The 54,516-nt window shown below is 70.9% G+C and carries 57 protein-coding genes and 1 pseudogene (1 of these 58 only partly in view); 21 read left to right on the top strand and 37 right to left on the bottom strand.

Annotation, left to right across the window (positions count from 1 at the left end; translation table 11 throughout):
• The 3 genes from ACWD01_RS25705 to ACWD01_RS25695 all read right to left on the bottom strand — a co-directional run.
• Positions 1–808: the beginning of a zinc ribbon domain-containing protein gene (locus ACWD01_RS25705; RefSeq protein ID WP_451165154.1), read on the bottom strand. It extends 1,631 nt beyond the left edge of the window; only the first 808 of its 2,439 coding nucleotides appear in the window; its start codon is at positions 806–808; the stop codon falls past the left edge of the window.
• 184 nt (positions 809–992) lie between these two features.
• Positions 993–1,925: a glutaminase gene (locus tag ACWD01_RS25700; protein ID WP_451165153.1), complete on the bottom strand. Its 933-nt coding sequence runs from the start codon at positions 1,923–1,925 to the stop codon at positions 993–995.
• A 9-nt stretch (positions 1,926–1,934) separates the two neighbouring features.
• Complete coding sequence (locus ACWD01_RS25695) at positions 1,935–2,630, bottom strand: demethylmenaquinone methyltransferase (RefSeq protein ID WP_451165152.1); 696 nt, start codon at positions 2,628–2,630, stop codon at positions 1,935–1,937.
• A 181-nt stretch (positions 2,631–2,811) separates the two neighbouring features.
• Here ACWD01_RS25695 and ACWD01_RS25690 point away from each other — a divergent pair, with 181 nt between their 5' ends.
• The gene (locus ACWD01_RS25690) at positions 2,812–3,312 is read left to right on the top strand and encodes a SigE family RNA polymerase sigma factor (RefSeq protein WP_451165151.1); all 501 of its coding nucleotides are present in this window, start codon (positions 2,812–2,814) and stop codon (positions 3,310–3,312) included.
• Between the two features lie 8 nt (positions 3,313–3,320).
• Positions 3,321–4,172 carry a hypothetical protein gene (locus tag ACWD01_RS25685; RefSeq protein WP_451165150.1) on the top strand — a complete coding sequence of 284 codons (852 nt, stop codon included), beginning with the start codon at positions 3,321–3,323 and terminating at the stop codon, positions 4,170–4,172.
• Between the two features lie 27 nt (positions 4,173–4,199).
• On the opposite strand, the gene ACWD01_RS25680 is transcribed toward ACWD01_RS25685, so the two are convergent.
• From ACWD01_RS25680 to ACWD01_RS25665, 4 genes are all read right to left on the bottom strand, one after another.
• Entirely contained in the window at positions 4,200–4,799 is a 600-nt protein-coding gene (locus ACWD01_RS25680) for an imidazolonepropionase-like domain-containing protein (protein ID WP_451165149.1), read from the bottom strand.
• A 7-nt stretch (positions 4,800–4,806) separates the two neighbouring features.
• Positions 4,807–6,006 (bottom strand): cyclic dehypoxanthinyl futalosine synthase, encoded by a 1,200-nt coding sequence (gene mqnC, locus ACWD01_RS25675; RefSeq protein WP_451165148.1) that lies wholly within the window; start codon positions 6,004–6,006, stop codon positions 4,807–4,809.
• Positions 6,007–6,081: 75 nt separating this feature from the next.
• On the bottom strand, positions 6,082–7,842 hold the full coding sequence (locus ACWD01_RS25670) for a serine/threonine-protein kinase (RefSeq protein ID WP_451165147.1): 1,761 nt from the start codon (positions 7,840–7,842) through the stop codon (positions 6,082–6,084).
• A 53-nt stretch (positions 7,843–7,895) separates the two neighbouring features.
• Positions 7,896–8,771 (bottom strand): menaquinone biosynthetic enzyme MqnA/MqnD family protein, encoded by an 876-nt coding sequence (locus ACWD01_RS25665; protein ID WP_451165146.1) that lies wholly within the window; start codon positions 8,769–8,771, stop codon positions 7,896–7,898.
• A 294-nt stretch (positions 8,772–9,065) separates the two neighbouring features.
• Here ACWD01_RS25665 and ACWD01_RS25660 point away from each other — a divergent pair, with 294 nt between their 5' ends.
• Complete coding sequence (locus ACWD01_RS25660; RefSeq protein ID WP_003967102.1) at positions 9,066–9,269, top strand: cold-shock protein; 204 nt, start codon at positions 9,066–9,068, stop codon at positions 9,267–9,269.
• A 121-nt stretch (positions 9,270–9,390) separates the two neighbouring features.
• Here ACWD01_RS25660 and ACWD01_RS25655 read toward each other — a convergent pair whose 3' ends face one another.
• Positions 9,391–11,313 (bottom strand): AMP-dependent synthetase/ligase, encoded by a 1,923-nt coding sequence (locus tag ACWD01_RS25655; protein ID WP_451165145.1) that lies wholly within the window; start codon positions 11,311–11,313, stop codon positions 9,391–9,393.
• Positions 11,314–11,484: 171 nt separating this feature from the next.
• Between ACWD01_RS25655 and ACWD01_RS25650 the strand changes: the two genes are divergently transcribed.
• Positions 11,485–12,795 carry a 3-oxoacyl-ACP reductase gene (locus ACWD01_RS25650; RefSeq protein ID WP_451165144.1) on the top strand — a complete coding sequence of 437 codons (1,311 nt, stop codon included), beginning with the start codon at positions 11,485–11,487 and terminating at the stop codon, positions 12,793–12,795.
• Between the two features lie 2 nt (positions 12,796–12,797).
• Positions 12,798–13,679, top strand: a complete 882-nt coding sequence (locus tag ACWD01_RS25645; protein WP_451165199.1) for a MaoC family dehydratase — start codon at positions 12,798–12,800, stop codon at positions 13,677–13,679.
• Here ACWD01_RS25645 and ACWD01_RS25640 read toward each other — a convergent pair.
• Positions 13,648–14,325, bottom strand: coding sequence for a TetR/AcrR family transcriptional regulator (locus tag ACWD01_RS25640; RefSeq protein ID WP_451165143.1), 678 nt, complete (start codon positions 14,323–14,325; stop codon positions 13,648–13,650). The two genes, ACWD01_RS25645 and ACWD01_RS25640, sit on opposite strands and share 32 nt — an antisense overlap.
• 489 nt (positions 14,326–14,814) lie before the next feature.
• Between ACWD01_RS25640 and ACWD01_RS25635 the strand changes: the two genes are divergently transcribed.
• Positions 14,815–15,885, top strand: coding sequence for a glycosyltransferase (locus ACWD01_RS25635; RefSeq protein ID WP_451165142.1), 1,071 nt, complete (start codon positions 14,815–14,817; stop codon positions 15,883–15,885).
• A gap of 44 nt (positions 15,886–15,929) precedes the next feature.
• On the opposite strand, the gene ACWD01_RS25630 is transcribed toward ACWD01_RS25635, so the two are convergent.
• From ACWD01_RS25630 to ACWD01_RS25610, 5 genes are all read right to left on the bottom strand, one after another.
• Complete coding sequence (locus ACWD01_RS25630) at positions 15,930–17,309, bottom strand: dicarboxylate/amino acid:cation symporter (protein ID WP_451165141.1); 1,380 nt, start codon at positions 17,307–17,309, stop codon at positions 15,930–15,932.
• Positions 17,310–17,604: 295 nt separating this feature from the next.
• A complete protein-coding gene (locus ACWD01_RS25625; protein ID WP_451165140.1) occupies positions 17,605–17,901 on the bottom strand; it encodes a DUF4229 domain-containing protein in 297 nt (98 codons plus the stop codon).
• A gap of 275 nt (positions 17,902–18,176) precedes the next feature.
• Positions 18,177–18,701, bottom strand: coding sequence for an N-acetyltransferase family protein (locus tag ACWD01_RS25620; RefSeq protein ID WP_451165139.1), 525 nt, complete (start codon positions 18,699–18,701; stop codon positions 18,177–18,179).
• 62 nt (positions 18,702–18,763) lie between these two features.
• Entirely contained in the window at positions 18,764–19,927 is a 1,164-nt protein-coding gene (mqnE, locus tag ACWD01_RS25615) for an aminofutalosine synthase MqnE (protein ID WP_451165138.1), read from the bottom strand.
• A gap of 50 nt (positions 19,928–19,977) precedes the next feature.
• Complete coding sequence (locus tag ACWD01_RS25610) at positions 19,978–20,433, bottom strand: Lrp/AsnC family transcriptional regulator (RefSeq protein ID WP_356897637.1); 456 nt, start codon at positions 20,431–20,433, stop codon at positions 19,978–19,980.
• A 130-nt stretch (positions 20,434–20,563) separates the two neighbouring features.
• Between ACWD01_RS25610 and ACWD01_RS25605 the strand changes: the two genes are divergently transcribed.
• A complete protein-coding gene (locus tag ACWD01_RS25605; protein WP_451165137.1) occupies positions 20,564–20,710 on the top strand; it encodes a hypothetical protein in 147 nt (48 codons plus the stop codon).
• On the opposite strand, the gene ACWD01_RS25600 is transcribed toward ACWD01_RS25605, so the two are convergent.
• Positions 20,707–21,369, bottom strand: coding sequence for a UbiX family flavin prenyltransferase (locus tag ACWD01_RS25600; RefSeq protein WP_451165136.1), 663 nt, complete (start codon positions 21,367–21,369; stop codon positions 20,707–20,709). The two genes, ACWD01_RS25605 and ACWD01_RS25600, sit on opposite strands and share 4 nt — an antisense overlap.
• 107 nt (positions 21,370–21,476) lie before the next feature.
• On the opposite strand from ACWD01_RS25600, the gene ACWD01_RS25595 reads away from it, so the two are divergent.
• Positions 21,477–22,070 carry a rhomboid family intramembrane serine protease gene (locus ACWD01_RS25595; protein ID WP_451165135.1) on the top strand — a complete coding sequence of 198 codons (594 nt, stop codon included), beginning with the start codon at positions 21,477–21,479 and terminating at the stop codon, positions 22,068–22,070.
• Between the two features lie 14 nt (positions 22,071–22,084).
• Here ACWD01_RS25595 and ACWD01_RS25590 read toward each other — a convergent pair.
• From ACWD01_RS25590 to ACWD01_RS25575, 4 genes and pseudogenes are all read right to left on the bottom strand, one after another.
• Positions 22,085–22,249: pseudogene (locus ACWD01_RS25590) on the bottom strand (Uma2 family endonuclease); the annotation flags it as partial.
• Positions 22,250–22,275: 26 nt separating this feature from the next.
• Entirely contained in the window at positions 22,276–23,196 is a 921-nt protein-coding gene (gene mqnP / locus ACWD01_RS25585; RefSeq protein WP_451165134.1) for a menaquinone biosynthesis prenyltransferase MqnP, read from the bottom strand.
• Complete coding sequence (locus tag ACWD01_RS25580; RefSeq protein ID WP_451165133.1) at positions 23,193–23,660, bottom strand: hypothetical protein; 468 nt, start codon at positions 23,658–23,660, stop codon at positions 23,193–23,195. The genes mqnP and ACWD01_RS25580 overlap by 4 nt, the downstream gene beginning before the upstream one ends.
• Entirely contained in the window at positions 23,657–25,108 is a 1,452-nt protein-coding gene (locus ACWD01_RS25575; RefSeq protein WP_451165132.1) for a menaquinone biosynthesis decarboxylase, read from the bottom strand. Before ACWD01_RS25575 ends, ACWD01_RS25580 begins: the two co-directional genes overlap by 4 nt.
• A gap of 90 nt (positions 25,109–25,198) precedes the next feature.
• On the opposite strand from ACWD01_RS25575, the gene ACWD01_RS25570 reads away from it, so the two are divergent.
• Together ACWD01_RS25570 and ACWD01_RS25565 are read left to right on the top strand one after the other, a co-directional pair.
• Positions 25,199–25,588, top strand: coding sequence for a PLD nuclease N-terminal domain-containing protein (locus ACWD01_RS25570; protein WP_451165131.1), 390 nt, complete (start codon positions 25,199–25,201; stop codon positions 25,586–25,588).
• Positions 25,589–25,602: 14 nt separating this feature from the next.
• The gene (locus tag ACWD01_RS25565; protein ID WP_451165130.1) at positions 25,603–26,052 is read left to right on the top strand and encodes a nucleoside deaminase; all 450 of its coding nucleotides are present in this window, start codon (positions 25,603–25,605) and stop codon (positions 26,050–26,052) included.
• A 4-nt stretch (positions 26,053–26,056) separates the two neighbouring features.
• On the opposite strand, the gene ACWD01_RS25560 is transcribed toward ACWD01_RS25565, so the two are convergent.
• The 8 genes from ACWD01_RS25560 to hemL form a co-directional block, all read right to left on the bottom strand.
• Complete coding sequence (locus ACWD01_RS25560; RefSeq protein ID WP_451165129.1) at positions 26,057–26,572, bottom strand: SRPBCC domain-containing protein; 516 nt, start codon at positions 26,570–26,572, stop codon at positions 26,057–26,059.
• A gap of 37 nt (positions 26,573–26,609) precedes the next feature.
• A complete protein-coding gene (ccsB, locus tag ACWD01_RS25555; RefSeq protein ID WP_451165128.1) occupies positions 26,610–27,713 on the bottom strand; it encodes a c-type cytochrome biogenesis protein CcsB in 1,104 nt (367 codons plus the stop codon).
• Positions 27,710–29,383, bottom strand: coding sequence for a cytochrome c biogenesis protein ResB (gene resB, locus ACWD01_RS25550; protein WP_451165127.1), 1,674 nt, complete (start codon positions 29,381–29,383; stop codon positions 27,710–27,712). The genes ccsB and resB overlap by 4 nt, the downstream gene beginning before the upstream one ends.
• Positions 29,384–29,385: 2 nt before the next feature.
• Positions 29,386–30,150 carry a cytochrome c biogenesis CcdA family protein gene (locus ACWD01_RS25545; protein WP_451165126.1) on the bottom strand — a complete coding sequence of 255 codons (765 nt, stop codon included), beginning with the start codon at positions 30,148–30,150 and terminating at the stop codon, positions 29,386–29,388.
• Between the two features lie 4 nt (positions 30,151–30,154).
• On the bottom strand, positions 30,155–30,754 hold the full coding sequence (locus tag ACWD01_RS25540; protein WP_451165125.1) for a TlpA family protein disulfide reductase: 600 nt from the start codon (positions 30,752–30,754) through the stop codon (positions 30,155–30,157).
• 68 nt (positions 30,755–30,822) lie between these two features.
• On the bottom strand, positions 30,823–32,073 hold the full coding sequence (locus tag ACWD01_RS25535; RefSeq protein WP_451165124.1) for a hypothetical protein: 1,251 nt from the start codon (positions 32,071–32,073) through the stop codon (positions 30,823–30,825).
• Positions 32,074–32,293: 220 nt separating this feature from the next.
• Positions 32,294–32,941 (bottom strand): histidine phosphatase family protein, encoded by a 648-nt coding sequence (locus tag ACWD01_RS25530; protein WP_451165198.1) that lies wholly within the window; start codon positions 32,939–32,941, stop codon positions 32,294–32,296.
• Positions 32,942–33,060: 119 nt separating this feature from the next.
• Positions 33,061–34,377 carry a glutamate-1-semialdehyde 2,1-aminomutase gene (gene hemL, locus ACWD01_RS25525; protein WP_451165123.1) on the bottom strand — a complete coding sequence of 439 codons (1,317 nt, stop codon included), beginning with the start codon at positions 34,375–34,377 and terminating at the stop codon, positions 33,061–33,063.
• Between the two features lie 117 nt (positions 34,378–34,494).
• On the opposite strand from hemL, the gene ACWD01_RS25520 reads away from it, so the two are divergent.
• A complete protein-coding gene (locus tag ACWD01_RS25520) occupies positions 34,495–35,049 on the top strand; it encodes a hypothetical protein (RefSeq protein WP_182327717.1) in 555 nt (184 codons plus the stop codon).
• A gap of 226 nt (positions 35,050–35,275) precedes the next feature.
• On the opposite strand, the gene ACWD01_RS25515 is transcribed toward ACWD01_RS25520, so the two are convergent.
• The 4 genes from ACWD01_RS25515 to ACWD01_RS25500 all read right to left on the bottom strand — a co-directional run bounded on the left by ACWD01_RS25515 (position 35,276) and on the right by ACWD01_RS25500 (position 39,652).
• Entirely contained in the window at positions 35,276–36,130 is an 855-nt protein-coding gene (locus ACWD01_RS25515; protein WP_451165122.1) for a carbohydrate ABC transporter permease, read from the bottom strand.
• A 2-nt stretch (positions 36,131–36,132) separates the two neighbouring features.
• Positions 36,133–37,140 carry a carbohydrate ABC transporter permease gene (locus ACWD01_RS25510; protein ID WP_451165121.1) on the bottom strand — a complete coding sequence of 336 codons (1,008 nt, stop codon included), beginning with the start codon at positions 37,138–37,140 and terminating at the stop codon, positions 36,133–36,135.
• A gap of 64 nt (positions 37,141–37,204) precedes the next feature.
• Complete coding sequence (locus ACWD01_RS25505) at positions 37,205–38,548, bottom strand: ABC transporter substrate-binding protein (protein WP_451165120.1); 1,344 nt, start codon at positions 38,546–38,548, stop codon at positions 37,205–37,207.
• Positions 38,549–38,632: 84 nt separating this feature from the next.
• The gene (locus ACWD01_RS25500; protein ID WP_451165119.1) at positions 38,633–39,652 is read right to left on the bottom strand and encodes a LacI family DNA-binding transcriptional regulator; all 1,020 of its coding nucleotides are present in this window, start codon (positions 39,650–39,652) and stop codon (positions 38,633–38,635) included.
• A gap of 180 nt (positions 39,653–39,832) precedes the next feature.
• On the opposite strand from ACWD01_RS25500, the gene ACWD01_RS25495 reads away from it, so the two are divergent.
• A complete protein-coding gene (locus tag ACWD01_RS25495) occupies positions 39,833–41,182 on the top strand; it encodes a mucin-1 (protein ID WP_451165118.1) in 1,350 nt (449 codons plus the stop codon).
• A gap of 313 nt (positions 41,183–41,495) precedes the next feature.
• Here ACWD01_RS25495 and ACWD01_RS25490 read toward each other — a convergent pair whose 3' ends face one another.
• The 3 genes from ACWD01_RS25490 to ACWD01_RS25480 all read right to left on the bottom strand — a co-directional run bounded on the left by ACWD01_RS25490 (position 41,496) and on the right by ACWD01_RS25480 (position 44,040).
• Entirely contained in the window at positions 41,496–42,077 is a 582-nt protein-coding gene (locus tag ACWD01_RS25490) for a DM13 domain-containing protein (protein WP_451165117.1), read from the bottom strand.
• A gap of 231 nt (positions 42,078–42,308) precedes the next feature.
• Entirely contained in the window at positions 42,309–43,184 is an 876-nt protein-coding gene (locus ACWD01_RS25485) for a glycosyltransferase family 2 protein (protein ID WP_451165116.1), read from the bottom strand.
• A 274-nt stretch (positions 43,185–43,458) separates the two neighbouring features.
• Complete coding sequence (locus tag ACWD01_RS25480; RefSeq protein WP_451165115.1) at positions 43,459–44,040, bottom strand: TIGR03086 family metal-binding protein; 582 nt, start codon at positions 44,038–44,040, stop codon at positions 43,459–43,461.
• A 72-nt stretch (positions 44,041–44,112) separates the two neighbouring features.
• Here ACWD01_RS25480 and ACWD01_RS25475 point away from each other — a divergent pair, with 72 nt between their 5' ends.
• The 3 genes from ACWD01_RS25475 (at position 44,113) to ACWD01_RS25465 (ending at position 46,619) form a co-directional block, all read left to right on the top strand.
• The gene (locus ACWD01_RS25475) at positions 44,113–44,952 is read left to right on the top strand and encodes an AraC family transcriptional regulator (RefSeq protein WP_451165114.1); all 840 of its coding nucleotides are present in this window, start codon (positions 44,113–44,115) and stop codon (positions 44,950–44,952) included.
• A 44-nt stretch (positions 44,953–44,996) separates the two neighbouring features.
• Positions 44,997–45,557 carry a GNAT family N-acetyltransferase gene (locus tag ACWD01_RS25470; protein WP_451165113.1) on the top strand — a complete coding sequence of 187 codons (561 nt, stop codon included), beginning with the start codon at positions 44,997–44,999 and terminating at the stop codon, positions 45,555–45,557.
• 336 nt (positions 45,558–45,893) lie between these two features.
• A complete protein-coding gene (locus ACWD01_RS25465) occupies positions 45,894–46,619 on the top strand; it encodes a Mut7-C RNAse domain-containing protein (RefSeq protein ID WP_451165112.1) in 726 nt (241 codons plus the stop codon).
• Positions 46,620–46,692: 73 nt separating this feature from the next.
• Here ACWD01_RS25465 and ACWD01_RS25460 read toward each other — a convergent pair whose 3' ends face one another.
• Positions 46,693–47,286 carry a TetR/AcrR family transcriptional regulator gene (locus tag ACWD01_RS25460; RefSeq protein ID WP_451165111.1) on the bottom strand — a complete coding sequence of 198 codons (594 nt, stop codon included), beginning with the start codon at positions 47,284–47,286 and terminating at the stop codon, positions 46,693–46,695.
• Positions 47,287–47,413: 127 nt separating this feature from the next.
• Between ACWD01_RS25460 and ACWD01_RS25455 the strand changes: the two genes are divergently transcribed.
• Positions 47,414–48,901: an FAD-dependent monooxygenase gene (locus tag ACWD01_RS25455; protein ID WP_451165110.1), complete on the top strand. Its 1,488-nt coding sequence runs from the start codon at positions 47,414–47,416 to the stop codon at positions 48,899–48,901.
• A gap of 28 nt (positions 48,902–48,929) precedes the next feature.
• Here ACWD01_RS25455 and ACWD01_RS25450 read toward each other — a convergent pair whose 3' ends face one another.
• Positions 48,930–49,427: a hypothetical protein gene (locus tag ACWD01_RS25450; RefSeq protein ID WP_451165109.1), complete on the bottom strand. Its 498-nt coding sequence runs from the start codon at positions 49,425–49,427 to the stop codon at positions 48,930–48,932.
• A gap of 121 nt (positions 49,428–49,548) precedes the next feature.
• On the opposite strand from ACWD01_RS25450, the gene ACWD01_RS25445 reads away from it, so the two are divergent.
• Positions 49,549–50,313, top strand: a complete 765-nt coding sequence (locus tag ACWD01_RS25445; RefSeq protein WP_451165108.1) for an SDR family NAD(P)-dependent oxidoreductase — start codon at positions 49,549–49,551, stop codon at positions 50,311–50,313.
• Positions 50,313–50,852, top strand: a complete 540-nt coding sequence (locus tag ACWD01_RS25440) for a GNAT family N-acetyltransferase (protein WP_451165107.1) — start codon at positions 50,313–50,315, stop codon at positions 50,850–50,852. The genes ACWD01_RS25445 and ACWD01_RS25440 overlap by 1 nt, the downstream gene beginning before the upstream one ends.
• A 107-nt stretch (positions 50,853–50,959) precedes the next feature.
• Here ACWD01_RS25440 and ACWD01_RS25435 read toward each other — a convergent pair whose 3' ends face one another.
• Entirely contained in the window at positions 50,960–52,153 is a 1,194-nt protein-coding gene (locus tag ACWD01_RS25435) for an RtcB family protein (protein ID WP_451165106.1), read from the bottom strand.
• A gap of 195 nt (positions 52,154–52,348) precedes the next feature.
• Here ACWD01_RS25435 and ACWD01_RS25430 point away from each other — a divergent pair, with 195 nt between their 5' ends.
• From ACWD01_RS25430 to ACWD01_RS25420, 3 genes are all read left to right on the top strand, one after another.
• Positions 52,349–53,236 (top strand): DUF3558 domain-containing protein, encoded by an 888-nt coding sequence (locus ACWD01_RS25430; protein WP_451165105.1) that lies wholly within the window; start codon positions 52,349–52,351, stop codon positions 53,234–53,236.
• Positions 53,237–53,427: 191 nt separating this feature from the next.
• A complete protein-coding gene (locus tag ACWD01_RS25425; protein ID WP_451165104.1) occupies positions 53,428–54,144 on the top strand; it encodes a DUF3558 domain-containing protein in 717 nt (238 codons plus the stop codon).
• Positions 54,145–54,368: 224 nt separating this feature from the next.
• Positions 54,369–54,516: DUF2637 domain-containing protein (locus ACWD01_RS25420; protein WP_451165197.1), on the top strand; the 148-nt coding region annotated here is incomplete at its 3' end.

Here is a 54,516-nt window from a genome sequence, read left to right as displayed (position 1 = left end):
CCGCGAGGGAGATCACCAGCGTGCCGAGCGCGGCGAGCACGGGCGACGACGACACCTCCACCCCCAGGATCTCGGGCTGCGCGAACAGACCGAGGACCAGCACCACACCCGTGACGAGCACGGAGACACGGACCGCCGCCTCCAGGCCCTCGCCGCGGCGGCGCAGCATCCGGGCCGCCAGCCAGAGCGCCCCGATCAGCAGCGCCGTCACCGTCAGCGGTACGAGCGAAAGCGTTACGGCGCCCTGCACGGCGTCGTCCGATCCGGAGGAGCCGAAGCCCGAGCCGAAGCCGGAGCCGGAACCGTACGCGTCGCCGAATTCGGAGTAGGAACCGTCGGAGCCGTCCGGGCCGTACTGCGACGGTCCGGACGCCTTCAGTTCGAAGTCACCGCCGACACCCTGGAGCAGCAGGGCCAGGGCGATACGGAGCCGGTCGCTCCAGCCGACGACGACCTCGTCGTCCTGCCCGTACGAGGGAACGGCCAGCGCGATCGCGAGCCCGAGCAGCAGCCCGGCCGGCCAGAGCGCGGCCTTGGCGGCCGGCAGCCAGTCGCCCCGGAAGGCCCGGCCGAGGAAGGCGCCGAGGGGCGACGGCTGCGCGGGGCCGGGCCCGTGCGCGGGCGGCGGCGGAGTGGCCGGAGGCTGGGGTGCGGCCGGTGGCGGGGGTGCGGCCGGAGGGGCCGTCGGAGCCGCTGCCGGTGGCGGTGGCGCGGTCGGTACTTCGGGCAGCCGCTCCTTCCCGCATTTCATGCAGAAGCGCGCCTCATCCGGGGATGGGGTGCCGCAGTGCTGGCAGAACGACGCCATGGGAAGACTCCGAAACGGCAGACAGGGACGGGAAGATGAAGCTCAGAAGCAAAAGACGGAGGGGAGCGGAGACGAGAGCGGGCGGACCGGCACGGCTGTATGCGGTCGTAGACCACTGACTCATCTTCACCAACGGCCGGTTCCCGTCAACTCGGCCCGGGCGCAAGGGAAGTGGTCGGCCGGCTCAGAACACGGAGAGGCCGGTCAGCGTCGTGAAGCGGTCCAGCGCCGCCATGCCCGCCACCGAATTGCCGCGCGCGTCCAGCCCCGGGCTCCAGACGCACAGGGTGCACCGCCCCGGCACGACCGCGACGATCCCGCCGCCCACCCCGCTCTTGCCGGGCAGCCCGACCCGGTAGGCGAACTCGCCGGCCGCGTCGTACGTCCCGCAGGTCAGCATCACAGCGTTGATCTGCTTGGCCTCGCTGCGGGTGAGCAGCCGCGAGCCGTCGGCACGCAGTCCGTGGCGGGCCAGGAAACGCGCGGCCAGGGTCAGGTCGGCGCAGCTCATCTCGATCGAGCACTGCCAGAAGTAGTGGTCGAGCAGCGTCGGCACCGGGTTCGCGATGTTGCCGTACGAGGCCATGAAATGGGCGAGCGCGGCATTGCGGTCGCCGTGCGCGGACTCCGACTCGGCGACCTCGGGGTCGAAGGCCAGCTCCGGATTGCCGCTCTCCTGCCGCAGGAACTCCAGCAGTTCGCTGCTCGCGTCGCCGGTGAGGGTCTGCAGCCGGTCCGTGACGACGAGGGCGCCCGCGTTGATGAACGGATTGCGCGGGACGCCGTTCTCGTACTCCAGCTGCACCAGCGAGTTGAAGGGGTTGCCGGAGGGCTCGCGGCCGACGCGCTCCCACAGGGTGTCGTCGCCCTCGGCCAGGGCGAGCGCGAGGGCGAACACCTTGGTGATGGACTGCGCGGAGAAGGGCTGCTCCCAGTCCCCCACCCCGTACACCTTGCCGCTCACGTCGGCGACGGCCATGCCGAAGCGCCGCGGGTCGACGCCCGCGAGCGCCGGAATGTACTCGGCGGGCGTGCCGCTGCCGATCAGCGGGGCGACGTCCTCGGCGATCTGCTCCAGAACCGCCTGGTAGTCCACGGCGATTCCGTGAAGTTCCATGCCCGTTGCCTACCGGGGCTTGGTGCCGCGGTGCATCGCCACGATGCCGCCGGACAGGTTGCGCCACGCGACCTTGGACCAGCCGGCCTGCTGGAGGCGGCGCGCCAGGGCGGGCTGGTCGGGCCAGCTCTGGATCGACTCGGCGAGGTACACGTACGCGTCGGGGTTCGAGGAGACCGCGCGGGCCACGGGCGGCAGCGCCCGCATCAGGTACTCCTCGTAGACGGTCCGGAACGGAGCCCACGTCGGGTGCGAGAACTCGCAGATCACGACGCGTCCGCCCGGCTTGGTGACCCGGTGCAGCTCGCGCAGCGCCGTGTCCGTGTCCTGCACGTTGCGCAGCCCGAAGGAGATCGTCACGGCGTCGAAGACGTCGTCGGCGAACGGCAGTTTCGTCGCGTCGCCCGCGGTGAGCGGCAGCCAGGGGTTGCGCTGCTTGCCCTCGCGGAGCATCCCGAGGGAGAAGTCGCAGGGCACGACGTACGCCCCGGTGGCGGTGAACGGCAGGGACGAGGTGCCGGTGCCCGCCGCCAGGTCGAGGACCTTCTCCGCGGGACGGGCGTCGACGGCCTTCGCGACCTCCTTGCGCCAGCGGCGGTCCTGGCCGAGCGAGAGCACGTCGTTGGTGAGGTCGTAGTTCGCCGCCACGTCGTCGAACATCGAGGCGACTTCGTGCGGCTGCTTTTCCAGGGAGGCTCGGGTCACGGACCCATTGTGCAACCCGGCCCGCTCCCGGACGGACCAGGGGGCGGCCCCGCCGCGCCGGAACCCTGCCCCGGCGCCCGCTGTCGTATGAACGCGCACGCAACCTTTTCCGCCCGCCGGTGCTCAAGGAACGGATGACAGCGCGGAACGGACGATCATCACCACGGAGGGGCGGGCGCCGATGCCACCCGACAGCGAGCTGGACTTCGAGGCATTCGCCAGGGCGAGCCAGCACAGGCTCTACCGGACCGCGTATCTGCTGAGCGGCGACGCCGACGCGGCACGCGATCTCACCCAGACGACCCTCGCCAAGCTGTTCCAGCACTGGCGGCGGGTGGCCGCCGCCGATCACCCCCACGCCTACGCCAAGACCGTGCTCACCCGGACCTTCCTCTCCGAACGGCGCCGCGGCCTGCGGGACCTGGTGGCCCACAGACATACCGACACGCCGGCCCCGCCCGGCCACACGGAACTGCGGGTGACGCTCCTGGCCGCGCTGTCCACGCTGCCGCCGCGCAGCCGGGCCATGGTCGTCCTGCGGTACTGGGAGGACCTGAGCGTCGCGGCGGTCGCCACCTTGATGCGGTGCAGCGAAGGCACGGTCAAGAGCCAGTGCTCACGTGCGCTCTCCCGGCTCCGCGGTGAGCTGGGCGAGGCCGAGATCTACACATCGGAGAGGTGAGGAACACCGTGCACGACCAGGAACACACCGAGGACCGGACCGTCCTGCTGGTACGGGACGCCATGGACCGGGCGTCCGACGACCTCCCCCCGCTGCCCGACCTCGTCGGCCCCGCGCTCGCCGAGGGGCGCCGCCGCAGATTCCGTACGCGGCTGGCGATCGCGTCCGGTGTGCTCACCGTCGCGGCGATCGGCACGGCCGGGGCCGTGGCGGGCCTGCCCGGAGGGGGACATGCGGCACCGGCGGCACCGGCCGCCACGGTCTCACCGTCCCCGCCGCCACCGACGACCGCCTCGCCCGCGCCGTCGTTCCCCCCGGTCCACATCGAGCCGTCCCCGGGGGAGAAGTCGATGGCCGACCTCCCCGAGGCGGAGCGGGCACGTCAGGAGGGTTTCCAGCAACAGGCCGTCGGCGTCCTGCGGGAGCTGCTGCCCGAGGGCGTCGGCACCGTGCAGCGCACGGACCTCCACGTCAGGCAGTACCAGGTGACGCAGGGCGAGAAGGAGTTCGTGCTCATCTTCTCGGTCCGGCCCCACGATCCGAGCCGTCCGGAGAAACCGTGCCTCGACGGCGTCAAGGACATGGTGTGCAGGCAGGCGACGCTGCCGGGCGGCATCGAGGCCCGGGCGATCACCGCGCCCGTGAACTCCGGCCAGGTCACCGGTACCTGGGTGAGCTTCCGCTACGGCAGCAGCGACGTGTCACTGTCGCTGAACCCGCACGACGCGTCGCAGACCTCCGCTCCGGTCACCAACGAGCAGTTGCTGGCCGTCGTCGCCGACCCCGCCTTCCTCGAACTGGTCCGGGTCGCGGACGAACAGCCGATGGAGGAGCGGCAGACGTCCGTCCGGGGCGGCTGACACCCCGCGGCAACGACGCTGAGCCCGCTACCTGCTCCGGTGGACCAGCCGCCCTTCGATGACGGTGGCCACGCAGGTCGAGGCGCCGCGCCGGACCAGTTCGGCCCGGTCCGCCACGTCGAACACGGCGAACCGGGCTGGGCCGCCCGGAGTCGGCCCGGGCAGCAGGACGAGCGGCACCGGAGAGAACGACGGCGGTCCCGGCAGTCTGGGGGGCCGTCCGCCCACCACGAGCCCGGCGCGGCGCACCGCGTCCAGGGCGGGCCTGCTGCGCAGTTCGCCCGCGATCGCGACCGTTCCGTGCGCCAGCATCCGCTGGACGCCGCGCCGTGCGCTCGCGCCCCGGCGTGACGGGTCGATCCGGAAGAGGGCCTGCGCGCGCTCTCCGGTGACCGGCTCTGTGCCGTACCGGTCGGCCTCGCGCGGGTCCGGGTGGTAGGCGGCTTCCAGCAGCTCGGGCCCGTACGGGTTGAGCAGCCCGGCGGTGAGGATGCCGGGCCACCGCCGTACCCGTGCCTGCGGGCGGACCGCGGCCAGGTCCTCGTACGGGCCGACGGCGGCGATGTGCGCACCGTCGACCAGAACGGCGAGTTCCGGCGAGGCCTCCGCGACGTGGATCGTCAGCACGGCCGCGTCAGTTCGCGGGGAGCAGCTTCAGCTCCGGGTGGGCCGTACCGCCCTCGATCGCCGTGGAGGAGAAGTGCGAGACGACCCGCTCGTCGACCGGGTCGTCCGCCGGGTCGTCGTGCACCACGATGTGCTCGTACGTCGTGGTCCGCTGCGCGGGCACGCGGCCCGACTTGCGGATCAGATCGATGATCTCCATGCGGTTGGAGCGGTGCTTGGCGCCCGCCGAGGAGACGACGTTCTCCTCCAGCATGATCGAGCCGAGGTCGTCCGCGCCGTAGTGCAGCGACAGCTGGCCGACCTCCTTGCCGGTGGTCAGCCAGGAGCCCTGGATGTGCGCGACGTTGTCGAGGAAGAGCCGCGCGACGGCGATCAGGCGCAGGTACTCGAAGAGCGTGGCCTGCGTACGGCCCTTGAGGTGGTTGTTCTCCGGCTGGTACGTGTACGGGATGAAAGCGCGGAAGCCGCCCGTGCGGTCCTGCACGTCGCGGATCATCCGCAGGTGCTCGATGCGCTCGGCGTTCGTCTCGCCGGTGCCCATCAGCATCGTGGAGGTGGACTCCACGCCCAGGTTGTGCGCGATCTCCATGATCTCCAGCCACCGCTCGCCCGACTCCTTGAGGGGGGCGATCGCCTTGCGCGGCCGCTCGGGCAGCAACTCGGCGCCGGCGCCGGCGAAGGAGTCCAGACCGGCTGCGTGGATACGGGAGATCGCCTCTTCGACGGACACCCCGGAGATCCTGGCCATGTGCTCCACCTCGGACGCGCCGAGCGAGTGGATCACCAGCTGCGGGAACTCCTTCTTGATGGCCGCGAAGTGCTTCTCGTAGTACTCCACCCCGTAGTCGGGGTGGTGGCCGCCCTGGAACATGATCTGCGTGCCGCCGAGCTCGACGGTCTCCGCGCAGCGGCGCAGGATGTCGTCGAGGTCGCGGGTCCAGCCCTTGGCGGTGTCTTTCGGCGCTGCGTAGAAGGCGCAGAACTTGCAGGCCGTGACACACACGTTGGTGTAGTTGATGTTGCGCTCGATGATGTACGTCGCGATGTGCTCGCTGCCCGCGTACCGCCGGCGGCGCACGGCGTCGGCCGCCGCGCCGAGGGCGTGCAGCGGAGCGGAGCGGTAGAGCTCGAGCGCTTCCTCTGCCGTGATCCGGCCGCCTTCGGCGGCACGGTCCAGGACGGGCTGAAGATCGGCCTTCTCGGTCACCGGGCGTCACCCTTCGGCGGTTTTCTGCTGATTCCACGGACCGGGCCAGGCTACGCCACCGCCCTGGCCGGCCCGTCAGCCGGGCTTCTTCGTGAGGGTGGCGGTCGGGCGGCCCGCGGCATCCTCGTGCGACTGGTAGCGCAGCGTCCCGTCCTCTGCGAGCGTGAGGTCCAGGACCGCGTCGCCGCCGGTGCACGGGCCCTGTGAGGCCCGCTCGGTGTCCGTGCGTTCCTCGATCCGCAGCTTGCGGGCGGTGCTGCCGGCGGCGAGCCTGCCGACGCCGTGGCACTCGACGGTCACCCTCAGCACGGAGAGCGAGGTGGTCGTACGGACGACGTCCTCGCCTTTCTTCCCCTCGGTGACCGTGACCGTGATGGTGCCGTGCGGCACCCCGCTCTGCTCGATCGACGGACCGCTCCAGGTGCCGACGAACTCCTTGGGCACCTCGTCGACCGGCTGGGCGGCGCCGGCGGCCGGCGGTGACGCGGAGGCCGACACGGAGGGCGGCTGCGCCCCGACGTTCCCCGTGTCCGCGTCGCCGCCGCCGCGCCAGGTGTTGAGGAGGAGCCCGGCGCCGACCGTGACGGCGGCGAGGGCGCCCGCGACGGTGAGCGCGAGGGTGCAGCTGACCGTCCGGCCGCCGACGGAGAGCGAGAGGCCGCCGGTGGAGGGCTGGGTGGGACCGGAGGGCTGCGCGGGGTCGGCAGGCTGTGCCGGATTCGGCGGCCGCGGACCGGGCTGCGGCCCCCATGCGGTCGGCGGCTCCCCCGGCGTACCCGGTTCGACCGGCGGTCCGAAGACGCCGATGGCGGGACTGCTGAAGTCCACGGGCCCCGAGGCACCCGGCTCGACGGCCGACGCGGACGGCGGCACCGGTCCGGTCGGCTCGGGCGGCAGCAGCGGTCCGGTCGGCTCGGGCGGCGGCAGCGGCAAGGAGTCCAGATGCAGCAGCTCCACGGCCGCGCGGCTGATCTGCTCGACCAGCGGCCCCGGCAGCCATCCGGCCGCTCCCGCCGTCCCCTCCGGTCCGGCCGGCACCGCCGCCAGCCGGTCCGCGACCTCGTCGGGGCCGGGCCGGGCGGCCGGGTCCTTGGTCAGGCACGCGGCCACCAGATCCCGCAGGTCGCCGTCGAGCTCGCCCAGTTCGGGTTCCTCGTGCACCACCATGTAGAGCAGCGCGGCCGAGGAGTCGCCAGGGAAGGGCGCCTCGCCGGTCGCCGCGTACGCGAGGACCGCGCCGAGCGAGAAGACGTCGGCGGCGCCGGTGACGCCCTTGCCACGGATCTGCTCGGGGGCCATGTAGCCCGGCGAACCGACGGACACACCGGTGGAGGTGAGGGACGCGGTGCCGTCCATGGCGCGGGCGATCCCGAAGTCGATCAGCCGCGGCCCCTCCAGGGTCAGCAGCACGTTGGACGGCTTCACGTCCCGGTGCACGAGCCCGAGCGCGTGCACGGCGGTGAGCGCCCTCGCCAGTTCGAAGCCGAGCACGCGGACCGACGCGTCGGGCAGCGGGCCGTGTCCGGTGACCGCCTGGGAGAGGGAGGGGCCCGCGACGTAGCCGGTCGCGACCCAGGGCACGGGCGCGTCCGGGTCGGCGTCCAGGACGGGCGCGGTCCATTCCACGCCGACCCGCCGCGCCGCCTCCACCTCGCGCCGGAACCTGGCCCGGAACTCGTCGTCGAGCGCGAAGTGCGGGTGGACGACCTTGACGGCCACAGTGCGCCCGCCGGCGCTGCGGCCGAGATAGACGCGTCCCATCCCGCCCGCGCCGAGCCTGCCCAGCAACCGGTACGCGCCGATGCCGCGCGGCTCCCCCGGATCCAGCGGCTGCATCCGCACTCCCCCGTTCGGCCCCCTGCGCACGTCGGGGCTCAGCCTAGGGGGTGTCACTCGCCGAGGAGTTCGACCTTCACGTCCGCCGGGAAGCCGGTGCTCGGGCCCGTCCTGCGGGCGAACTCCTTCACACCCTCCAACTGGTCCGGCCCGAAACGGAAGTCCAGTGTCGTGAAGTACCGTTCCAGCAGTTCCGCGTCGAAGGCCTCCCAGCGCGCGGCCTGCTCCGCGACCTTGCCGACCTCTTCGAGGGACAGGTCCCGCGAGGCGAGGAACGCCTCGTGCACCTTGCGGACCACGCCCGGTTCGCGTGCCAGGTACTCCTTGCGCGCCGCCCACACGGCGAAGACGAACGGCAGCCCCGTCCACTCCTTCCACATCTGTCCGAGGTCGTGCACCCGCAGACCGAGCCGGGGGGCGTCGTGGAGGGAGGCCCGCAGCGCGGCGTCGCCGATGAGGACGGCGGCGTCGGCCTCCAGCATCATCACGCCGAGGTCCGGCGGGCACGTGAAGTAGTCGGGGGTCACTTTGTACTGCTCGGCGAGCAGCAGCTGGGCCAGCCGTACGGAGGTGCGGGAGGTGGAGCCGAGTGCGACGCGCGCGCCGTCGAGCTGCTCCAGCGGGAGCTGCGAGACGATCACGCAGGACATCACCGGGCCGTCGCAGCCGACGGCGAGGTCGGGAAAGGCGACGAGTTCATCGGCATTCCGCAGGAATTCCACCAGCGTGACGGGCGAGATGTCGAGTTCTCCGCGCACCAGCCGCTCGCTGAGCTTCTCCGGCGTGTCCTTCGTCAGTTCGAGATCGAGGAGAGTTCCGGTCCTGGCGAGCCCCCAGTAAAGGGGGAGGCAGTTCAGGAACTGGATGTGACCGACGCGCGGCCTGCTGCGAAGGGGGTCGGTTGCTGTGCTTTCTCCAAGACTGTCCACATCGTGAGGCTAGACCCGGACCCCTCCCGCGCCGCCGCCGGGTGGCCGCGACGTTCCGGCGCGCCCCGTCCGAGCTGGGCTTCGTCAGCCCGGACGGGCGTGATCAAACGTTCGGGTGACGTGATCTTTCCCTCTACCGCTGCGCACACGCTGCGTGCTAGGCTCGACGCAAGTTGCAGTTTGGTTTCCCTTGCAGTACAGAGCCTGCGGAGCATGTAACCCGCAGGCTTTTGTAGTTTTCAGACTTCTTGCAGGTTCTGGAGCAGGGCAACCCTTTGGCCCATAGGAGGGCTTATGGCTACCGGAACCGTCAAGTGGTTCAACGCTGAAAAGGGCTTCGGCTTCATCGCCCAGGACGGCGGCGGCCCGGATGTCTTCGTCCACTACTCCGCGATCAACGCGTCCGGGTTCCGCTCCCTCGAGGAGAACCAGGTCGTGAACTTCGACGTCACCCAGGGCCCGAAGGGCCCGCAGGCGGAGAACGTCACCCCGGCCTAGTCAGCCAGGGTCGGCGATCGCGCACGACTGAGCAGTACCCAAGGAGCCTCGCCCCGTACGGTCGTACGGGGCGAGGCTCCTGCCTTTGGGCGCGCCCGCGACAGGACTGCCGCAAGCGGGCTCAGCCGCGCCGGCCGTCGTAGAGGGACTCGATCTCCGCCGCGAAGTCCCGGGCGATCGCCGCGCGCTTGAGCTTCAACGACGGGGTCAGATGGCCGCTCTCCTCGGTGAAGTCCGCGGCCAGCACCGTGAAGCGGCGGATGGACTCGGCCCGTGAGACCAGCCGGTTCGCCTCGTCCACCGCGCGCTGCAGCGCCTCCAGGAGTTCCTCGTCCCGCACCAGCTCGGCCAGTGGCAGATCCGGCTTCTTCTTCATCCGCCGCCAGTGGTCGAGCCCGTCCTCCTCGAGGGTCAACAGGGCGGTGATGTAAGGGCGGTCGTCGCCGACGACCATGCACTGGGCGACCAGCGGGTGGGCGCGCAGCCAGTCCTCCAGCGGGGCGGGGGCGACGTTCTTGCCGCCGGAGGTGATGATGATGTCCTTCTTGCGGCCGGTGATCGTCAGATAGCCGTCGTCGTCGAGGGCCCCGAGGTCACCGGTCGGCAGCCAGCCCTCCGCGTCCGTCAGCGGGACCGCCGTGCCGCTCTCGGAGTCCCAGTGGCCGCCGCAGACCTGGCCGCCGCGCAGCAGCACCTCGCCGTCGTCGGCGATGCGCACCGCGGTGCCGGGCATCGGCCAGCCGACCGTGCCGAGCCGGGGCCGCAGCGGTGGGGTGACCGTGGAGGCGGCGGTGGTCTCGGTGAGGCCGTACCCCTCGAAGACCTCGATGCCGGCGCCCGCGTAGAAGGAGGCGAGCCGGCGGCCGAGCGGTGAGCCGCCGCAGATCGCGTACCGCACCTTGCCGCCGAGGGCCGCGCGGATCCGACGGTAGACCAGCGGGTCGTACAGTGCGCGCGCCGCCCTGAGGCCGAGCGACGGGCCCCGTCCGGTGCCGTGCTCCGCGGCCTCGACGGCCTGCCCGTACCGCTGCGCGATCTTGGCGGCGCGGTCGAAGGACGCGGCCCTGCCCATCTTCTCCGCGGTGGCCCGGCCGGTGTTGAAGACCTTCTCCAGCACATACGGGATGGCCAGCAGGAACGTCGGCCGGAAGCCCGCCAGGTCCGCGAGCAGGTCCTCGGTCCGGATGGACGGGGCGTGCCCGAGCCGGACGCGGGCCCGCAGACAGCCGATGGCGACCATGCGCCCGAAGACGTGCGACAGGGGCAGGAAGAGGAGGGTGGAGGCTGGCTCCTTGCTGACCGACTTGAAGACGGGGTGCAGGAGTTCGATCGCGTTGTCGACCTCGGCGAAGAAGTTGGCGTGGGTGAGCACGCAGCCCTTGGGGCGGCCGGTGGTGCCCGAGGTGTAGATCAGCGTCGCGATCGAGTCGGGCGAGAGGGACGCCCGGCGGGCGGTGACGACCGCGTCCGGGACACGGGCCTCCTCGCCGGCCTTCCGGAGCCGGGCGATGCCCCCGGTGTCGAACCCCCACAGATGGACCAGGCCGGGCAGTTGTCTGCGCTCGCGGCTGATCAGCCTGGCCTGCTCGGCACTCTCGACGGCGCAGGCCACGGCGCCGGAGTTCTCGAGGATCCAGCGCGCCTGGAAGGCGGACGACGTCGGATAGACGGGGACGGTGACGAGTCCGGCGGCCCAGGCGGCGAAGTCGAGGAGCGTCCACTCGTACGTCGTACGGGACATGATCGCGATCCGGTCGCCCGGCTCGAGTCCCTCGGCGATCAGGCCCTTGGCGACGGCGACGACGTCCTCGGCGAACCGCGCCGCGGTCACGTCCTGCCAGACCCCGTCGGCGTCCTTGCGGCTGAGGACCGCGTCGTCGGGGGCCTCGCGGGCGTTGCGGAAGGGGATGTCGGCGAGGGATCCGTCGGTGACGGGCGGCACCAGCGCCGGCACGGACACCTCCCGTACCACGCCGTTGACCAGCTTCTTGTGCGGCTCCACCGGCGCGGGCGCCCCGGCGGGGAGTACCAGATCGGCTGACACGTGCGGCTCCTCGTGACGGTTCCGGGTGTGGCGGGCGGAGGTGGGGGCAGCGCTCAGGCGCGTTCGGGGATCGCGGCCCGGCGACACGTCGTCGGCGGCATCTCGACCAGCTCCTGACTCCTGAGTAACCTTACTGGGGAGTAAATCTACGACCGAGCAGGAGTCAGGACAATGGCCGATCGCTATCTGCACTTCACCGGCACAGCACCCGGCCGTTTCCTCACCCGCCGGCTCGGTCTGCCCCAGCCGGCCCCGCTGCGCCGCTGGAGCCCCGAACAGCCGGTCCTCGACGGCCCCTTGCTCGTGCTGACCGCCGGCAGCTCCGGACTGGAGGGTCCGCTGCCCGACACCGGCCTGAAGCCGGCCGCCGCGGCGGACCGTCCGGCCGGGGTCCTCCTGGACGCGACCGGCGTCGCCGGCGCCGCGGATCTGGCGGCGGTGCACGCCGCGCTGCACCCCGTCGTGCGCTCCGTCGCCGACAGCGGCCGCGTCGTCGTCCTCGGCGTACGGCCGTCACCCGACGACCACCACCAGGCGGCCGCGCAGCAGGCGCTCGAGGGGTTCGTCCGCTCCCTCGGCAAGGAGACCGGCCGCGGGCGGACCGTCAACCTCGTCCGGCTGACGGGCTCTTCGCCCGCACCGGCCGAGTCCACGCTGCGTTTCCTGTTCTCCCCCAAGTCCGCGTACGTCAGCGGCCAGGTCGTCGAACTCGCCGACACCACCCCGCAGTGGCCCGTCGACCCGGCCCGCCCGCTCGCCGGGCGCACCGCGCTGGTCACCGGCGCGGCCCGCGGCATCGGCGCGTCCGTCGCCGAGGTCCTCGCCCGGGACGGCGCCCATGTCATCTGTGTGGACGTCCCGCAGGCCCAGGCGGACCTGGTGCGCACCGCGGACCGGCTGGCGGCGACCGCGCTCCCGCTCGACATCACCGCGGAGGACGCCGCCTACCGCATCGCCTCAGCGCTCCCCGACAGCCACCTGGACGTCCTCGTCCACAACGCGGGCATCACCCGTGACCGCCGGCTCGCCAACATGCCCGCGGACCGGTGGAGTCCGGTCGTCGACGTCAATCTGGCCGCGGTCCTCGAGACCACGGACGCCCTGCTGAAGACGGGCGCCGTCCGCCGCGGCGGCCGGATCGTCGCCACCGCCTCGATCACCGGGATCGCGGGCAACACCGGCCAGACCAACTACGCGGCGAGCAAGGCCGGAATCATCGGCCTGGTCCGCTCCCTCGCGCCGCGCGCCGCCGCCGAGCACGGCGTGACCGTCAACGCGGTCGCCCCCGGCTTCATCGAGACGAAGATGACCGCCGCCGTCCCGCTGTTGATCCGTGAGGCCGGCCGCCGGATGAACTCCCACGCCCAGGGCGGCCTCCCCGCCGACGTCGCCGAGGCGACCGCCTATCTGGCCCACCCGTCGTCGGGGCCGGTCAACGGCCAGGTTCTGCGCGTCTGCGGCCAGAGCCTGCTGGGCGCGTGACCATGGACACCGTCACGCTGACGACCGCTCCCCCGCTCACGCCGCTGCTCGTCCGCGGCGCGGCGCTCTCCGCGCTGAAGCGCCGCGTCCACGCCGGGGCGGCGCTCCCGCGCACCCGGCTGGTGCTGCCCGGGGCCCGTGTCGACGCCGCGCGCCTCGCCGCGTACGCCGCGGTCTGCGGCTTCCCGGAGGGTGAGGCGCTGCCGCTCCCGTACCCCCACATCCTCGGATTCCCGCTCGCGATGCGGCTGATGGCCGACCGCGCCTTCCCGCTGCCGCTCCTCGGCCTGGTCCACACCCGGATCGAGATCAGGCGCCACGGCCGCCCGCTGCTGCGGGGCGACCGGACCGAACTGGCCGTGCACGCCGAGGAACTGGTCCCCCACCGGCGCGGCACCGAGGTGGTAACGGTCACCGAGGCCCGGCTCGACGGCGCGCTGGTCTGGGAGTCCCGCAGCTCCTATCTGGCCCGGCACCGCACCGCGTACGACGGCCCCCGCGACAGCGGCCCCGAGAACGCCGCGCCGCCGCCCGCCGTCACCGAGTGGCACGCGCCCGGCGACCTCGGCCGCCGCTACGGCGCGGCGTCCGGCGACCGCAACCCCATCCATCTCCATCCGCTGACGGCGAGGCTGTTCGGCTTTCCGCGCGCCATCGCCCACGGCATGTGGACCTTCGCGCGCTGCGTGGCCGAGGCCGAACGGACGGGCGGGCCGGCGAACGAGGCACGGGCGGAGTTCCGGGCGCCGGTGCTGCTCCCCGCCGAGGTCACTTACGCGGCGCGCGCCACTGACCGGGGCGCCGTCTTCGAACTGCGCGGCAGGGAACGGGTGCACCTGGCCGGGGAGGCCGTCAGCGGTGGGACCAGCGCTCGCCCCGCATGAGGCCGCCGAGGCCGGTCCACGCGAAGTTCATCAGCAGGCCGGCCGCCTCCTTCGCCGAGATGCCGCCGGCGTCGTTCGCCCACCCCGCGAGCGACTCGGCGGCTCCCACGAGCGCCTGCGCGAGCCCTTCGACGTCCCGGTCGGCCAGCTCGCCGCTCCGGTGCGAGCCCCCCGCGCCCGGCGCCGGGGGCACGCCCTGGCGGGCGGCGGCGCCGATCAGCACGGTCACGAAGTCGGCGATCTCCTGCCGCATCCGCGAGACCTCCGCCGCGAACGGCTCGCCGTGCGTGCGGGCCTGACGGTGCAGCACTGACCAGCCGTCGGGGTTCTCCTGGGTGTGGCGGAAGAACGCCTCCAGCCCGGCCCACATCTGCTGGTCCGCCGGCAGGCGCGGCTGGATCGCCGCCCGCACGGCCTCGGTGAGCCGCTGCGCCTCCCGCCGGATGCAGGCGGTGAACAGCTCTTCCTTGGAGTTCAGATACAGATACACCAGGGGCTTGGAGACGCCCGCGAGCTCCGCGATCTCGTCCATCGACGCGGCCCGGTAACCGCGCTGCCCGAAGGTCTGCACGGCGGCGTCCATCATCTGCTGCTCGCGCACGGCGCGCGGCATGCGCTTCGCCCTCACGCTCTTCACAGCACTCATGTCAGTGTTCCTCCCGCCCCGTACCCCTACTCAGCAGTAAGACTACGACTCCGGCAGTTGACAGCGTCATGGCGGCGTTCATGGCCCGCATTAAGGTCCACCGCGCGCGGGGAGGTCAACCGCGGGTGGTGTATCTCGGCCGTATCCGGGCGGGCCCGGACATACGTGTGCTGTGCCCGCCCCAAGGCGGACACAGCACACGGTCGGCGAATCAGGGCCCCGGACGCCCGCACAGGCGACGCCGGCGTGGAGCACCGCCCTGTACTCGAGCGCGCCCGAGGGAACGAGCGGCACGGCGATGGACGCCACCGCCCCCCCGCTGTCAGCACATCGGCCCACCGCCTGCACACCTCCGGCCGTGCGCACCGGCGAACGCGTCACACGCCACGGCGTGGCTCCGACAGCCCCGGGACCGCCGCCCTCTACCGTCACCCGCGAACCGACCGGCCACAGAGGGTTGCAGCGGTGAAGCCTTCCATCTGCTTGTGCATGATCGTCAAGAACGAGTCGGGCGTCATCGAGCGCTGCCTGGCCTCGGCGCAGGGCCTGATCGACACCTGGGTCATCTCCGACACCGGCTCGACGGACGGCACCCAGGACCTGATCCGCAAGGCGCTCGCGGGCATCCCCGGCGAGCTCCGCGAGGAGCCCTGGGTCGACTTCGGGCACAACCGGAGCCTGAACATCCGGCAGGCCCGCGGCAAGGCCGACTATCTGCTGCTCCTCGACGCGGACCTGGTCCTGCGCCGGGACTCCCCGCTGCCCCGCCTCACCGCGGACGCGTATCTGCTCCGCCACGAGGGCGCGACCGAGTACCGCATCAAGCGCCTGGTGCGCGGCAGCCTCCCGTGGCGGTACGAGGGCGTCACCCACGAATACCTCACGCCCGACCGCGGCCACACCCAGCGGAACCTGGACGCCCTCGTCATCGAGGACCACGCCGACGGCGGCTCCCGCCACGACAAGTTCGAGCGCGACGCCCGGCTGCTGAGCGCGGAGCTGGAGCGCGACCCGTCCAACACCCGCACCGTCTTCTATCTGGCCCAGACGATGCGCGACATGGGCCGGACAGCGGAGGCCGTCGCCCTCTACGAACGCCGCGCCGGCATGGGCGGCTGGGCTGAGGAGGTGTACTGCGCGCTGCTCCAGGCCGGGGTGCTGCGGGCCCGGTCGGACGACTGGCCCGCCGCGATGGACGTCCTCTCGCGTGCCTGGGAGGCCCGCCCGCAGCGGCTCGAGGCGTGCTACGAACTGGCCTCGGGGCTGCGGCGCCGCGGCCGTCATCACGCGGCGCACGCCTTCGCCTCCGCCGGCCTCGACCGGCCGCAGCCGGACGATCTGCTCTTCACCCAGCCGTGGGTCTACCGCTGGGGGCTGCTGTTCGAGTTCTCGATCACCGCGTACTGGGTGGGCGAGTACGCCGCGTCGCTGCGCGCCTGCGACCGGCTGCTGGCGATGCCGGACCTGCCCGACGTCTACCGCCGGCAGACCGTGGTCAACCGGCGGTTCGCGCAGGGGCGGGTCCCGTCGCGCAAGAAGGCCGTGGGCCTCCCCCGCTGACGGGAGAGGCCCACGGCCCTGGGTTGCGGCGGCTGCCGACCGGGTTACGCGGGGACCGGCACGGGCGCCTGCTGCCCGGCCTCCACCGCGCCGGAGCCGGCGTCCGCGTCCGCGTCCGCGTCGATGTCGTCGATCGGTGAGGACGTCGCGGAGTTGTACGCGTCACGGTCGAGGATCCGCTCCCGGGCCGCGACGATGACCGGAACGAGCGCCTGGCCGGTGACGTTGGTGGCGGTGCGCATCATGTCCAGGATCGGGTCGATCACCATCAGCAGGCCGACGCCCTCCAGCGGGAGGCCCAGGGTCGACAGGGTCAGCGTCAGCATGACGGTGGCGCCGGTCAGACCGGCCGTCGCGGCGGAGCCGACGACGGAGACGAACGCGATCAGCAGGTAGTCCTGGATGCCGAGCTGCACGTCGAAGATCTGCGCGATGAAGATCGCGGCGAGCGCCGGGTAGATGGCGGCGCAGCCGTCCATCTTGGTCGTCGCGCCGAACGGGACGGCGAAGCTCGTGTAGTCCTTCGGCACACCGAGACGCTCGGTGACCTTCTGGGTGACCGGCATGGTGCCGACCGAGGAGCGCGAGACGAACGCCAGCTGGATGGCGGGCCAGGCGCCCTTGAAGAACTGGAGGGGGTTCACCTTGGCGACGGTCGCCAGCAGCAGCGGGTAGACGCCGAACATGACCAGGGCGCACCCGATGTAGACGTCGGCGGTGAAGGTGGCGTACTTGGCCGTAAGGTCCCAGCCGTAGTCGGCGATGGCGAAGCCGATGAGGCCGACGGTGCCGATCGGGGCGAGGCGGATGACCCACCACAGCGCCTTCTGCAGCAGTTCGAGGACCGACTCGCTCAGCGCGAGGATCGGCTTGGCGCGGTCACCGAGCTTCAGCGCGGCGACACCGGCGACGACGGCCATGAAGACGATCTGGAGCACTTCGAGCTCGGTGAACGGCGTGATCACGTCCGTCGGGACGATGCCGGTGAGGAAGTCGATCCAGGATCCGGCGTTCTCCGGCTTCTGCCCGTCCTTCGGGGTGAGGCCGGTGCCCGCGCCCGGATTGGTGAGCAGGCCGATGACCAGGCCGAGGGCCACGGCGATCAGCGACGTGATCATGAACCAGAGCAGGGTGCGGGTGGCCAGCCGGGCGGCGTTGTTGACCTTCCGCAGATTGGTGATGGACACCAGGATCGCGAAGAAGACGAGCGGCGCGACGGCCAGCTTCAGCAACTGGACGAAGATCGAGCCGATCTGGTCGAGGGTGTCCTTCAGCCAGGCGATGTCCTGGCTGCGGGCCAGCCAGCCGAGCAGCACGCCCAGCGCCAGACCGGCGACGATCTGGGCCCAGAAGGGGACCTTGGGTATGCGGAAACCGGAGCCGGACGTATTTCCGGCAGGGGTGGACGCGGTGTTCGCGGACACGGACGCACTCCAGTGATGACGTAAAGCGAAGTACAGGGGGACGGGGTGCGGCGCCCGGGCGCGCGAAGGCGCGGTGCCGCAGTGTGGTGCCGGGTGGCGCGAAGGGCTACCGGCAACAGACCGCGGACATACAGCGGCACAGGTCGACATGCAGGCGCGCCACGAGCGGAATGCTCGCGGCGTGGTGGCGCACTGCTGTCTTCATGCCGAACACGTTAACACTTCAACTTATGGATACTCAAAGCTGTCCTTTGGGAGCGTTCAGCGGGCCCCTGTTCCCCCTGTTCCCCGTGCCCTACCGGGCGAGGCCGTCCTCCTGGGTGCGGTTGGCCTCCAGGCGGGCCTTGGCACTGTCCACCTTGGTGGCGATCTGCTCGGACATCGCGTCGCGCTGCTTGCGCAGCAGGACGAAGCTGAGCGGCGCGGAGAGCACCAGCGAGAGCAGCACGACCCAGACGAAGTTGGAGTCGCCGAGCCCCTTCGGCAGCGCGCCGATCTGGACCAGCCCGGCCACGACGACGAAGCATCCGACGAAGATCGCCAGACGCAGTGCGGTGTACCGGATCGCGGCGCTCGTCCTTGCAGCGGACACGGCGGGCCTTCTTCCTTGCGTACGACGTGGGTGCCGGTTCCAGTGAAGCACGCCCCCCGCGGCCGCCCCGCCGGGAGGGTCCAGGGTCTCTCGTTCGGATCTTGCCGGGCTCGCGTGCCCTGGCACCGCACCTCGCTGCGTTGTCGTCAGTCGCCTACGCTCCGCGTGGACTCCTTCCTCCGCCTTGCGATGCGTCCCCTCGGCCCTGGCGGGCCTGGGGAGACCCCATGCACCAGACCCCGCTCACTGATCCGGCCTGATCCAAACGAGAGACCCTAGCCAAGCGGCAGCAGCATGATCACGTCGTCCCGGTCGTCGCCGTCGGCGACCCTGATCGCGCCGGGGACCCGGCCAACCTCCTTGTATCCGCACGCGGCGTAGAAGCGGTCGGCTCCGGAGCCGCCGCGGCAGGTGAGGCGTATCGCCTCGATCCCGTCGGAGCCGCGGGCGGCCTCTGCCGCGGCGGCCATCAGGTCACGGCCGTAGCCCTTGCCCTGGTGCCGGGGGTGGACCATCACCGTGTAGAGCCAGACCCAGTGCGTCATCAGCCGGTGGGTGTTGTACGCCAGGAAGGCGGTGGCCGCGATCCGGCCGTCCTCGTCGCGGCCGACGAGGAGGCGCATCCGCCCCTCCGCGATGGCCGTCAGGTGCCTGCGCCACTCGGGCCGGATGTCCTGCGTGGTCACGGGCGGCACGAAGCCGACGGCGCCGCCCGCGTTGCTGACGTCCGTCCAGAGCGCGATGACGCCGTCGCGCAGGTCGTCCCCGCCCGGCGGGTCGAGTTCGAAGGTGAGTGCCATGTGCGCAGCGTAGGAAAAGAAGCCCCGGCCGCAGCCGGGGCTTCCAGAGGACGAGACGCCGTTCAGAGGCGCATGGGCTGCGGCGACTCGCGGCGGTCGGCGTCCGGGCCGGGGTACTCACGGATGATCTCGTAGCGGGTGTTGCGCTCCACGGGGCGGAAGCCGGCGTCGCGGATCAGGTCGAGCAGATCGTCGCGGGTCAGCTTGTTCGGCGTGCCGTAGTTGTCCGCGTCGTGAGTGATCTTGTACTCGACGACCGAGCCGTCCATGTCGTCGGCACCGTGCTGGAGGGCGAGCTGCGCGGTCTGCACGCCGTGCATCACCCAGAAGACCTTGACGTGCGGGACGTTGTCGAAGAGGAGACGCGAGACCGCGAAGGTCTTCAGCGCCTCCGCGCCGGTCGCCATGGTGGTGCGGGCCTGGAGCCTGTTGCGGACCTTGCCGTCCTGCATGTCCACGAAGTCGTGCTGGTAGCGCAGCGGGATGAAGACCTGGAAGCCGCCGGTCTCGTCCTGCAGTTCACGCAGCCGCAGCACGTGGTCGACCCGGTGCCGGGGCTCCTCGATGTGCCCGTACAGCATGGTGGACGGGGTCTTGAGGCCCTTCTCGTGCGCCAGGCGGTGGATGCGCGACCAGTCCTCCCAGTGGGTGCGGTGGTCGACGATGTGCTGCCGGACCTCCCAGTCGAAGATCTCGGCGCCGCCGCCGGTCAGCGACTCCAGACCGGCCTCGATCAGCTCGTCGAGGATGTCCGAGGCGGACATCCCGGAGATGGTCTCGAAGTGATGGATCTCCGTGGCGGTGAAGGCCTTCAGCGATACGTCGGGCAGGGCCTTCTTGAGCTCGGAGAGCGAGCGCGGGTAGTAGCGCCACGGCAGGTTCGGGTGGAGCCCGTTGACGATGTGCAGCTCGGTGAGGTTCTCGCCCTCCATCGCCTTGGCGAGGCGGACGGCCTCCTCGATGCGCATGGTGTACGCATCCTTCTCGCCCGGCTTGCGCTGGAACGAGCAGTACGCGCACGACGCGGTGCACACGTTGGTCATGTTGAGGTGGCGGTTGACGTTGAAGTGGACGACGTCGCCGTTCTTGCGGGTGCGCACCTCGTGCGCCAGCCCGCCGAGCCATGCCAGGTCGTCCGACGCGTAGAGGGCAATGCCGTCCTCACGCGTCAGCCGCTCACCGGCCCGGACCTTCTCCTCGAGCTCGCGCTTGAGTCCTGCGTCCACTTCGGGCCGCCTCCCATACATGTACCGATCGGGCTCCACCAACGGTATCCCTAGCTCTCCTCGGGCAGGTCGCCGACCCGGTTCTCCCACTTGGTGGAGAGCACGATGGTGGTACGCGTACGGGAGACGCCGCGCGTTCCCGAGAGCCGGCGGATCGTCTTCTCCAGTCCGTCCACGTTGTCGGAGCGGACCTTGAGCATGAACGAGTCGTCGCCGGCGATGAACCAGCAGTCCTCGATCTCGGCGAGGTCCTTCAGCCGGCGGGCCACGTCGTCGTGGTCGGCGGCGTCGGAGAGCGAGATGCCGATCAGGGCGGTGACGCCGAGGCCGAGCGAGGCGGCGTCGACGGTCGCGCGGTACCCGGTGATGACGCCCGCCGCCTCGAGGCGGTTGATGCGGTCGGTGACAGAGGGGCCGGAGAGCCCCACCAGCCGTCCCAGCTCGGCGTACGAAGCTCTGCCGTTCTCGCGCAGGGCCTGGATGAGCTGCCTGTCCACGGCGTCCATAGACTCAAGCCTTCCATTATTCAGCGATACCGCAAGTTTACGTGTAGAATCTAAGGCATGCAGGGCCGACACCCTGCGAATCACTCAAACGATCACAGCTGGTCCCACAGGATCACGATCCATACAGGAGTTGACACTCACCGTGTACACGATCGAGATGGCCCACGCCCACATGCGACAGCTGCAGGAGCTGGCCAACCGCTCGCGTGCCCATCAGCCCGCCGCCGCGCACCGGGTCGACCGGACCCGCGCACCGCGCACCGGCAAGAAGCGCTAATCACCCGCGGAGCCGCCACCGAGCTCCCCCTCCCAGCGGCGGTACAGCCGATGCGGCACCCCTGCCGCGTCGAGCACCCGCCCCGCGACGAAGTCCACCAGATCCTGGATGTGCGTCGCACCCGCGTAGAACGCCGGAGAGGCGGGCAGCACCACGGCGCCCGCCTCGTCCAGCGTGACCAGATGCTTCAGCGTCTGCCCGTTCAGCGGCGTCTCCCGCACGGCGACCACCAGAGCGCGCCGCTCCTTGAGCGTCACACTCGCCGCACGCTGCAGCAGGTCCTTCGAGAGCCCGAGCGCCACCCCCGCCACACAGGCCGTCGACGCCGGCACGATCAGCATCCCCTTCACCGGGTACGACCCCGACGACGGGCCGGCGGCGAGGTCTCCGGCCGCCCAGTACTGCACGTCCGACACATCGGCGTCGAACCGGTCCGGCTTCCCGTCGGCGCCCCGGGCCAGCCACTGCCGCAGGTCGTCCCGCCAGTGCGCGTCCCGGAAGGCGACCCCGGTCTCGTCGAGCAGCGTCAGCCGCGAGGCCCGGCTGACCACCAGGTCCACGCTCTCGCCCGCGGCCAGCAATCCACGCAGCACGGCTGCCGCGTACGGCGTGCCGGAAGCACCTGACACCCCCACGACCCACGGCCGGCGACTCTTCATTTCCCGCTGCTCCACACCGTCGAGCCTATCCGGCGGGGCCGGAGCGGAACTGACCACGGTGTGCAAGACGTTCTCACAGCAGGGCGCACACACCGCAGGGGGCAGGGATGGCGCGTACGGAACTCACCGAGTGGCGCGGCTCCGACCGCGCGAAGGCCGCGGCCCTGCTCATGCTGGCCTGGGTGGCACTGCTGTGGGCGCTCGAAGGGATCGACGTGGCCTCGGGCCACGCGCTGGACGCCTACGGCATCACTCCCCGGCAGACCGACGAGCTGGCCGACGTGGTGCCCGCCGCGTTCATGCACTTCGGCTTCGACCACGTGGCGGCCAACAGCGTTCCGCTACTGATATTCGGCTTCCTCGCCGCGCTCGGCGGCATCCGCCGCTTCCTCGTCGTGTCACTGGTGATCATCCTGGTGTCCGGCCTGGGGGTGTGGCTGTTCTCCCCGTCCGGTGCCAATACGGCAGGCGCCTCCGGCCTCGTCTTCGGCCTCTTCGGCTACCTGGTGGTGCGCGGGTTCGTGGAGCGCAGCATGTGGCAGGTTGCCGTCGGCCTGGCGGTCGGCGCGGTCTGGGGCAGCTCGATCGGGCTCGGCATAGCGCCGACCGACACCGGCGTGAGCTGGCAGGGCCACCTCTTCGGCCTCCTGGCGGGCGTCGCGGCGGCGTTTCTCTTCCACCGCGCTCGGCCCCCGGCCTAGGGCCTCTCGTTGTTCCACACACGCCGAATCGTCTCGGCATGGTGCGGCTTGACCGGACTCATCACGATGTTGCCCTCGACGATCTCCACCCGATACCCGGGGAACATGTCCTCGAACCGGCTGAGCTGTGAGTGCAGGCGGTCGCTCTCCGAGACGGTCACGTCGGCCTCCCTGTCCATGCACTCGTTGGTAGGCCGAACGCTGGTCAGACGGTCAGACCCCGGACCACGAGATCGAGGAGCGCGCACACGAAGAGGGCAACGCCGATAAACCCGTTGACGGTGAAGAACGCCCTGTTCAGGCGCGACAGGTCGTGCGGGCGGACGATCGTGTGTTCGTAGAGGAAGGCCGCCGCGACGATCACCAGGCCCGCACAGAAAAGGACGCCCGCGTCCGTCGCCAGGGCGTACCAGACCAGCAGGCCGGTCGTCACGACGTGGGAGCCGCGGGCGCCGTGGAGCGCCGCCGGGATGCCGAAGCGAGCCGGGACCGACTTCACGCCGTGGGCGCGGTCGGCCTGGACGTCCTGGCAGGCGAAGATCAGGTCGAAGCCGCCGATCCAGACGCCGACGGCGAGCCCCAGGATCACCGCGTCCCACGACCAGGCCCCGGTGACCGCGATCCACGCGCCGACCGGGCCCATCGCCTGGGCCAGGCCGAGGATCGCGTGCGGGAAGTTCGTGAACCGCTTGCCGTACGGATAGACCACCATCGGCACGACCGCGACCGGCGCCAGCGCCAGACACAGCGGGTTGAGCAGGGCGGCCGCGCCGAGGAAGACGACGAGCGCGACGAGCGCCCCCGTCCACGCCGAGCGGACGGACACCGCGCCGGTGACCAGCTCGCGCCCCGCCGTCCGCGGATTACGGGCGTCGATCTCTCGGTCGATGATCCGGTTGCAGGCCATCGCGAAGGTCCGCAGGCCCACCATCGCGACGGTGACGAGCAGCAGCTCCACCCAGTGGACGCTCCGGTCCGCCCGGAACATCGCGGTGAGCGCGGCGATGTAGGCGAAGGGCAGCGCGAAGACCGAGTGCTCGATCATCACCAGCCGCAGGAAGGCCTTCACCTTCCCGGTGGGCTGCGGAGCCGGGCCCGGCTCCACGACGCCGTCGGCGGTGGTCATGCGAGGCTCCCGAGGAACGCGTCGAGGTCGGCCAGCAGACCGGCGACGGGCAGCGGCCCCGTCTCCACGGTCGGCCGCGCCCCGTCGTCCTCCGGCGGGGTGAGGTGCGCCGTGAAGGCGTACGCGTCCGCGCCGGCCGGCAGCGCCTCCAGCCGCAGCACGGCGCCGTCGACGGTGAACGGCCCGGACGCCGCGGCGAGCTCGGCACGCAGCCGCTCCGCGAAGCCGGCGGGTTCCGCGTCGCGCACACCGGGCAGCTCGAAGCCGTCGCCCTCGCCGTCGGTCTCGAACAGGACCGCCCAGGTGTCACCGGCGCCGGCGAACTCCTCGGGCGCGACGCCCGCCTGCTCGGCGGCCAGCCGCACCCCCGGGTCGGCCGGGTCGAGCTCGGGCCGCACCAGGGCCACGTAGTCGGTCTCGGTGCCGATGAAGAGGGCGGGCCCGCCCACCGCGACGGGGCTCACAGGCCGTACTCCTTCCAGCGGCGGTCGACGAGCGCCGCCGTCGCGGGATCGGACTCGACCATCTCCGGCCAGCCGCCGTCCCGCGTGTAGCCCTCCTCCGGAAGCTTCCTCGTCGCGTCGATGCCCGCCTTGCCGCCCCAGAACTGCTGGTAGGACGCGTGGTCGAGATGGTCGACCGGGCCTTCGACGACGGTGAGGTCGCGGGCGTAGTCGGTGTTGCCGAGCGCGCGCCACGAGACCTCGTGCAGGTCGTGGACGTCACAGTCCTTGTCCACCACCACGATCAGCTTGGTCAGCGACATCATGTGCGCGCCCCAGATGGCGTGCATCACCTTCTGCGCGTGCTTCGGGTACTTCTTGTCGATCGAGACGATCGCGCAGTTGTGGAAGCCGCCCGACTCCGGCAGGTGGTAGTCCACGATGTCCGGCACGATGATCTTCAGCAGCGGGAGGAAGAACCGCTCGGTGGCACGGCCCAGCGGCCCGTCCTCCGTCGGCGGCCGGCCCACCACGATCGACTGGAGCAGCGGCCGCTCGCGCATCGTGACGCAGTCGATGGTCAGTGCCGGGAACGGCTCCTGCGGCGTGTAGAAGCCGGTGTGGTCGCCGAAGGGGCCCTCGGGCAGCATCTCCCCCGGCTCCAGCCAGCCCTCCAGCACGACCTCGGCGTTCGCGGGGACCTGCAACGGCACGGTCTTGCAGTCGACCATCTCGGTCCGCCGCCCCGCGACGAAGCCGGCGAACAGGTACTCGTCGATGTCGCCGGGCAGCGGCGCGGTCGAGGCGTACGTCACGGCCGGCGGGCAGCCGAAGGCGATGGCGACCGGCAGCCGCTCGCCGCGCCGCTCGGCGACGGCGTAGTGGTTGCGGCTGTCCTTGTGGATCTGCCAGTGCATGCCGATCGTCCGGCGGTCGTGCCGCTGGAGCCGGTACAGGCCGAGGTTCCGCACGCCCGTCTCGGGGTGCTTGGTGTGCGTGAGGCCCAGGTTGAAGAAGGAGCCGCCGTCCTCGGGCCAGGTGAACAGCGCGGGCAGCATGTCCAGGTCGACGTCGTCGCCGCGCAGGACGACCTCCTGCACGGGCGCGTCCTTCACCTTCTTCGGCGGCACGTGCATCATCGAGCCGAGCTTGCCGAACGCCTCGCGGACCCCGACGAAGCCGTGCGGCAGCTCCGGCTTGAGCAGTCCGCCGATCTTCTCGCTGATCTCCGCGTACGACTTCAGGCCCAGCGCCTTGAGGAGACGGCGGTCGGTGCCGAACACGTTCATCGCGAGCGGCATCGCGGAGCCGCGCACGTTCTCGAAGAGCAGCGCCGGGCCGCCGGCCTTGTTCACTCGGTCGACGATCTCCCCGACCTCGAGATACGGGTCGACTTCGGCCTTGATGCGCTTGAGGTCGCCCTCGCGCTCCAGCGCCCGGAGCAGGGAGCGAAGATCGTCGTAAGCCATGGGGTCAAGTATCGGGCACCCGCTACCCTGGCCCCGTCACCGGGGCCGGGGAAACGCCGCCCCGCCTATGTCTCCAGGGGGCTGTCCCACATGCTCAGGGCACTGATGTACATCCTGCCGCTGGCACTGACGATCTACGCTTTCGTCGACTGCCTGAACACGCCTGAGGACGAGGCCAAGCATCTGCCCAAGCTGGCCTGGGTGTTCATCATCCTGCTTTTCTGGATCGTCGGCCCGATCGTCTGGTTCGCCGCCGGCAAGACGCGGCACGCCCCGGCGGGCGGCCGCACCCCCTCGGAGTGGCACCGCAACCACCGCACCCAGTGGGTCGCCCCGGACGACAACCCGGACTTCCTGAAGTCCCTCAAGGACGAGAACAAGAAGGACGAATCGGTCCTCAAGGACTGGGAGGCGGACCTGCGCCGCCGCGAGGAGGAGCTGAAGAAGCGCGAACAGGGTGGCGAGGGCGACAAGTCCTGACCGGGAGGAGAGCCATGGCGCACGGCGGATACGAGGCGTGGCTGGAGATCGCCGTGGCCGAGGCGCGCGCCGGGCTCCGGGAGGGCGGGATTCCCATCGGGGCCGCGCTGTACGGGGCGGACGGGGCGCTGCTGGGCCGGGGCCGCAACCGGCGGGTGCAGGACGGCGATCCGTCGGCGCACGCGGAGACGGCGGCCTTCCGGGCCGCCGGGCGGCAGCGTTCCTATCGCGGGACGACGATGGTGACGACGCTGTCGCCGTGCTGGTACTGCAGTGGGCTGGTACGGCAGTTCGGCATCTCGCGGGTGGTGATCGGCGAGGCGGAGACCTTCCACGGCGGCCACGACTGGCTGGCCGGGCACGGCGTGGAGATCGTGCTGCTGGACGACGCCGGGTGCACGGCGATGATGCGCGACTTCGTCGCGGCCCGGCCCGAGCTGTGGCACGAGGACATCGGCGCCTGAGCGCTCACGCGGTCGCGTAGGCGTCCCGCAGTTGCCGCCGGCGCTTCGGCGTCCAGAGGGCCCAGTCGGTCATGGGCCTGCCTTCGAGGGCGTCCACCAGCAGCTCGAAGTGGTTGTGCCAGCAGGCGAGGCGGTCCGGGAGGACGCCGTCGTCGCAGCGCAGTTCGTTGGTGAAGCGCAGCACGGTCCCGCTGTCGCCGTGCGGTTCGAGGTGGAAGCGGATGCGGCCGTGGCCGGAGACCGTGTACTCGGCGACGCGTTCCACGTCCCAGGCGGTCACCCGCCCGTCCGCGACGGTGTGGCGCTCCTCGGAGGAGGCGTTGAGCCGGCGGAGCGTGACCGCGCCGCCGACTCTCGGTTCCAGTACGTCGGCGGCGCAGAGCCAGGCCGGCAGGCCTTCGGGGGTGGCCACGGCGGCCCATACCCGGATCACCGGATGCGGCAGGCGCAGTTCGTACCGCAGCAGGCGAGTGCCGTCGTCCCGGGTCTCGACGGTGCCGTGGGGGATCACGTCACTCATGCATCCAGCGTCACCCCGCGGCGGCGCGGGCGCTAACTCAATCGACGTCCGCGTACGAGTGCAGGCTGTTCACGAAGATGTTCACGCCGTAGTAGTTGAACAGCCAGCAGGCGAAGGCGATCAGCGCCAGGTACGCGGCCTTGCGGCCCTTCCAGCCGGCGGTGGCGCGGGCGTGGAGATAGGCGGCGTAGGCGACCCAGGTGATGAACGACCAGACCTCCTTGGCGTCCCAGCCCCAGTAGCGGCCCCACGCGTCGCCGGCCCAGATCGCGCCCGCGATGATCGTGAACGTCCACAGCGGGAAGACGGCGGCGTTGACGCGGTAGGCGAACTTGTCGAGGGAGGCGGAGGCGGGCAGCCGCTCCAGGACCGAGGTGGCGAAGCGGCCCGGCTTGCCGCCCTGGACCAGCTTGTTCTCGTAGGAGTCGCGGAACAGGTACAGCACCGTGCCGACGGCGCCCAGGTAGAAGACCGCGCCGCAGAAGATCGCGGTGGAGACGTGGATCCACAGCCAGTACGAGTCGAGTGCCGGGACGAGCTGGTCGCTCTCCGTGTAGAGCCAGGTGACGGCGATGCCGAGGTCGAGCAGCACGGTGGTGACCAGCGGCAGACCCGCCCAGCGGACGTTCTTCTTGGCGAGGAGCAGCGCCAGGTACACGCCGACGACGACGGTCGAGAACGTCGTCGAGAACTCGTACATGTTGCCCCACGGCGCGCGCTGCACCGACAGGGCGCGGGTGGCGACACCGGCCGCTTGGAGCAGGAAGGCGAGCGCGGTGAGGGAGACCGCGATCCGGCCGTACAGGTCGCCGCTCTCGGTGCCGCCGTGCGCGCCGGGCCCGTCGGGTACGTCACGGGCGCCGTGCGCGGCACGGGTGACGACCTTCGGCTGCTCAGCGGCCTTCGGCTTCTCCAGGACGGCGGTGCCGCCGCCCTTGACCCGGACCTTCGGCGCCTCGGGCGCGCTCTTCCCGGCCGGGGCGGTCAGCGCGGCGGCGGTACGGGCCACCTTGCTGCGGCTGCCGAGCGTCCACTCGGCGATGTGCGCGAAGAAGGCCAGGGTGTAGACGGCCATCGACGAGTAGATCAGGTAGTTGCTGATCTCGGCCAGGTTCGCGTTGGTTGCGGCGGCGAGAGTCACTCCTTGGCCCCTTCGGCAGGAACTTCTACGGGTTCAGGCGCGGTCGGCGCCTGTGCATGGAGGGTGGCGGCGAGCTCGGTCAGCTCCTCGGGGAGCTTCGCCGACTCGCTGCGGCCGAGGCCGGCCATCTCGACGACGGTCACGCCGTCCTCACCGCGTACGGCCCGCACCCAGACCCGGCGGCGCTGGATGAACAACGACCCGGCGAGACCGGCGATGGCCGCGATCGCGCCGGTCAGCGCCCAGCCGTTGCCGGGCTGCTGCGAGATCTGGAAGCTGGCCCACTCCTTCACTTCCTCCTCGAAGGTGATCGAGCCTGCGCCGTTGGGCAGCTCCATGGTCTCGCCGGGCAGCAGGCGCTCGGTGAGCCTGTTGCCGTCGGCGTCCTTGAACTGCTTCATCTTGCTGGTGTCGAGCTGGTACACGTTCTGCGGCAGGCCGGCGTCGACACCGAGGCTGCCGTGGAAGGCGCCGAGGCTGAGCGCCGGGTACTCGAGCCCGGGGAACTGGGAGAACATCTGGCCGCTGTTCTCACCGCCGTACGTCGGCACGAAGAACGCGGCGAAGCCGAGCTGGTCCCGCTTGCCGTTCTTGTCGCGGTAGCCGTCCATCACCTTGATCGCGCCGGTCGACGAGACGTTGGCGTCGATCGGCAGCAGCGGTACGGCCTCGCTGCTGACGACCTTGCCCCTGCCGTCGCGGACGGTCACCACGGGCGCGTAGCCGTGCTCCAGCAGATAGACCTTGGTGCCGTCGACGTCCAGCGGCTTGTTGACCTCGATGACCGACTTCCGCTCGGGTCCGCCGCCCTTGGACCAGGTCACGGCGGCCTCGAAGGTGCGGGGCGTGCCGCGCTGCGGACCGTTCTTCTCGTACGTGCCGGTGAAGCTGTCCAGGGTGAAACTGAACGGCACGAGTTCGTCGGCGTGGAACAGCGAACCGGACTTGAAGTCGTCGTACTGGGTGAGGGTGTTGGAGAAGCCGTCGCCCTCGACGATCAGCTTGCCGCCCTCGGACTTGAAGAGGACCCCCGCCGCGAACGCCACGAGGATCACGATCAGCGACACATGGAAGACGAGGTTCCCCGCCTCCCGGAGATAGCCCTTCTCCGCGGCGACCGCGTCACCGTCGGTACGGGCACGGAAACGGCGCCGCTTCAGCATCGTGAGCGCCGCCTCCCGCACCTCCTCCGGCTCGGCCCCGGTCCGCCAGGTGGTGTAGGCGGGCAGGCGGGTGAGCCGCCCGGGCGCGCCCGGCGGCAGGCCGCGGAGCTGGCCGACGAACTGCCAGCTGCGCGGCACGATGCAGCCGATGAGCGAGATGAACAGCAGGATGTAGATCGCGGAGAACCACACCGAGCTGTAGACGTCGAACAGCTGGAGCTTCTCGTAGACCGGTGTCAGGACCTCGTGCTGCTTCTTGAAGGCGTCCACCTTCATCGCGTCCACGCTGTTCTGCGGAATCAGCGAGCCCGGGATGGAGCCCAGCGACAGCAGGAAAAGCAGGATCAGCGCGACGCGCATGGAGGTCAGCTGCCGCCAGAACCAGCGCAGCCAGCCGGTCACTCCTATCGCGGGACCGCCGACGGAGTCCGGGGCCCGCTCCTCCACGGGAGCGGTCGACAGGTGCGCCCCGGCCTCGCCGAGTTCGCGCTCATCGGTCTTGCTCATGCTCAGATCCCCACCGTGAAGCCGTTGGACCAGCCCTGCATCTCCTGCACCAGGGTGTCCCATGCGCCTGTGAGCAGCAGCAGACCGGTCGCGATCATCATGCCGCCGCCGATCCGCATCACCCAGGTGTAGTGCTGCTTGATCCAGCCGAACGCCCCGAGGGCCCTGCGGAAGGCGACCGCGGCGGCGACGAACGGCAGACCGAGCCCCAGGCAGTACGCGACCATCAGTATGGCCCCGCGGCCGGCGCTCGCCTGCTCGAGCGCGAGCACATTGACCGAGGTGAGGGTCGGGCCGAAGCAGGGCGTCCAGCCCACGCCGAAGAGCGCGCCCAGCAGCGGTGCGCCGGCCAGCCCCGCCGTCGGCCGCTTGTGGAAGCGGAACTCCCGCTGGGTGAGCCAGGGCATCAGGCCCATGAAGAACACGCCGAGCAGGACCATGAGCACGCCGAGAATCCTGGACAGGATCTCCCGGTGGCCCAGCAGGGTCGTCCCGAAGTAGCCGAAGAGCGCGCCGCCGGAGACGAAGACGACGGTGAAGCCGAGGACGAAGAGGGACGCGCCGGTGACCATCCGGCCGCGCCGGGCGTCCGCCAGGTCGGTGCCGCTGATCCCGGTCACATAGGACAGGTAGCCGGGCACGAGGGGCAGTACGCAGGGCGAGAAGAAGGAGACGAGCCCGGCGACGACGGCGATGGGCAGCGCGAGCAGCAGTGCGCCGCCGAGCACCGTGTCGTTCGTTTCCGACGCTGCGGCAAGGACTTCCACGGGATCACTTCTCCGCGATCAGCGGGTCGATCATCTTGCGGAGTTCCTTGTCGTCCAGCGCCTTGAGGGAACGGGCCGCGATCTTGCCCTCACGGTCGAGAACGATCGTGGTGGGAATGGCCTGCGGGTTCAGCGTGCCCTTGGGGAAGCCGTTGACGATCAGTTTCCCGATCGGGTCGTACAGGCTCGGGTACTCGACTCCGTAGTCCTTCTCGAAGTTGATCGCCTTCTGCTTCTTGGCGTCGCGGGTATTGATCCCGACGAACTCCACACCCTGCGCCTTGGTCTCCTTGGCGACCTCGGAGAAATAGCGCGCCTCGGCACGGCACGGCCCGCACCACGATCCCCATACGTTCAGCACGACGACCTTGCCCTTGAGATCGGCGACGTCGAGGTGCTCGCCGTGGAGGGTCTCGCCCGCGAGCTTGTCGGGCGACTGGCGCTCGCCCTTGGGGACGGTGGAGATACCGCCGGTGCCGGTGACGAAGTTCGTGTCGCCGCCACCGCCGGACTTTCCACCGTCGCCGCAGGCCGACAGGGTGAGCGCGCCCGCGGCGACCAGGGCGGTCAGCACGGCGGCGCGGGAGGCACGGCTATGGCTCATGTGAAAAGTTTCGCATGGCTCCCGCGCCGATCTTCCGCACCCCCCTGCGTGCCCGATTGGGGCCGTTGTCAAGCCGCCTTAAAGAATGCGTTCCAGCCGCCCGTCGGCGCCTGACCGACTTCGAGCGTACGCAGCTTGGCGAGCACCTGCGGGTCCTGCACGTCGAGCCAGTCACAGAACTGACGGAAGGACACCAGCCGTACGTCCTTCTTCTCGGCCATGCCCTTGAGCGAATCCTCCACGGCGTCCATGTATATGCCGCCGTTCCACTGCTCGAAGTGGTTGCCGATGAAGAACGGCGCGCGATTGGTCTCGTAGGCCCGGTTGAATCCGGCGAGATAGGCGTCGGTCGCCTGCTTCTTCCACGCCGGATAACGGGAGGGCATGCCCTGGGTCGAATTCTTCGACTGGTTGGCGAGCATGTTGTAGTCCATGGAGAGGACTTCGAAGGAGTGGCCGGGGAACGGGACGGCCTGGAGCGGCAGGTCCCAGATGCCGAGCTTCCTGTCCGGCCAGATCTGGCGGCCGCCGGGCGAACTGGCGTCGTAGCGCCAGCCGAGCTGCTTGGCCACCGGCAGCAGATTGTCCTGACCGAGCAGGCAGGGGGTGCGTGCGCCGACGAGTTCCTTGCGGTAGTCGAAGGGCAGCGGCTCGACGTCCTGCCAGCCGCTGATCGTGCGCCATTCGGTGACGAACTTCACAGCCTGGTCTATCTCGCTGCGCCAGTCCGCGGCCGTCCAGTTGGCGACCGATCCGCTGCCGCCGCAGAAATGGCCGTTGAAGTGGGTGCCTATCTCATGGCCGTCGAGCCATGCCTGGCGTATGTATTTCAGCGTGTCCTTGATGTGGTCGTCGGTGAGATAACCGATGTCGGAGGCGCCGACCGGGTTGTTGGGCGGCCGGTAGAGCGACTTCTTCGATTCGGGCAGAACATAGTTCCCGGAGAGGAAGAAGGTCATGCCCGCCCCGTGGTTCCTGGCGATTTCGAGGAATCGGGGGAAGAGGTCGTTGCCCACTTCGCCCGCCCCGTCCCAGGAAAAAATCACGAATTGCGGCGGCGTCTGCCCCGGTTCGAGCGGGACGGGCTTCTGCGGCTGGTGCGGCTGCTTCCCCGTGTCGACGGTGGAACCGTCGCCGATCGGCCGGCCCGGGGTCTTCGACGGAGAGGTCCTGGCGCCGCCCTCGCCCGGGCCGCCGCCCTTGGCCGGATCGTCGTGCCCGCCGCCGCCCGAGCCGCCGTAGCCGCAGCCCGCCACCCCGATCGCGGCCGCGGCCCCAAGCCCCGCCCCGAGCAGACCCCTTCGACTGATGTCCCGCATGTCGTCCCCCATCCGCGCTCTCTCTTGCTCGGAGAGCTGTTGAAACCGGCACAGCGAACCAGCGACTGAACCGGCGACGGAACCGGCACAGCAAACCGGTACAAGCTCAGATGCGCGGCGGAACATGAGGGTTCCGGGGATTTCTGGTTATTTTTCTTTAACGTCGGCGAACGATCTTGACTGGTTTCTGACCGGGTGATCGACGAGCAGCGGCGGCCGCCTACGCGCCGAATGCCTTGCTCTTGCCCTTCACCGGCCGGGCCCCCGCGAGGAGGTGCGCCGGGACGAGATCGCGGGCCGGTTCCGTATAGCCCACGGACACGATCCGGTCGCCCTCGTACGTGAACGTGGTCAGCGAGGCGAGCGTGCACTGGCGGCGGCGCGGGTCGTGCCACAGCCGGCGGCGCTCCACGAAGCTGCGGACCGTCCAGATCGGCAGCTGGTGGCTGACGCACACGGCCTCGTGGCCGCGCGCCGCGTCCCGTGCCGCGTCCAGCGCGGCCATCATCCGCCTGGCCTGCTCGACGTACGGCTCGCCCCACGACGGGCGGAACGGGTTGGTCAGATGCTTCCAGTTGCCCGGTTTGCGCAGCGCGCCGTCACCGACGCCGAACGTCTTGCCCTCGAAGACGTTGGCCGCCTCGATCAGCCGCTCGTCCGTGTCGAGGGTCAGGCCGTGCGTCTTCGCGATCGGCATGGCCGTCTCCTGCGCCCGCTCCAGCGGGGACGCGACGACATGGGTGATGTCGCGTCCCGACAGGTGCTCGGCGACCCGGTCCGCCATCTGCCGGCCGAGCTCGGAGAGGTGGTAGCCGCTGCGGCGCCCGTAGAGGACACCGTCGGGGTTGTGCACCTCTCCGTGGCGCATTACATGCACGACCGTGATCTCGCCGCCGGACACGCGCTGGACCTCGGCGCCCTCCGCGGCGGCGCGGTCCAGTGCGTCGTCGAGCGCGTGGTGCTCGGAGCCGCTGCTCTGCCAGGCGCTCATGCCGTGGCCTCCGCGGCGGCGCGGGCGGCGGCGGGCAGCGCGGCGGCGATCCGCTCGATCGCCCGCTCGTCGTGGGCCGTGGAGACGAACCACGACTCGAAGGCGGACGGCGGCAGATAGACGCCCTGGGAGAGCATCGAGTGGAAGAACGCGTTGAAGCGGAACGCCTCCTGCTTCTTCGCGTCCTCGTAGTCCCTGACCTCGGTCGCCGTGAAGAAGACGGAGAACATGTTGCTCGCCGTCTGGAGCCGGTGCGCGACGCCTTCCTTGGCGAGCGCATCGGTCACCAGCGTCCGGATCTCCCGCGAGACCGCGTCCACCTTCTCGTACGCGGCGTCGTCGAGGAGCCGCAGCTGCGCGAGACCGGCGGCGGTGGCCACCGGGTTACCGGAGAGCGTGCCCGCCTGGTAGACCGGGCCGGCCGGGGCGAGGTGCGCCATGACGTCCTTGCGGCCGCCGAAGGCCGCGGCGGGGAAGCCCCCGCCCATGACCTTGCCGAAGGTCATCAGGTCGGGCGCGACACCGTCGACGCCGTACCAGCCGGCCTTCGAGGTGCGGAAACCGGTCATCACCTCGTCGGAGATGTACAGCGCGCCGTTCTGCGCACAAGCGGCCCGCAGGCCCTCGTTGAAGCCGGGGCGGGGCGGGACGACGCCCATGTTGCCGGGCGACGCCTCGGTGATCACACAGGCGATCTGCCCGGCGTTGGCGTGGAACGCGGCGTGCACCGCCTCCAGATCGTTGTACGGCAGCACGATCGTGTCGCCGGCCTGCGCGCCGGTCACCCCGGGCGTGTCGGGCAGGCCGAACGTCGCCACCCCGGAGCCGGCCGCGGCCAGCAGGGCGTCCACGTGGCCGTGGTAGCAGCCGGCGAACTTGATGATCTTGGGCCGGCCGGTGAAGCCGCGGGCCAGACGGATGGCGGACATCGTCGCTTCCGTACCGCTCGAAACCAGCCGAACCTGCTCGACCGGCGCGACACGGGCCACGATCTCCTCGGCGAGGGCGACCTCCCCCTCGCCGGGCGTGCCGAACGAGGTGCCGCGGGCCACGGCGGCCAGCACCGCCTCGATGACGGCCGGATGGGAATGGCCGAGGATCATCGGTCCCCACGAGCACACGAGGTCGACATACTCGCGCCCGTCGGCATCGGTGAGGTATGGACCGGTACCGGACACCATGAACCGGGGCGTACCGCCCACAGCGCGGAAAGCCCGGACAGGAGAGTTCACGCCGCCGGGCGTCACGAGGGACGCGCGGTCGAAAAGCGTCTGCGAAACTGGGGCGTCATAGGGAAAGCTCACAGAATCCATGGTCTCAGAGGCTCGGACAGATCTGGTGGACAGGTGTTTCACCGCACGTTCGTGGGGGAGGTCACTGTCACGATGATCGGGTTGCGCGGCGGGGGCTGCGAGTGGTCGGGTGGAGATATGCATCGCGGTGGCGGACTGGGCGAGGGGACCGACGACCTGGGTCCTGAGCCTGCCCGGCGCGGAAAGCACCGGCGAGGCGAAGGAGATGAGCCCGCGGGAGGCAGGAGCGGCCGAGTGGGGGTGACCTACAAATACTTCGGCGCGCCCGACGGGGCCACTGCCGCGCGGGTGCCGATCTCGATGCGCCCCGAGGAGCTCGGCGGCGACGAGCTCGGCATGGGCGGGATGTTCACCAAGATCAAGCCGGAGACCATAGCCGCGATGGTGCTGACCGGCATCCAGGGCATGCCCCTGAACAAAGTGCCGCCGCTGGAACTCGTGGTGCTCCACCCCGACTACGCGGTGGTGAAGCTGCCGATGACCGTGGTCGACCCGCTGCGCGGCATCGGCGAGGAGTCGGTGGGCGCGGCGGCGTTCATATGGTCGACGGTCCCGGACCGCGGCGGGCCGCGGGACGCGTTCAACGTCTACCAACTGCTCCACGAATGGCAGGATTTCAGCCATCGTCTGCACGAGGCGGGGCACCAGCCGTACTGCCTGGTCTGGCCCTGACCCAAGAGCTTTGTGGAGTTTCGGGCGGGGCTTTCGGGCCCCGCCCTCGTCATCCGCGGAACAGGGCCGTCAGGCCGCCAGGGCACAGTGAGGGCTGTGAAGGCACCGATGTGCCCTGGAGGGCGTGGCTCGCCGCCGTCTTCCCCTCGACTCCCGTGCAGGGGTCGTCGCGAGCGCCGGGGTGTCGGCGATGGGGTGATCCACGACGGCAGCCTCAGGAAGCGGCTCAGCCTTTGACGGCGGAACTCGCGACGCCTTGGACGAACCAGCGCTGGAAGAAGGCGAAGACGATCAGTACGGGCAGGACGAGCAGGACGCCGAAGGCGAGGATCTGACCCCAGTCCGGGGGCAGCTGGGCCTGGAAGACGCTCATCTCCAGCGGCAGCGGGCGTACCGATGGGTCGGAGACCATCAGAACGGGCCAGAGGAAGGAGCCCCACTGGATGAGGAAGGTCAGGATCGCCACCGAAGCGAAGGCCGGCTTCGACATCGGGACGATGATCGCGAAGAAGGTGCGCCAGGGGCCCGCGCCGTCGAGGCGGGCGGCTTCCTCGATGCTCGGTGGGATCGAGCGGAAGAACGTGTGGAACTGGTAGACCGAGAAGGCGTTGGCGATGAACGGGAGCGCCTGGATGAAGAGCGTGTTGCGCTGGTCGTTGAACATGTAGAAGAGCGGGACGGCCACCGACTCGAACGGGACCAGCATGAGCAGCAGGACGAGGGTGAAGACGGCGTTCCGGCCGCGCCACTTCAGCCGTGACAGCCCGTACGCCGCCATGGAGTTGACGAACAGCCCGCCCGTCACCACCACGAACGCCAGCAGCAGTGAGACGCCCATGAAGCGCCAGAAGTAGCCGGTGCTGTCGGAGTTGAGACTGTCGAGGACAGCCGTGTAGTTGCCCAGGGAGAGGTGGGTGGGGAGGAAGCCGGACAGGCCGTTCAGGACTTCGCCGGACGGCTTGAGGCTGCCCATGAGCAAGTAGATCACCGGCAGCGTGAAGATGAACGCCAGGACGCTCAGGACGGCGTAGTCGAGGAAGCGGCGCAGGGGCGCGCGGGTAAGGCCCGCGTTGGTGCTCATGGTCAGTCCTCGTTGTCGGGCCGGACGACGCGGCGCTGGATGAGGGTCAGGGCGACGACGATCAGGAAAAAGACGACGGTGATCGCGGACGCCTGACCGACGTTGTTCTGGTCGAAGGCGGTGGTGACGGCCTGGTACATCACGGTGCGGGCGGCGTCCTCGTTGAGGCCGCCGCCGCGGATGAGAACGTAGACCTGGTCGAAGACCCGGAAGGAGAGCACCGAGGTGAGCATGGCGACGAAGATGAGGGTGCCGCGGATACCGGGCAGGGTGACGTGGCGGAACTGCTGCCAGCGGGAGGCCCGGTCGAGTTCGGCGGCTTCATAGAGTTCGCCCGGGATCTGCTGGAGGCCGGCGAGGAGAATGACCATCTGGAAGCCGACGCCCTGCCAGACGGACAGCACGATGATCGAGGCCATCGCGGTGGCGGAGTCGCCGAGCCAGTCGAAGGATCCCCAGTTGCCGAAACTCACCGCATGCAGTGCGGAGTTGAGCATGCCCTGCTCGCCGCGGGCGAGTATGAGCCGCCAGATGACCGCGACCAGCGCCATCGGGAAGACGACCGGCATGAAGAAGAGGGACCGGAACAGGCCGATCGCCTTCAGCTTGCGGTTGAGCAGGATCGCCAGCCCCAGTGCCAGAGCCGTCTGTATGGGGACGACGACCGCGGCGAAGGTCAGGTTGTTGAGCAGGGCCTGCAGGAAGGGGCCAGACAGATCAGGGTCGGTGAACAGCCGCCGGTACTGCTCCATGCCGAAGAAGGACGGTGCGAGCGGGGAGCCGAGGCGGACGTTGTAGAAGGAGAGGACGACGGCGTAGCCGAAGGGGATACCGACGAAGGCTATGAGGCCTGCGACGGCGGGCGTGGACATGAGCAGTCCGTGCAGCGAGTCGCGGTTCTTGCGCGCAGTGCGCGCCGGACGCGCCGGACGCGCGGGCTTGACGGCGGTCACGGGTGGGGCCTTCTCCCGTGCGTGGGGCGCGGCGTGCGCCGGTTCGGCGGAGGTCACGGATGGGTCCTGTTCCCGGCGGGGGCGGGCACGGCACAAGCGGGCCCGCCCCCGGCCGATGGTCCTACGGGATCTTGTAGCCGGCGTTGTCGGAGAAGTCCTGATCGATGGCTCGGGCGGCCTTCTCCAGGGCACTCTTCGGGTCCGCGCCGCCGTAGACGGCGTTGAGGGCCTCGCCGAACTTGGCGGTGATGGTGGGGTATCCGGCGGTCACGGGGCGCGTGACGGCGACGCACGTCTTGGTGATGTCGCTGTCGCCGCAGGGCTTGGCGAGTTGGTCGGCGAAGAGCTGGAGCGGGCCGCCCTGCTTGTACAGGGGGCTCGCAGCGAGCGCGCTCCCGGTGGCGGGCGGGGCGCCGTTGGCCGTCGTCATCGCGGTGACGTTGGTGTCGTTGAGGAGGTAGTCGAGGAAGGCGCCGGCGGCCTTGGCGTTCTTGCTGTCGGCGCCGATGCCCCAGGCCCACGAGCCCTGCCCCGTCTTGGGGCCGTTGCCGAAGTCGGGCAGCGGCAGCACGAGGAGGTCGTCGCCGAGAGCCTTGCTGTAGGCGGGGTACATCCAGTGGCCGACCCAGCTCAGGGCGACGCGGCCCTTGGCGAAGGCGTTGCCGTCGGTGTTGGGGTCGACATAGGTCTTCCAGGACTGGAAGGTCTTCAGGGCCGAGACCGCGTCCGGGGTGTCGAGGGCGCCCTCGGCCTTGCCGTCCTTGAGGAGGGAGCCGCCGGCTGACCAGACGACCGGGGCGAAGCCGTAGGTGCCCCACTCGGTGGCGAACCCGTTGTTCTCCTGAACGTCGAGGACCTTTCCATCGGGATCCTTGGCCTTCAGGCTCTTGAGCGCGGCGGCGAACTCGTCGGCCGTCCAGACGTCGTCCAGGCTCGTCGGGTACTCGACCCCGGCCGCGTCCAGCAGCTGCTTGCTCCCGTAGATCCCCAGTCCGGAGTCGTACATGGCCAGGCCGTAGTGCTTTCCGCCGATCTCGCCCTGGGACTTGCTCGCGTCGGTGGCGTTGGCCATCGTCTTGGCGGAGACATGGTCGTCTATGGGGGCGAGCTTCTTGTTGTAGACGAAGTTCGCCATGGTCGGGCCGTCGAACTCCATCACGTCCGGCAGTTCGGACGCGTCGGTCGCGGTGATGGTCTTGGTGTAGTCATTGCCGGGAATCAGCTTCAGCTCGACCTTGATGTCGCTCTGCGAGGAGTTGAAGGACGTCACCGCGGCCTGCACCGCAGCGTCCTCGCTCTTCTGGCCCTGGTGGGCCCAGACGCTGATGATGCCCTTGCCGCTGCCCGCCTCCGCCGAGGTGTCGGTGCTGCCGCCTCCCCCACAGGCGGCCAGAGCCGCCAGAGGCAGGGCGAGAGCCAGGCTCGTACAGGCTGTGCGGCGGTACTTTCTGCTGGTCGAGCTCATGCTTTGTGCCTCCGTGCTGTGGCGAGGGTTGGACGGGCGTGTTGTCGAGGCGTGGGGGTGTGGGGCTCGAAGGAGGGGTGAGTGCTACTGCGGTCCGCGCGGACAGGGCGGGGCCGTGGTCTCGCGCAGAACGAGACGGATGGGCATCCGGACATGCTCCTGGCGTTCGGCGTCGGGTTCGTCGAGCTGGCGCAGCAGCAGCCGGGCCGCCTCGGCGCCCTGTTCGGCGACCGGCTGGGCGACAGTGGTCAGTCCGACCACATCGGCGAGTTCATGGTCGTCGAAGCCGACGACGGACACGTCGTCCGGGGCCTTGAGCCGGTGGCGGCGCAGGGCGCGCAGCGCACCCATCGCCATCTCGTCGGACTGCGCGAACACCGCGGTCGGCGGGCGGGAGGCCGCCAGCAGCTCGGTCATGGCCCGCTCGCCGCCCTTGACGGTGTAGTCGCCGTCCGCCTCCAGGGCCGCGTCGTGCTCTACCCCGGCGTCGGCCAGAACGTCCAGGTAGGCGTTGCGGCGCTCGATGGGGGTGGTCCAGTGCAGCGGACCACTGGTCCCCGAGATCATGCCGATGCGGCGGTGGCCGAGGTTGACCAGATGCCGCACGGCGCTTTCGGTGCCGGCACGGTCGTCGATGCCGACGACCGTGAAGCCGGGCCGGGTTCCGCCGACCGTGGTCGCCAGCGGGACCCCCAGTGAGCGCAGCGCCGCCGACTCCTCGGCCTCGGGGATGAGGAGCGTCAGCACCGCGTCCACCCGCTTGCGGACCGGCAGCCTGGTGAAGAAGCGCTTGCGCGTCTCCGGCGAACCCAGGTTGTACAGCAGCACGTCGTACCCGGCGGCGCTGAACACCTTCTCGGCCGCGTCCAGCACGGTGCCGAAGAACCAGCGGCCCACATACGGCACCAGGACACCGATCGTGTAGGTGCGGCCGCTGGCCAGGCTGGAGGCGGAGCGGGAGGCGGTGTAGCCGAGCTGGGCGGCGGCGGCCTCGATCTGGGCCCGCACCACGTCGGACACGCCCGGCCGGCCGCGCAGGGCACGGGACACTGTGGACGCGGAGACGCCGGTGGCGTGGGCGACGTCGTTGATGCTGGCCGTCACGGGGCAGTTCCTCCCGTTGGTTCACGTCGGTGTGATGTGAGGGTGACGTGACCGTAAACCCGACCCTGTTGTTGCGCAAGCGTTTGCGTTCAGATTTACTTGGGCCGAATCCAGAGAGAGTCCGTTTTGATCCATGATCAGCGCATGCGTTTGGGCGCTGTGAGCCGACAGGAACTGTGCATGCGATACGCCCCGCCCGGCCTCTGCGTGAACGACTTCGCCCTCCTTCGCGACGAGGACGGCACGTACGCGGTGCTGCACCTGCAGGGCCCCTGGACAGCGGAGTTCGACCATCTGCGGATGGAGACCTCCTACGGCCGGGCCACCTCGACCGACCTGGTCGGCTGGCAGCCGCAGGGCACCGCGTTCGGGGTCGGCCTGCCCGGCCGCTTCGACCAGCAGGCGGTGTGGACCATGCACCCCGTCCGGCACGGCGCCGGCATGGCGATGTTCTACACCGGCGTGAGCGGGCTGACGCCGGACGGCTGGCCACTGCAGACCGTCGGCCTTGCGTACTCCGACCGCACCGACGGCACCGGCTGGCGCCGCCACGGCAACCGACCGGTTGTCGAGGCGGACCCGCGCTGGTACCGCACCGGCGAGCAGATGGCCTGGCGCGACCCCTTCGTCGTACGCGACGACGAGCAAGACGGCTGGGTGATGGTCGTCTGCGCGAGTGACGCCTCCCTCCCCGTCGAGGTGAGCGGCTGCGTCGCCTGGGCCACCTCCGACGACCTGGAGCACTGGACGGTCCAGCCGCCGCTGATCGCACCCGGCGACGTCGACGAGCTGGAGTGCCCGGTACTGGAGCGCCTCGACGACGGCACGTGGCTGCTCCTCGGCTCCATCGGCTCCACACGGGGCTTCGAAGCGTGGAGCGCCCCCAACCTGCGGGGCCCCTGGAGCCGGCGCGGCTCCCTCGGACCCACCGGCAGCTACGCCCCCCGCGTCATCCCGGCCCCCGACGGCTCCCGCGTCGTCCTGCACACCACCCCCCGCCGGGTCGGCCTCACCGACACCGGCGACCGCTGCCGTGGCATGCTCGCCCAGCCGAAACTCCTCGTCACGCCCCCGGACGCCGCTCCCCGACTGGAATGGTGGCGGGGCCTGGAAGAGTGGCTCGGCGAGGAAACCCACCAGCCCGCCCTGCACGCGGTCGGCGACATCGACATGACCGGCCCCGTCGAGATCACCCTGCGCACCCACAGCGACGAAAGGGACCGGCCCGCCCTCGTCGTCGGCTGCCACGGCAGGAACCTGTGGGTCACGGGGCCGGGCGGCACCCGCCTCTGCGAGACGCTACTGCCCGAGCCCGCCGCGTTCCTGCGTATCCTCACCATCGGCGAGTACGTCGAGGTCTACGCCGAAGGGGTCTTCGCCCTGACCACCCTGTGCTACTCGGGCCGCCCCACCACGTGGACAGCGGTCACTGACGGGCATGCCCGCATGATCCCCGTCCGCCCGATCCGCCTGCCCGACCCCGACCGCGACGACGCCTCCGCCGCGTGGCCCGGCCTCTCGACCCGCTGACTCGCGCGGCCACCGACCGCGGGACCGCGTGAATCGGCACAGAACCCGGCCAACAGCTCAGGACGCCCTTGAGCACTGTGTGAGGAAGGCCCTTCGGAACCCACGTCTGCACCGATGGCTCGTCTGCACCGCTGCCTCATCAAGGTCCGGTGGGCACAAGCCCTCGTCGCACGCCCTTCTGCGAACGCCCACCGGCAAGGGCACATCCGGGCACCTGAGCCCGGGAAACGACGCCGACCGGTGAGAACCACCGAGAGCCGCCGACCGAACTGCCTGGTTCTGGCCGTGGCCCCGCACCTCCCCACACCGCCGCTCAGGTGCGGGAGAGTTCCGCCGCGCCGAAGGACACGTCGAACCGGTCGCACCAGATGCTGACGCTGGTGAAGTCGGCCGGGTCGACATCGGCGGGCAACGCGTAGTTCTGGTCGCCCTTGTTGCCCTTGAGCTTGCCGAGGCTGACGTACTTGCCGTCGTCGAAGACGTGCCAGCCCGCCTTGCCCTCCTTGACGGGCGCGTCGGTCAACCAGACGCGCAGATCGGGCCCGTTGCTCGTGTCCAGGTTCTCCAGCCGCAGGGTGTACGAGCCGTCCGGCAGGCGCAGCAGCCGCGCGGAACCGGTCGTCGTGTGCTCGTGGCTGATCAGTTCACCGCCCGCAAGCATCTCGGGGCCCGCCGGCGTCGCGGACGGCGCCGCGGAGTCCGGCGGCGTGCTCTCGGCGGGCCCGGTCGTCGGCGTCGCCGGGGCCTCGACCCCTGGGAGCGCCTCGTCCACGGTCTCGTCCTGCCAGAGCTTCCACGGCTGGAACCAGTACAGCCCCGCCACCGCCACCACGACCGCCAGCACCAGCGCCACCACACCCACCGGTCTGCTCAGAGCCCTGCGCACGCGCCCCATCCCCGCCTCCTCGAAAGAATCCGTCGATCATCACTGCCGGATCTCCATTCAAGGCCGCGGCGGGCGCCCGCGGGGCCCTTATGACATGACGGTTCCCTTACGGTGGCGATTGCGGGGGCGTCTACGGAGGCGGTCAGGCGCGCCTACCGAGGGGTTACGGGCGCGGCTCCGCGACGGTTACGGGCGCGTCTCCGCGGCGGTCACGGGCGCGGCGGCGCGTTCTTCCGCCGGTCAGATCACCGGGGGCCGGCCCAGCCGCGCCATCAGCCAGACCGTGCTCCAGCGCATCGGCCGCCGCGTCCCGCAGGGCCTGCGGACCCCTTCCGCGAACCCCCCGAACCACGCCCGCAGTCCCGGCGCGGACCGGGTGCGGGCGACGGTGAGGGCGGTCCAGGCGCCCAGATAGAGCGGCACCAGAACGGCCGGGAGATTCCGCTTCGCCAGCCAGACCCGGTTGCGCGCGGTCATCCGGTAGTAGACGCCGTGCCGGGTGGGCGCGGTCCGGGGATGCTGAAGCACCAGCTCGGGGGCGTAGAGGATCTTCCAGCCGTCGTCGAGGGCGCGCCAGGCGAGGTCGGTCTCCTCGTGCGTGAAGAAGAAGTCCTCCGGCCAGCCGCCCACCCGCTCCAGCATCCGCATCGACAGGGCGTGCCCGCCGCCGAGGAAGGTGGTCACCTGCCCGCCGCGCAGCGGATCGGTCCTGCCGATGCGCGGGACGTGCCGCCGCTGGGTGAAACCGGTCTCGTCGGCGATACGGAAGCTGACGATCCCCAGCGTGTCGTCCGCGTCGTACATGGCCGCGATCCGGCTGAACACGTCCCGCTCGATGAGCAGTCCGTCGTCGTCCAGATCGACGAGGACGTCGACGTCCCCGAACTCCCGCAGCCGCTCCATGGCGACGTTGCGCCCGCCGGACACGCCGAGGTTCTCGGGAAGCTCGATCCCGGTGACGCCGGGCGGCAGTTCCTGAAGGGGCGCGCCGTTGGAGACGACGACCACGCGCGTCGCGTGAAGGTCCTGCGCGGCCACCGAGTCGAGCAGCGCCCCCAGTTCGGCGGGGCGCGTGCCCATGGTCAGTACGGCCACACCCACACGCGCTCGTGACACGCCACGTCTCCGTCCGTCGTTCGCTCACCGTCAGTGAGCCGTGAGCTTAACGGGACGCGTCCGGAAGATGTACGGAGGCGGGCGCGACCGGATCACGTACGGCGCGGACGCGCCCCGTGCCCGAGCCGAGGCCGGAGGCGTAGCCGCTGCCGGTGGCCCGGCCGCCGTCACGGTGACGCGGCCACCCACAGAGTGCCGTCCGCGTCCGGCGGGACGGGACGCGGCACGCCGTCGACGGGGGTGATCGTCGGGAGGGGACGGCTGGGGTTCGTCGCTACGGCCGCCGCCACCCCGGGTCGCGGCCGGTCAGGGCCAGCAGCCGGTCGAAGTCGGACGCCCCCGCGCCGCCGTCGGGCAGCGGGAACTCCTCGCCGAAGGCCCCCATCCGCCGGCCCGTGGGAGCGAGCTCCCGGAAGGCGCCGAGCACGTCGCCGACCACGACCGGGTCGGGCGTGTACGGCTGCCCGGTGGCGCGGGCCAGGTCCCACCCGTGCACGGTCAGGTCCCCGAGGGCCATCCGTCCGACGACGCCGGCCGGCAGCCCCATCGCACCCGAGGTGCCCTCTTCCGCACCGGGCGCCGCCCACGCCCTCACGAGCGCGGCCGTCTCGTCCGCGAAGGCGGCACGCCAGTCGCCACGCCCGACGTAGTCCGGTTTCGCGGAGAAATCGGCTTCCTCCTTCGCCGCCAGCGCCTGGAAGTTGACCATCACCTGGAAGAGGTGGTCGGCCACCCCCTGCACGTCGTACTCGGCGCACGGAGTGGCGTGGCCGAGCTGCTCGTCCGTGATGCCCCGCACCACCGGGACGGTGCGCTCCGCCGCTGCTTCGAGCAAGTCACTGATGCTTTTCGTCATACCGGCACGGTAGGCACCGCCCCCGCGCCGCGTATTGAAAAAACGCGACACCGGCCGCTCTAGGATCGGCACATGACCGGTCCCCGGCGCGACACGAGGGGCATCGTGGACGCCCGCGAGCTGTTCGCCCGCGCCCGCTTCCGCCGCCGCAAGCCCGCGCCCGCCCTGCGTCCGTATCTCGAGCACTACTGGCTCGTCGACTGGGACCTGACCGAGCCGTACGCCTCCCATGTGGTGCCGCACCCGTCGGTGAACGTGGTCTTCCAGCAGTACGGCGACGAGCCCGCTCGGGCCGAGGTCGCGGGCATCGGGCTGGAGCTGTTCACGCAGAAGCTCGCCGGACGCGGGCGGGTCTGCGGGATCCAGTTCCGGCCCGGCGGCTTCCGGCCGTTCGCCCCGCGACGGCCGGTGTCCGACTGGACGGGCCGGCGGCTGCCGATCGGGGACGTACTGCTGCCGGACGCGGACGAGTCGTCGCTGCGCGCGGCCGTGCGCGCGGTCGTCGGCCCGGACGAGGAGGACGACCGGGTCGCCGCCCTGGACGCCTTCCTGCTGGGCCTGGAGCCGCGGCCCGACCCGCAGGCGGAGCGCGCGATGCAGCTCGTGAGCCGGATCCGCAACGACCGCTCCGTGCGGCGCGTCGCCGAACTCGCCGAGGCGGAGGGGCTGTCGGTCCGCTCCCTGCAACGCCTGTTCGCGACGTACGTCGGCGTCGGCCCCAAGTGGGTCGTCCTGCGCTACCGCATCCACGAGGCGCTGGAGCGCGCGGAGGAGTCGGGCGGACCGGCCGACGGCGTCGACTGGGCGGCGCTGGCCGGCGAGCTGGGCTACAGCGACCAGGCGCATCTCGTACGGGACTTCACCGCCACGGTGGGCGTCCCCCCGTCGGCCTACGCCAGAGCCGAACGGTAGGCGACGGCCGGTCCGCTGTCCCACCTACGCCCTACAGTGCGGACATGGACGGCAAGACGACCCCGGTACGCATCGAACCCTGGTCGGAGGACGACCTGGACCTGCTCCGCGCGGCGAACGCCCCGGCTCTGATGAACCACCTCGGCGGCCCGGAGACGGAGGACCAGCTCCTCACCCGCCACCGCCGGTACGTCGACATGAGCGCCGACCGCACCGGCCGCGGCCGGATGTTCCGCATCGTCGTGGACACCGGGAACGGTCAGCACGGCGAGCCCGCCGGCACCGTCGGTTTCTGGGAACAGACCTGGGAGGACGAACAGGTCTACGAGACGGGCTGGAGCGTCCTGCCGCGCTTCCAGGGCCGGGGAATCGCGACGGCCGGAACCCTGGCGATGGTCGAGGCGGCAAGAGCCGAACGCAGACACCGCTTCCTCCACGCCTTCCCCTCGGTGTCCAACGCTCCTTCGAACGCGGTGTGCAGGAAGGCGGGCTTCGTCCTCGTCGGCGAGTGCGACTTCGAATACCCACCGGGCAACCTGCTGCGCTCCAACGACTGGTGCCTCGACCTGACCCCCGGCGCCTCACCCAGCCCCGCCGGCGCTTGAGACGCGGGAGCGTGCGGCCCGGCAACTCCAGCCCCGCCGGCGCTCGAGGCGCGGGAGCGTGCGGCCCGGCAACTCAAGCCTCGCCGGCGTTTGAGGCGCGGGGTTCGGGGCGGAGCCCCGACGAGACCGGCCACACCCAGCCCCGCCGGCGCTTGAGACGCGGGTCCGGGCGGAGCCCGGTTGCGGGAAGGTGGGGGGTCCCCCCGCGGCCGCCAGGCGCAGGGGGAGGGTAGGGGAACACGCCCGCCGCAGGCGTCGGCCGGACCCGTCGGCAGGCGCAGCCCGCGCCGCGGAATGCGCTGGCCCACGCACCGCGCCCGATGCCATGCTGGGCGCGTGAACAGACCGGAGATCACCATCAAGGTCGCCCCCGAGCTGCGGCTTTTCGTCCCGTCGGACTACCGCCCCGGCCCCCGCACCCTGGCCACCGACGGCTCGTCGACCCTCGGCCACGTCGTGGAGTCGCTGGGCGTGCCGCTGACGGAGGCGGGCCGGCTGCTGGTCGACGGCCGCCAGGTCCCGGTCTCCCACATCCCCGCCGACGGGGAACACGTCGAGGTGCGCGGTGTGGACCGCCCGCAGCAGGTCCCCGGCGCTCCGCTGCGCTTCCTCCTCGACGTCCACCTCGGCACACTCGCCCGGCGGCTCCGCCTGCTCGGCGTCGACGCGGCGTACGAGAACGAGGACATCGGCGACCCCGCGCTCGCCACGCTCTCCGCGAAGGAGCAGCGGGTGCTGCTGTCCCGCGACCGCGGGCTGCTGCGACGCCGGGAGATCTGGGCCGGCGCGTACATCTACAGCGACCGCCCCGACGACCAACTGCGCGACGTGCTGGAGCGGTTCGCCCCGGCGCTCGCCCCCTGGACCCGCTGCACCGCCTGCAACGGGCCGCTGAAGGACGCGGACAAGGACGCGGTCCAGGAGCAGTTGCAGCAGGGCACGCAGCGCACATACGACGTCTTCGCGCAGTGCGCGGCGTGCGGCCGCGTCTACTGGCGCGGGGCGCACCACTCCCGCCTGGAGGCCATCGTCGCCGACGCCCTGCGCACCAGCGGAGCGTGACGGCCACGCGGGCGCGGCGGTGGCCCTCCCCCGACCGGCCTCGGACCCGGCCCGACCCCGACGCGCCTGCGGACTACTCCCCCGCCGAGCCCCCCGGCCCCTCCCCCGTCAAATAGCGCTGCACCGTCGGAGCGAGCCAGCCGACGACTTCTTCACGCGTCATCTCGACGGCCGGCGGCAGCCGCAGCACATAGCGCGCCATCGCCATGCCGAGTATCTGTGAGGCGATGAGCGCGGCCCGCCGCGGCGCCTCCGCGGGATCGGGGCACATGGCCACGGCTATGGGCCCCAGCTGGTCGCGGAAGATCGCGCGGGCGCGCTCGGCGGCGGCGTCGTTGGTGACGGCCGCGCGCAGCAGCGCCATCAGCACGTCGTCCTGCTCCCAGCGGTCGAGGAAATGGGAGACCAGGACGGCACCGGCATGCCGTACGGGGAGGGCGCCGAGCTCCGGAAGCCGCAGGTCGAACTCGGACGCGGCGGCGAAAAGCCCCTCCTTGTTCCCGTAGTAGCGCATGACCATCGAGGGGTCGATCCCCGCGTCACGGGCGATGGCGCGGATGGTGGCGCGCTCGTACCCGTCGGCCGCGAAGCGCTCGCGGGCGGCTTCGAGAATCGCGGCCCGCGTGGCATCGGAGCGGCGTGGCCCCGTCGGTGCTTCCGTCGTCATGCCAACAACTGTAGGCCAACAACCGTTGACACGCCAGATCCGCCCGGTCTACATTTGCCAACAAGCGTTGACCAACAACCGTTGACCAACGGCGCGGCTTTCCAGCGCCCGGATCGAGGAGGCAGCCATGACCGGCACGCCCAGCACCGGAAGCACGGACCCCGGCGTCCCCCGCCCGGCGTCGGAGCCGGCCTTCGACACCGACGTGATCGTCGTCGGCGCCGGACCCACCGGCATGCTGCTCGCGGGAGATCTCGCCTCTGCGGGCGTCGGCGTCACGGTCCTGGAGCGCCGTCCGCACGAGACGAGCAACATCACCCGCGCCTTCGGCGTGCACGCCCGCACACTGGAGCTCCTCGACGCCCGCGGCCTGGCCGACGAACTGGTGGAGACGGGCACCGCGATCACCGGCCTGCGGTTGTTCCGGCGCCTGTCCCTCGACCTGTCGAGACTGCCCTCCCGCTTCCCGTTCCTCCTCATCACCCCGCAGTACGAGGTGGAGAAGCTCCTGGAGCGCCGCGCCCTCGCCGCCGGCGCCGACTTCCGGTACGGGACGGAGCTCACGGGCCTGGACCAGTCCGGCGCCTCGGTCACCGCCCGGGTCCAGGACGCGACCGGCGCACACACCACCCTCCGCGCGCGGTACGCGGTCGGGACCGACGGCGTGCGCAGCACCGTGCGCAAGGCGATCGGCCTGCCCTTCCCCGGCGTCTCCGTGATCAGGTCCATCGTGCTCGCGGATGTGAGGCTCACCGAAGAGCCCGCGGACCTCCTCACGGTCAACGGCGTGGGGGACGCCTTCGCCTTCATCGCCCCCTTCGGCGACGGCTGGTACCGGGTCATGGGCTGGAACCGCAGCCGCCAGGTGCCGGACAGCGAGCCCGTCGGCCTCGACGAAGTGCGCGAGATCGCCCGCCGCGCCCTCGGCACCGACTTCGGCATGCACGACGCCCGCTGGATCTCCCGCTTCCACAGCGACGAACGCCAGGCCCCGGCGTACCGCAAGGGCCGCGTCCTCCTCGCCGGTGACGCCGCACACGCCCATTCCCCCGCGGGCGGCCAGGGCATGAACACCGGCCTTCAGGACACGGCGAACCTCTCCTGGAAGCTCGTCTCCGCGATCCAGGGCCACACCCCCGACCCCGAAACCCTGCTCGACACCTACGAGTCGGAGCGCCATCCGGTCGGCGCGGCGGTCCTGCGCAGCAGCGGCGCCCTCGTGCGCCTGGCCATGGCGCACAACCCGCTCCAGCGCGCGGCCCGCTCACTCGCCGCCGGCTTTCTGAACTCGGTCCGGCCCGCCGCCGCCAAGGCGATGGGCATGGTCTCGGGCATCGGCATCTCGTACGGCGGGCCGCGCGGCTCCCACCGGCTCACCGGCCGGCGCGCCCCCGACCTGCGACTCGCGGAGGGACGGCTCTACGAACTGCTCCGCGAGGGCGCCTTCGTCCTCGTAGGGCCCTCCGGCCCGGCACGCGCACCCGACGCCCCTGATGCCCCCGCCGCTCCCGGGCGCGTGGTCCGGGCCCACTGGACGACGGACCGGCGCACCGCGCTCCTCGTCCGCCCCGACGGCTACATCGCCTGGGCCGCCGACCACGGGAGGTCACGGTGACCGGCCCCGCCCGCCACGGGGCGGGACGTCAGAAGACGTACCGGTCGCCGGTGGCCGGCGCCAGGACCTGGTGTTCGTTGTTCTCCGGATTCCGGTCGCTCGCACCGCCGTTCCAGACCGTGCCGACCCGTACGACGACCTCCTGCGGGGAGCCTGCCACCCGCAGGTCCAGGCGGACCCTGCTGCCGAGACCGTCCGCCCGCAGCGGCCCCATGGCGCAGAGCACGTCCCGCTCGCCCACGCGCAGACATTCGCGCGGCAACCGCGGAGTACCGGCCGGGGCCGCCGACAGCGAGAGCCGTACGGTCACGTCCTGCACGTCGGACGGCCCGTGGTTGCGAGTCGTCAGCGAGACCCTGAGCCGCCCGTCGCTCAGCGAGACATGGCCGTGGTGCGCCACGTCCGACTCCGGAACAGCGGCACCGCCGCCCTCACCGCCACCACCACCGGCGCTCGCCGCGCCCGACCCGGTCAACAACAACACCGCCGCGGCCCCGGCGGGCAGCGCTCTACGCATCACAGACATAGCCAGAAGATACCGATTCGCCCGAGATTAAGTGTGATTGTCGGCCAGTTCCGGCGCGTCCCCCCGATCTATTCTGGCGTCACGTCGATCACCATCGATCATCCGCGCAAGGAGCTGAGGAATGAGCACCGCCGAGCACCCCGTCGCCGTCGTCACCGGAGCGAGCAGCGGCATCGGCGCGGCGACCGGGCGGCAACTGGCCGCCGCCGGTCACCACGTCGTCCTCACCGCCCGCCGCAAGGACCGCATAGAGGCCCTCGCCGCCGAACTCACCGCCGCCGGCCACCGGGCCACGGCGTACGCGCTCGACGTGACCGACCGTGCGGCCGTCGACTCCTTCGCCGCGTCCCTGGACCGCTGCGACGTCCTCGTGAACAACGCGGGCGGCGCCCTCGGCGCCGACCCGGTCGCCACCGGCGACCCCGCCGACTGGCGCCGCATGTACGAGGTCAACGTCATCGGCACGCTCCACGTCACCCAGGCGCTGCTCCCCGCTCTCACCGCGAGCGGGGACGGCACGGTCGTGATCCTCTCCTCCACCGCCGGCCTCAGCACCTACGAAGGCGGCGGCGGCTACGTCGCGGCCAAGCACGGCGAACACGTCCTCGCCGAGACCCTCCGCCTGGAGATCGTGGGCACCCCGGTCCGCGTGATCGAGGTCGCCCCCGGCATGGTCAAGACGGACGAGTTCGCCACCACCCGCTTCCGGGGCGACACCGACAAGGCCGCCAAGGTCTACGCCGGCGTGGCCGAGCCGCTCACCGCCGACGACGTGGCCGACACCATCACCTGGGCCGTCACCCGCCCACCCCACGTGAACATCGACCTCCTCGTCGTCCGCCCCCGGGCCCAGGCGTCCAACTCGAAGGTGCACAGGGACCTGTGATGACCGAAGACCCCCGCCTCACCCGCCTCACGGCCGCGGACCTGCCCGCCGCCGCCCCGGGTCTCGCCGCGCTCCTGCTCGACGCCGTGGACGACGGAGCGTCCGTGGGCTTCACGGCGTCCCTCACCTCCGAGCAGGCCGCCGCCTGGTGGATGTCCCTGGCGCCCGACCTCGCCGGCGAACGCGTGATCCTCTGGGCCGCCCACGACGGCGAGCGCCTCATAGGTACCGTCCAGCTCAGATGCGAGACCTCGCCCAACGGCCGCCACCGCGCCGAGATAGCCAAGCTCCTGGTCCACCGCGCCGCCCGGGGCCGCGGCATCGCCCGCCGGCTCCTGACCACGGCCGAGGAGTCCGCCCGCGCCGACGGCCGCACCCTGCTGATGCTGGACACCCAGACCGGCAGCGCCGCCGAGCACCTGTACCGGTCCACGGGCTGGATCCCGCTCGGCACCGTCTCCGACTACGCCGCCGACCCCTCGGGCACCCTCCGCCCCACCACGTTCTTCCACAAGTCCCTCGCCGCGCCGGGCGCATAGGGGCCGGAACGCGAAAAGCCCCGGACCAGTCCGATCCGGGGCCCGCCGAGAGAGCGGCGCGCGGGCCGTGCCTCAGCGCGCCTCAACACCTCAGGCGCCTCAACACCTCAGCCCTTCACGCAGACGACCTGCTTCAGCTTCGCGACCACTGCGACCAGATCCCGCTGCTGGTCGATGACCTGCTCGATCGACTTGTACGCACCGGGGATCTCGTCCACGACGCCCGAGTCCTTACGGCACTCCACACCCCGTGTCTGCTCCTCCAGGTCCCGGGCGGAGAAGCGCCGCTTCGCCGCGTTGCGGCTCATCCTGCGGCCCGCTCCGTGCGACGCGGAGTTGAAGGACGCCTCGTTCCCGAGGCCCTTCACGATGTAGGAGCCGGTGCCCATGGAACCCGGAATGATCCCGAAGTCGCCGCTGCCGGCACGGATCGCGCCCTTGCGGGTGACCAGGAGGTCCATGCCCTCGTACCGCTCCTCCGCCACGTAGTTGTGGTGGCAGCTGATCTCCCGCTCGAAGGTGACCTTGGCCTTCCTGAACTCCTTGCGGACCACTTCCTTGAGGAGCCCCATCATGACGGCGCGGTTGGTCTTCGCGTACTCCTGCGCCCAGAAGAGGTCGTTGCGGTAGGCGGCCATCTGCGGGGTGTCGGAGACGAAGACCGCGAGGTCCCGGTCGACGAGGTCCTGATTGTGCGGCAGCTTCTGCGCCTCACCGATGTGGTACTCGGCGAGTTCCTTGCCGATGTTCCGGGAACCGGAGTGCAGCATGAGCCAGACAGAATCGGAGGTATCGACACAAACCTCTACGAAGTGGTTCCCGCCGCCCAGCGACCCCATCTGCTTCGTCGCCCGCTCCCTGCGGAACTTGACCGCGTCCGCGACCGTGTCGAAGCGGTCCCAGAGGTCGTCCCAGCCGCCCGCGGACAGGCCGAACACCTTCCCCGGGTCCACCATCTCGTCGTGCATGCCACGCCCCACCGGGATGGCCTGCTCGATCCGGGACCGGAGCCGGGAGAGGTCGCCCGGGAGGTCGTTCGCGGTCAGGGACGTCTTCACCGCGGACATGCCGCAGCCGATGTCCACACCGACGGCCGCCGGGCAGACCGCGCCGTGCATCGCGATGACGGAGCCGACCGTGGCGCCCTTGCCGTAGTGCACGTCCGGCATGACGGCGAGGCCCTTGATCCACGGCAGCGTGGCCACGTTCTGCAGCTGCCGCATCGCCACGTCCTCGACCGTCGTCGGGTCGGCCCACATACGGATCGGGACCTTGGCGCCCGGCATCTCCACATAAGACATAACTACTCGATTCCCCCGAGGCTGAATGAAACGCAAATGACGCGACCAATGCCTGCGAAAGGGTCGGCAGACCGGCGGCGACGGCAGCGTGTGCGATAGACATTGTGTCCATCGGCCTCCGTCGGGCGGCAACCAGTTTTCGCCCCGACAACAGCACGGAGCAGCCGCAGAACAGACAGCGAAAGGAGCCCGAGCGTGCAACGGAAGGCGTACGTCCCCTGCGTGGCGGCGCTGCTCACGGCGCTCGTCACCGGCTGCACCGCCGGCACCGGCGCCAAGGGCTCCGACATCGACGCCAAGGCCGAGGGGGCGGTGTCCCCGGCGGCGGCCCCCGGTAAGTACCGCACGCTCCTCGAGCCGTGCGGGTCCGTCGAGCGTGCCACCCTCAGGGACCTGCTGCCGGGCACGGCGACGCTCCCCGAGGAGCAGCAGCTGAAGGCGCTGCGCGGCACCGCGGGCGTCACCTACGACACGGACCGGCGGGTGGCCTGCAGCTGGCAGGGCGACTCCCCGAACGCCTCGCACAAGCTCCGGGTCGACTTCGAGCGGGTCGTCTCGTACGACCCGGCCGTCAGCGACGACGACCGGGCGCGGGAGGTCTTCGCGACCAAGCAGGCGGCCGCCTCCGCCCCGATCGCATCCGCGCTGCCCAGTGAGCCCTCCGGCGAAGGGTCCGGGACGGCCGAGGAGGGCGACGGTTCGCCGTCGGCCACCATGAGCCCCGCGGGCGGCGGCGAGACGGACGGCGCCGCGCGGCCCGGCGCCTCGACCGACACGGCGGCCGGTTCCGCGGCTTCGTCCGCGCCCGGCGACCCGTCCTCGGGGGCTCCGGCCACGACGGGCCTCGAGCCGCGGATGCTGGACGGGCTGGGCGACGCCGCGTTCATCGACGACGTGCTCGGCCGTGCCGGTTCCACGGCGCAGCGCCGCACCGTGAGCGTGGTGTTCCGCACATCGAACGTGATCGTCACCGTGGTCTACGGCGAGCAGCCGGCCCTGTCGACCGAGGTCCCCGACAGCAAGGAACTGCAGGAAAAGGCGCAGAGTCTGGCCAGGAAGCTGGCGGAGCAGTTCGACGAGTGAACGGCTCAGCGGCCGTCCGCCCGCCCGTCCGCGTTCGGCCGTCCGCCCCACCGCGGCGGCGCGTCCGCGTACGGTGGCCTCGCCGTACCGAGCATCGTGGCGTCGCCGTACCGAGCGCCGCCCCGAGCGCCGGAGCGGCAGCCGACAGCGTGACCGAAAATCGACTGACCGACTGACCGACTGAAGGAACCATGCACCGTTCAGCCCCGCGACTCACTCGCATACTCGCCTGCGCCGCCGTCCCGGTGATGCTCGTCGTCGCAGGCTGCTCGTCGGACTCCGACAGCAAGTCCCAGGACTCCTCCGCGTCCGCCTCCCCCACTCCCGAGGCGAAGAAGTCCCCGGCCGTCGCTCCCGCCAAGTTCAGCAAGCTGCCGGAGCCGTGCTCCTCGATCGGCAAGAAGACGATCGAGGACCTGGTCCCCGGCGCCAAGTCCAAGAGCGGCACAGAAGGCAAGTCGTCGGACATCTCGCGGCGCGGCAGCTGCTCCTGGAACGGCCTGGACGACAACGGCGTGAAGGGTTCGCAGTACCGCTGGCTCGATGTCTCGTTCCTCCGCTACGAGTCCGACGCCTCCCTCGCGGTGAGCGCCGAGCAGCGCGCCGAGGAGTCGTACGGCAAGGAGATCGCGAAGGCCGAGGCCACCGAGGGGGCCAAGGACGTCAAGACCTCGCCGGCCGCCGGCATCGGCGAGGAGGCGACGACGGTCACGTACAAGCTGCGCAAGACGGGCGAGGACTTCACGTACGCGACGGTCGTGGCCCGCACCGAGAACGGTGTGGTCACGCTCACCTACAACGGCACGGGTTACGCCGGCGCGAAGAACCCTTCGACGTCCGACATCTCCAAGGGCGCCGCCAAGGCCGCGATGGAGGCCGTGGCCTCGGTCGCGACCGCCAACAAGTAGGACGAGTAGTACACAAGTTCGTAACGCCGGGAGCCCGGAGGGTACGGCTCCGGCGGCATGTGCCAGGCTGTGCCCGCCGGTTCGGGTATCCGGCCCAGGTTCCGGTTCGGTCTGCCGTACGGGGCCGTACGGAATGCCGTACGACACACCGCACGGAATGCCGTCCGGGATCCGGTTCAGAACCCGGTTACAGGACCCGGTTCAGGAATTGGGGAGGGTCGCGGGTGGCCGCGATGCAGCTGACACGTACGCACCGGATACTCATAGGCGTGGTGGTCGCGGGCGCGCTGGTCATCGCCGCGATCGGCTTCGCGGGGTCGTACTCCGCCGTGCGCGAGCTCGCCGAGCAGAAGGGCTTCGGCGCCTTCTCCG

This window comes from Streptomyces sp. NPDC002835 (assembly GCF_053591995.1).
Note: the sequence above shows the minus strand (reverse complement) of the source record. Positions and strands in the feature narration are given on the sequence as shown.

What these genes read in the sequence shown, in the direction of transcription:
- ACWD01_RS25700 (WP_451165153.1), bottom strand. Translation starts at nt 1,925, where the DNA reads ATGGAACTTCACGGAATCGCCGTGGACTACCAGGCGGTTCTGGAGCAG.
- ACWD01_RS25690 (WP_451165151.1), top strand. Translation starts at nt 2,812, where the DNA reads ATGCCACCCGACAGCGAGCTGGACTTCGAGGCATTCGCCAGGGCGAGC.
- ACWD01_RS25670 (WP_451165147.1), bottom strand. Translation starts at nt 7,842, where the DNA reads ATGCAGCCGCTGGATCCGGGGGAGCCGCGCGGCATCGGCGCGTACCGG.
- ACWD01_RS25660 (WP_003967102.1), top strand. Translation starts at nt 9,066, where the DNA reads ATGGCTACCGGAACCGTCAAGTGGTTCAACGCTGAAAAGGGCTTCGGC.
- ACWD01_RS25650 (WP_451165144.1), top strand. Translation starts at nt 11,485, where the DNA reads ATGGCCGATCGCTATCTGCACTTCACCGGCACAGCACCCGGCCGTTTC.
- ACWD01_RS25645 (WP_451165199.1), top strand. Translation starts at nt 12,798, where the DNA reads ATGGACACCGTCACGCTGACGACCGCTCCCCCGCTCACGCCGCTGCTC.
- ACWD01_RS25640 (WP_451165143.1), bottom strand. Translation starts at nt 14,325, where the DNA reads ATGAGTGCTGTGAAGAGCGTGAGGGCGAAGCGCATGCCGCGCGCCGTG.
- ACWD01_RS25635 (WP_451165142.1), top strand. Translation starts at nt 14,815, where the DNA reads ATGATCGTCAAGAACGAGTCGGGCGTCATCGAGCGCTGCCTGGCCTCG.
- ACWD01_RS25620 (WP_451165139.1), bottom strand. Translation starts at nt 18,701, where the DNA reads ATGGCACTCACCTTCGAACTCGACCCGCCGGGCGGGGACGACCTGCGC.
- ACWD01_RS25610 (WP_356897637.1), bottom strand. Translation starts at nt 20,433, where the DNA reads ATGGACGCCGTGGACAGGCAGCTCATCCAGGCCCTGCGCGAGAACGGC.
- ACWD01_RS25600 (WP_451165136.1), bottom strand. Translation starts at nt 21,369, where the DNA reads ATGAAGAGTCGCCGGCCGTGGGTCGTGGGGGTGTCAGGTGCTTCCGGC.
- ACWD01_RS25595 (WP_451165135.1), top strand. Translation starts at nt 21,477, where the DNA reads ATGGCGCGTACGGAACTCACCGAGTGGCGCGGCTCCGACCGCGCGAAG.
- mqnP (WP_451165134.1), bottom strand. Translation starts at nt 23,196, where the DNA reads ATGACCACCGCCGACGGCGTCGTGGAGCCGGGCCCGGCTCCGCAGCCC.
- ACWD01_RS25575 (WP_451165132.1), bottom strand. Translation starts at nt 25,108, where the DNA reads ATGGCTTACGACGATCTTCGCTCCCTGCTCCGGGCGCTGGAGCGCGAG.
- ACWD01_RS25570 (WP_451165131.1), top strand. Translation starts at nt 25,199, where the DNA reads ATGCTCAGGGCACTGATGTACATCCTGCCGCTGGCACTGACGATCTAC.
- ACWD01_RS25565 (WP_451165130.1), top strand. Translation starts at nt 25,603, where the DNA reads ATGGCGCACGGCGGATACGAGGCGTGGCTGGAGATCGCCGTGGCCGAG.
- ACWD01_RS25560 (WP_451165129.1), bottom strand. Translation starts at nt 26,572, where the DNA reads ATGAGTGACGTGATCCCCCACGGCACCGTCGAGACCCGGGACGACGGC.
- resB (WP_451165127.1), bottom strand. Translation starts at nt 29,383, where the DNA reads ATGAGCAAGACCGATGAGCGCGAACTCGGCGAGGCCGGGGCGCACCTG.
- ACWD01_RS25540 (WP_451165125.1), bottom strand. Translation starts at nt 30,754, where the DNA reads ATGAGCCATAGCCGTGCCTCCCGCGCCGCCGTGCTGACCGCCCTGGTC.
- ACWD01_RS25535 (WP_451165124.1), bottom strand. Translation starts at nt 32,073, where the DNA reads ATGCGGGACATCAGTCGAAGGGGTCTGCTCGGGGCGGGGCTTGGGGCC.
- ACWD01_RS25530 (WP_451165198.1), bottom strand. Translation starts at nt 32,941, where the DNA reads ATGCGCCACGGAGAGGTGCACAACCCCGACGGTGTCCTCTACGGGCGC.
- hemL (WP_451165123.1), bottom strand. Translation starts at nt 34,377, where the DNA reads ATGGATTCTGTGAGCTTTCCCTATGACGCCCCAGTTTCGCAGACGCTT.
- ACWD01_RS25520 (WP_182327717.1), top strand. Translation starts at nt 34,495, where the DNA reads ATGCATCGCGGTGGCGGACTGGGCGAGGGGACCGACGACCTGGGTCCT.
- ACWD01_RS25515 (WP_451165122.1), bottom strand. Translation starts at nt 36,130, where the DNA reads ATGAGCACCAACGCGGGCCTTACCCGCGCGCCCCTGCGCCGCTTCCTC.
- ACWD01_RS25505 (WP_451165120.1), bottom strand. Translation starts at nt 38,548, where the DNA reads ATGAGCTCGACCAGCAGAAAGTACCGCCGCACAGCCTGTACGAGCCTG.
- ACWD01_RS25495 (WP_451165118.1), top strand. Translation starts at nt 39,833, where the DNA reads ATGCGATACGCCCCGCCCGGCCTCTGCGTGAACGACTTCGCCCTCCTT.
- ACWD01_RS25490 (WP_451165117.1), bottom strand. Translation starts at nt 42,077, where the DNA reads ATGGGGCGCGTGCGCAGGGCTCTGAGCAGACCGGTGGGTGTGGTGGCG.
- ACWD01_RS25480 (WP_451165115.1), bottom strand. Translation starts at nt 44,040, where the DNA reads ATGACGAAAAGCATCAGTGACTTGCTCGAAGCAGCGGCGGAGCGCACC.
- ACWD01_RS25475 (WP_451165114.1), top strand. Translation starts at nt 44,113, where the DNA reads ATGACCGGTCCCCGGCGCGACACGAGGGGCATCGTGGACGCCCGCGAG.
- ACWD01_RS25470 (WP_451165113.1), top strand. Translation starts at nt 44,997, where the DNA reads ATGGACGGCAAGACGACCCCGGTACGCATCGAACCCTGGTCGGAGGAC.
- ACWD01_RS25460 (WP_451165111.1), bottom strand. Translation starts at nt 47,286, where the DNA reads ATGACGACGGAAGCACCGACGGGGCCACGCCGCTCCGATGCCACGCGG.
- ACWD01_RS25455 (WP_451165110.1), top strand. Translation starts at nt 47,414, where the DNA reads ATGACCGGCACGCCCAGCACCGGAAGCACGGACCCCGGCGTCCCCCGC.
- ACWD01_RS25450 (WP_451165109.1), bottom strand. Translation starts at nt 49,427, where the DNA reads ATGTCTGTGATGCGTAGAGCGCTGCCCGCCGGGGCCGCGGCGGTGTTG.
- ACWD01_RS25445 (WP_451165108.1), top strand. Translation starts at nt 49,549, where the DNA reads ATGAGCACCGCCGAGCACCCCGTCGCCGTCGTCACCGGAGCGAGCAGC.
- ACWD01_RS25440 (WP_451165107.1), top strand. Translation starts at nt 50,313, where the DNA reads ATGACCGAAGACCCCCGCCTCACCCGCCTCACGGCCGCGGACCTGCCC.
- ACWD01_RS25435 (WP_451165106.1), bottom strand. Translation starts at nt 52,153, where the DNA reads ATGTCTTATGTGGAGATGCCGGGCGCCAAGGTCCCGATCCGTATGTGG.
- ACWD01_RS25425 (WP_451165104.1), top strand. Translation starts at nt 53,428, where the DNA reads ATGCACCGTTCAGCCCCGCGACTCACTCGCATACTCGCCTGCGCCGCC.